The sequence below is a fragment of the Streptomyces tailanensis genome (assembly GCF_008386495.1).
GTDB lineage: Bacteria > Actinomycetota > Actinomycetes > Streptomycetales > Streptomycetaceae > Streptomyces > Streptomyces tailanensis.
In genome coordinates this window covers 1-50,430 of record NZ_VTHJ01000057.1, presented here as the reverse complement: position 1 = coordinate 50,430, position 50,430 = coordinate 1, and the positions used below count along the sequence as shown (strand labels likewise).

General features: G+C 70.9%; 40 protein-coding genes and 1 tRNA gene. 13 read left to right on the top strand and 28 right to left on the bottom strand.

Translation table 11 applies throughout. The features are described 5' to 3' along the window. Window positions 1-164: 164 nt before the first annotated feature. The 3 genes from F3T56_RS35275 to F3T56_RS35265 all read right to left on the bottom strand — a co-directional run bounded on the left by F3T56_RS35275 (window position 165) and on the right by F3T56_RS35265 (window position 5,433). Window positions 165-2,069, bottom strand: a complete 1,905-nt coding sequence (locus tag F3T56_RS35275; RefSeq protein ID WP_425473701.1) for a tetratricopeptide repeat protein — start codon at window positions 2,067-2,069, stop codon at window positions 165-167. A gap of 291 nt (window positions 2,070-2,360) precedes the next feature. Further along, window positions 2,361-2,434 (bottom strand) — tRNA-Met (locus F3T56_RS35270). Window positions 2,435-2,478: 44 nt separating this feature from the next. Beyond that, on the bottom strand, window positions 2,479-5,433 hold the full coding sequence (locus F3T56_RS35265; RefSeq protein ID WP_149829443.1) for a UPF0182 family membrane protein: 2,955 nt from the start codon (window positions 5,431-5,433) through the stop codon (window positions 2,479-2,481). Window positions 5,434-5,596: 163 nt separating this feature from the next. Between F3T56_RS35265 and F3T56_RS35260 the strand changes: the two genes are divergently transcribed. Next, window positions 5,597-6,139, top strand: coding sequence for a PPA1309 family protein (locus F3T56_RS35260; protein WP_149829422.1), 543 nt, complete (start codon window positions 5,597-5,599; stop codon window positions 6,137-6,139). Between the two features lie 77 nt (window positions 6,140-6,216). Here F3T56_RS35260 and F3T56_RS35255 read toward each other — a convergent pair whose 3' ends face one another. From F3T56_RS35255 to F3T56_RS35245, 4 genes are all read right to left on the bottom strand, one after another. Further along, the gene (locus F3T56_RS35255) at window positions 6,217-7,314 is read right to left on the bottom strand and encodes a YlbL family protein (RefSeq protein WP_149829421.1); all 1,098 of its coding nucleotides are present in this window, start codon (window positions 7,312-7,314) and stop codon (window positions 6,217-6,219) included. Window positions 7,315-7,386: 72 nt separating this feature from the next. Beyond that, window positions 7,387-7,518 carry a hypothetical protein gene (locus tag F3T56_RS49480; protein WP_281291940.1) on the bottom strand — a complete coding sequence of 44 codons (132 nt, stop codon included), beginning with the start codon at window positions 7,516-7,518 and terminating at the stop codon, window positions 7,387-7,389. Between the two features lie 189 nt (window positions 7,519-7,707). Next, entirely contained in the window at window positions 7,708-8,169 is a 462-nt protein-coding gene (locus F3T56_RS35250) for a molybdenum cofactor biosynthesis protein MoaE (RefSeq protein ID WP_149829420.1), read from the bottom strand. Between the two features lie 67 nt (window positions 8,170-8,236). Then, a complete protein-coding gene (locus F3T56_RS35245; RefSeq protein ID WP_149829419.1) occupies window positions 8,237-9,400 on the bottom strand; it encodes an SDR family oxidoreductase in 1,164 nt (387 codons plus the stop codon). 190 nt (window positions 9,401-9,590) lie between these two features. Between F3T56_RS35245 and F3T56_RS35240 the strand changes: the two genes are divergently transcribed. Together F3T56_RS35240 and F3T56_RS35235 are read left to right on the top strand one after the other, a co-directional pair. Beyond that, window positions 9,591-11,006: a zinc-dependent metalloprotease gene (locus F3T56_RS35240; protein WP_149829418.1), complete on the top strand. Its 1,416-nt coding sequence runs from the start codon at window positions 9,591-9,593 to the stop codon at window positions 11,004-11,006. Continuing rightward, entirely contained in the window at window positions 11,003-11,524 is a 522-nt protein-coding gene (locus F3T56_RS35235) for an NUDIX hydrolase (protein ID WP_149829417.1), read from the top strand. Before F3T56_RS35240 ends, F3T56_RS35235 begins: the two co-directional genes overlap by 4 nt. A 66-nt stretch (window positions 11,525-11,590) precedes the next feature. Here the strand turns inward: F3T56_RS35235 and F3T56_RS35230 are convergent, their stop codons facing one another. The 4 genes from F3T56_RS35230 to F3T56_RS35215 form a co-directional block, all read right to left on the bottom strand. Next, entirely contained in the window at window positions 11,591-12,343 is a 753-nt protein-coding gene (locus F3T56_RS35230) for an AIM24 family protein (protein WP_149829416.1), read from the bottom strand. Window positions 12,344-12,371: 28 nt separating this feature from the next. Further along, window positions 12,372-13,049, bottom strand: coding sequence for an AIM24 family protein (locus F3T56_RS35225; RefSeq protein ID WP_149829415.1), 678 nt, complete (start codon window positions 13,047-13,049; stop codon window positions 12,372-12,374). Window positions 13,050-13,057: 8 nt separating this feature from the next. Next, the gene (locus F3T56_RS35220; protein ID WP_149829414.1) at window positions 13,058-14,680 is read right to left on the bottom strand and encodes a TerD family protein; all 1,623 of its coding nucleotides are present in this window, start codon (window positions 14,678-14,680) and stop codon (window positions 13,058-13,060) included. 232 nt (window positions 14,681-14,912) lie between these two features. Then, complete coding sequence (locus F3T56_RS35215; RefSeq protein ID WP_149829413.1) at window positions 14,913-15,509, bottom strand: M48 metallopeptidase family protein; 597 nt, start codon at window positions 15,507-15,509, stop codon at window positions 14,913-14,915. Between the two features lie 219 nt (window positions 15,510-15,728). On the opposite strand from F3T56_RS35215, the gene F3T56_RS35210 reads away from it, so the two are divergent. Beyond that, the gene (locus F3T56_RS35210; RefSeq protein ID WP_149829412.1) at window positions 15,729-16,994 is read left to right on the top strand and encodes a TOMM precursor leader peptide-binding protein; all 1,266 of its coding nucleotides are present in this window, start codon (window positions 15,729-15,731) and stop codon (window positions 16,992-16,994) included. Beyond that, window positions 16,987-18,342, top strand: a complete 1,356-nt coding sequence (locus F3T56_RS35205) for an ABC1 kinase family protein (protein WP_149829411.1) — start codon at window positions 16,987-16,989, stop codon at window positions 18,340-18,342. Before F3T56_RS35210 ends, F3T56_RS35205 begins: the two co-directional genes overlap by 8 nt. A gap of 10 nt (window positions 18,343-18,352) precedes the next feature. On the opposite strand, the gene F3T56_RS35200 is transcribed toward F3T56_RS35205, so the two are convergent. The 5 genes from F3T56_RS35200 to F3T56_RS35180 form a co-directional block, all read right to left on the bottom strand. Continuing rightward, window positions 18,353-18,562, bottom strand: a complete 210-nt coding sequence (locus tag F3T56_RS35200; protein ID WP_149829410.1) for a hypothetical protein — start codon at window positions 18,560-18,562, stop codon at window positions 18,353-18,355. A 149-nt stretch (window positions 18,563-18,711) separates the two neighbouring features. Then, window positions 18,712-19,035, bottom strand: coding sequence for a hypothetical protein (locus F3T56_RS35195; protein WP_149829409.1), 324 nt, complete (start codon window positions 19,033-19,035; stop codon window positions 18,712-18,714). Continuing rightward, the gene (locus F3T56_RS35190) at window positions 19,032-19,400 is read right to left on the bottom strand and encodes a WhiB family transcriptional regulator (protein WP_019072119.1); all 369 of its coding nucleotides are present in this window, start codon (window positions 19,398-19,400) and stop codon (window positions 19,032-19,034) included. Before F3T56_RS35190 ends, F3T56_RS35195 begins: the two co-directional genes overlap by 4 nt. 174 nt (window positions 19,401-19,574) lie before the next feature. Further along, window positions 19,575-19,898, bottom strand: a complete 324-nt coding sequence (locus F3T56_RS35185) for a hypothetical protein (RefSeq protein ID WP_149829408.1) — start codon at window positions 19,896-19,898, stop codon at window positions 19,575-19,577. Window positions 19,899-20,062: 164 nt separating this feature from the next. Beyond that, the gene (locus F3T56_RS35180) at window positions 20,063-22,390 is read right to left on the bottom strand and encodes an ATP-dependent DNA helicase UvrD2 (protein WP_149829407.1); all 2,328 of its coding nucleotides are present in this window, start codon (window positions 22,388-22,390) and stop codon (window positions 20,063-20,065) included. A gap of 136 nt (window positions 22,391-22,526) precedes the next feature. Here F3T56_RS35180 and F3T56_RS35175 point away from each other — a divergent pair, with 136 nt between their 5' ends. From F3T56_RS35175 to F3T56_RS35160, 4 genes are all read left to right on the top strand, one after another. After that, window positions 22,527-22,784 carry a mycoredoxin gene (locus F3T56_RS35175; protein ID WP_149829406.1) on the top strand — a complete coding sequence of 86 codons (258 nt, stop codon included), beginning with the start codon at window positions 22,527-22,529 and terminating at the stop codon, window positions 22,782-22,784. 212 nt (window positions 22,785-22,996) lie between these two features. After that, a complete protein-coding gene (locus tag F3T56_RS35170) occupies window positions 22,997-23,212 on the top strand; it encodes a hypothetical protein (protein WP_149829405.1) in 216 nt (71 codons plus the stop codon). Beyond that, a complete protein-coding gene (locus F3T56_RS35165) occupies window positions 23,199-23,708 on the top strand; it encodes a DUF6879 family protein (RefSeq protein WP_149829404.1) in 510 nt (169 codons plus the stop codon). The genes F3T56_RS35170 and F3T56_RS35165 overlap by 14 nt, the downstream gene beginning before the upstream one ends. After that, window positions 23,645-24,064: a helix-turn-helix domain-containing protein gene (locus F3T56_RS35160; RefSeq protein ID WP_342787026.1), complete on the top strand. Its 420-nt coding sequence runs from the start codon at window positions 23,645-23,647 to the stop codon at window positions 24,062-24,064. Before F3T56_RS35165 ends, F3T56_RS35160 begins: the two co-directional genes overlap by 64 nt. On the opposite strand, the gene nudC is transcribed toward F3T56_RS35160, so the two are convergent. The 5 genes from nudC to F3T56_RS35135 all read right to left on the bottom strand — a co-directional run bounded on the left by nudC (window position 23,948) and on the right by F3T56_RS35135 (window position 33,971). After that, window positions 23,948-24,895: an NAD(+) diphosphatase gene (gene nudC, locus F3T56_RS35155; RefSeq protein ID WP_172639286.1), complete on the bottom strand. Its 948-nt coding sequence runs from the start codon at window positions 24,893-24,895 to the stop codon at window positions 23,948-23,950. The genes F3T56_RS35160 and nudC overlap by 117 nt on opposite strands. Window positions 24,896-24,989: 94 nt before the next feature. Further along, entirely contained in the window at window positions 24,990-26,402 is a 1,413-nt protein-coding gene (locus F3T56_RS35150; protein ID WP_149829403.1) for a dipeptidase, read from the bottom strand. A 10-nt stretch (window positions 26,403-26,412) separates the two neighbouring features. Further along, entirely contained in the window at window positions 26,413-29,928 is a 3,516-nt protein-coding gene (locus F3T56_RS35145; protein WP_149829402.1) for an ATP-dependent DNA helicase, read from the bottom strand. A 56-nt stretch (window positions 29,929-29,984) separates the two neighbouring features. Further along, on the bottom strand, window positions 29,985-33,356 hold the full coding sequence (locus F3T56_RS35140; protein ID WP_149829401.1) for an ATP-dependent helicase: 3,372 nt from the start codon (window positions 33,354-33,356) through the stop codon (window positions 29,985-29,987). A gap of 225 nt (window positions 33,357-33,581) precedes the next feature. Further along, window positions 33,582-33,971: an MGMT family protein gene (locus F3T56_RS35135; protein WP_281291938.1), complete on the bottom strand. Its 390-nt coding sequence runs from the start codon at window positions 33,969-33,971 to the stop codon at window positions 33,582-33,584. Between the two features lie 185 nt (window positions 33,972-34,156). Here F3T56_RS35135 and F3T56_RS35130 point away from each other — a divergent pair, with 185 nt between their 5' ends. The 3 genes from F3T56_RS35130 (at window position 34,157) to F3T56_RS35120 (ending at window position 40,311) form a co-directional block, all read left to right on the top strand. Then, window positions 34,157-36,991, top strand: coding sequence for a lysylphosphatidylglycerol synthase domain-containing protein (locus tag F3T56_RS35130; protein ID WP_172639285.1), 2,835 nt, complete (start codon window positions 34,157-34,159; stop codon window positions 36,989-36,991). A gap of 122 nt (window positions 36,992-37,113) precedes the next feature. After that, on the top strand, window positions 37,114-38,664 hold the full coding sequence (locus F3T56_RS35125; RefSeq protein ID WP_149829398.1) for an alpha/beta hydrolase: 1,551 nt from the start codon (window positions 37,114-37,116) through the stop codon (window positions 38,662-38,664). Window positions 38,665-38,781: 117 nt separating this feature from the next. Next, complete coding sequence (locus F3T56_RS35120) at window positions 38,782-40,311, top strand: alpha/beta hydrolase (RefSeq protein ID WP_149829397.1); 1,530 nt, start codon at window positions 38,782-38,784, stop codon at window positions 40,309-40,311. Window positions 40,312-40,418: 107 nt separating this feature from the next. Here F3T56_RS35120 and moeZ read toward each other — a convergent pair whose 3' ends face one another. From moeZ to F3T56_RS35085, 7 genes are all read right to left on the bottom strand, one after another. Further along, window positions 40,419-41,597, bottom strand: coding sequence for an adenylyltransferase/sulfurtransferase MoeZ (moeZ, locus tag F3T56_RS35115; protein ID WP_149829396.1), 1,179 nt, complete (start codon window positions 41,595-41,597; stop codon window positions 40,419-40,421). Between the two features lie 63 nt (window positions 41,598-41,660). Further along, window positions 41,661-42,410: a spherulation-specific family 4 protein gene (locus F3T56_RS35110; protein WP_149829395.1), complete on the bottom strand. Its 750-nt coding sequence runs from the start codon at window positions 42,408-42,410 to the stop codon at window positions 41,661-41,663. After that, window positions 42,398-43,357, bottom strand: a complete 960-nt coding sequence (locus tag F3T56_RS35105; protein ID WP_149829394.1) for an NAD-dependent epimerase/dehydratase family protein — start codon at window positions 43,355-43,357, stop codon at window positions 42,398-42,400. The genes F3T56_RS35110 and F3T56_RS35105 overlap by 13 nt, the downstream gene beginning before the upstream one ends. Before the next feature lie 200 nt (window positions 43,358-43,557). Further along, window positions 43,558-45,042 carry a hypothetical protein gene (locus tag F3T56_RS35100; RefSeq protein WP_246204218.1) on the bottom strand — a complete coding sequence of 495 codons (1,485 nt, stop codon included), beginning with the start codon at window positions 45,040-45,042 and terminating at the stop codon, window positions 43,558-43,560. Beyond that, window positions 45,039-46,850, bottom strand: coding sequence for a DUF3492 domain-containing protein (locus F3T56_RS35095; protein WP_149829393.1), 1,812 nt, complete (start codon window positions 46,848-46,850; stop codon window positions 45,039-45,041). The genes F3T56_RS35100 and F3T56_RS35095 overlap by 4 nt, the downstream gene beginning before the upstream one ends. 191 nt (window positions 46,851-47,041) lie before the next feature. After that, complete coding sequence (locus F3T56_RS35090; protein ID WP_425473699.1) at window positions 47,042-48,799, bottom strand: DUF3152 domain-containing protein; 1,758 nt, start codon at window positions 48,797-48,799, stop codon at window positions 47,042-47,044. An 8-nt stretch (window positions 48,800-48,807) separates the two neighbouring features. Then, complete coding sequence (locus tag F3T56_RS35085; protein WP_149829391.1) at window positions 48,808-49,935, bottom strand: alpha/beta fold hydrolase; 1,128 nt, start codon at window positions 49,933-49,935, stop codon at window positions 48,808-48,810. A gap of 197 nt (window positions 49,936-50,132) precedes the next feature. Here F3T56_RS35085 and F3T56_RS35080 point away from each other — a divergent pair, with 197 nt between their 5' ends. Next, the gene (locus F3T56_RS35080; protein ID WP_149829390.1) at window positions 50,133-50,357 is read left to right on the top strand and encodes a hypothetical protein; all 225 of its coding nucleotides are present in this window, start codon (window positions 50,133-50,135) and stop codon (window positions 50,355-50,357) included. The last annotated feature ends 73 nt before the right edge of the window (window positions 50,358-50,430 follow it).

Below are 50,430 nucleotides of genomic sequence, written 5' to 3'. Positions count from 1 at the left end.
GCGGGCAGTCGTGCCGCTGGGGCGATGGGGGTACCTCCCGCTCGAGCGAAGCCGAGAGTGGGGGAGGGCGGGCGCAGGCGGCACCCCGTAAGCGCCGGGCCGCGCACCCAACCCCCGCCCAGCCCCAGCACCGGGCGCCTCTCAAACCCCCCTCGGCGCAGCCCCTACGCCGACAGCTCGTCCCGCAGCGCGTCCCGCAACCGCGCCGCCCGCTCCGCGACCTCCGCCGGCCCGAGCGACACGGCCCGATCGGCCCACCGCTGCCCCTCCACCAGCTCCCCCCGACGCGCGTAGACGAGGGCAAGCCGCAGAGCCGCCCGCCCATGCCCCGCGTCGGCGGCCCGAGCCCACCACATCGCGGCCTCCGGCTCACTCCCCTCCCGGGCGAGCAGCAGACCGAGATTGAACGCCCCGTTGCGAGACCCGGCCTCCGCCGCGACCCGGTACCACCGAGCCGCCTCGACGACGTCCCCCCGCCCGGCCGCGAGCATCCCGACCCGCACCTGCGCCCGCCGATGCCCTTGGGACGCGGCCCGCTCGTACCACTCCTCGCACTCGTTCTTCTCCCGCACCGGCTCCCCCAGCTCATGCGCGGGCGCGGGCGGCCGGCGCGCGTCGAGCACGGCGGCCAGCCGGTACGCGGCCTCCGCGCTGCCGCCACCGGCGGCGCACCGCAGATGCCGCTCCGCGGCCCGCTCGTCGCCGTCCCGCAGCCGCGCGATGGCGACCTGGAGCGCCGCCTCGGTGTGGCCGGCGGCGGCGGCCCGCTCGTACCAGACGAGCGCGGTCACGTCGTCGCCCCGCCCGGCGTGCAAGATGCCGAGGTTGAAGGCGGCGTCCACGCTGCCGGACTCGGCGGCCTTGGAGAACCACGGCTCGGCCCCGGCCGCGTCGCCGACCTGGAGCAGCAAAATAGCCAGCGCGTTCGCGGCCTCCCGGTGCCCGGCGTACGCGGCGCGCCGGTACCACTGCTCGGCCTGCGCGGTCCGCCCCTGCTCGGCGCAGAGCAGCCCGAGGTTGTACGCGCCGTTGACGTCACCGGCGTCCATCGCGGCCCGGTACCACCGCTCGGCGGTCTGCGTCTCCCCGCGCTCGGCGTGCAGCGCGCCCAAGGCGTTCGCCGCGTTGCCGTCGCCATCCTGGGCGGCGCGCAGCCACCACACGGCGGCGCTCTCGGTGTCGCCCGCGTCCCGCAGCAGGAATCCGAGGGCGCACGCGGCGCGCGGCTCGCCGTCCTTGGCGGAGGTCAGGTACCAGCGCCCGGCCTCCTTGAGCTCCCCGCGCCGCTCCAGGATCGCCCCGAGGTGCAGCGCGGCCCGCCGGTGCCCACGTGCGGCGGCCTGGCGGTACCACTGCTCGGCCTCCTCGGCCGCGGTCGCCCCGGCACCGTTGTCAGCCCCGGTCTCCCCCTCACGCACAGCGGAACGACCTTCTCGTACGGCGGCACGCCCCTCCCGTACGGGTTCACGGCTCTCCCGTACGGGTTCACGGCTCGCGCCCCCGATTTCGAGCGCCGCCCGCGCGATCCTGCGCCCCTCGCCCACGGCCGCATGCTCCTCGCGCTCGGCACGCTGGTCGAGCGCCCGCGCGAGCCGGTACGCGGCTTCGCGGTGCCCGCGCTCGGCGGCGGCCCGCATCCACTGTCCGGCGGTGGCATCGCTGCGGTGTTCGAGCAGATCGGCGAGCGCGTACGCCCCCAGGGCGTGCCCCTGCTCGGCGGACTGGCGCAGCCAGTACTCGGCGGCCGGTTCGTCACCGCGCTCACGGTGGTGCCGGCCGAGCGCGTGCGCGGCGGCGGCGGAACCGGCGACGGCGGCGATCCGCCACCAATGGGCGGCCTCGTCGGCGTAGCCGCGCTGGTGCAGCAGAACACCCAGGTTATTGGCAGCGGCACGGTCCCCGGCGGCGGTGGCGGCACGCAGATGGGGCTCGGCTCCGTCGAGGTCACCACGGCGCAACAGCATGGCCCCCAGCACGCTCATCGCCTCGGCGTCACCGGCTTCGGCGGCGAGCCGCTGACGTGCTTCCTCGGCGGCGTCGCCCGTCTCGTCCTCGCCTGCCGCACCCATGGAGTCGACCGACAGCCCGGGCTCCGCGGGCATCACAAAATCGGTAGACAGCGCAAAGTCGGCAGACTGCGCAAACCGCCCTGTCTCCAACAGAGTTGCCTTGTCCCCCATAACGTCCATCGTCGCACCACCTGCAACCTGGGTACACCTGGTATACCGCAGCCATTGAGGTCACTACAGCGTTTTGTCGACATGCCCACAGAGCGACAAGTCAAACACAGATTTCCCCGCGCCTCCCGGCAACACGTCGAAGGCCCGGATCCTTTGGAGGATCCGGGCCTTCAACTTCAGTAGCGGGGACAGGATTTGAACCTGCGACCTCTGGGTTATGAGCCCAGCGAGCTACCGAGCTGCTCCACCCCGCGCCGTTGCTCGGCAACCGTATCACGGCGCGGGGTGGAGCTCTGAATCACCCGCTCCCGGAGCCCTCTTCGCCGCTCTGGTCGCTGTTCTCGCCGCCTTCGGAGCCGCCGGTGTCACCGGTCTCACCGGTCTCACCGGCGTTGGCCTGCGCCTCCTCGGCCCGCTTCAGCGCGTCCTCCAGGTCCTGCTGGGCCCGGCCGTACGCCTCCCAGTCGCCGTCCTTGAGGGCCTGCTGACCCTCGTCGAAGGCCTTCTGGGCGTCCTCCAGGGCCTGTTGGACCGTCCGGTCGCCGGTGGCCGGCGGCTCGTCGGTGCCCTCTTCGCCCTCGTCCGGCGGCGGTTCGGTGGTCGAACCCTCCGTCTCGAACACCTTGTTGAGCGCTTCGTCGAGGGTGTCCTCGAAGGCCGTGTTGCCGCCGTAGGTCACCAGGACCTTGCGCAGCAGCGGGTACTTGAGTCCGCCACCGCGTACGTAGACGGGCTCCACGTACAGCAGTCCGCCGTCGAGCGGGACCGTCAGGAGGTTGCCGTACTCGACCTGTGAGTCGCCTCTCTTGAGGAGGCTGATGGTCTCGGCGATGTCCTGTTCGGAGTTGAACTGGCTCTGGACCTGTTTGGGTCCGTCGATCGGTTCGCTGGTCGGCAGTTTCAGGACTCTGATCTTGCCGTAGTCCTTGGTGCCCGCCTCGGCGTTGACCGACACGAAGGCGCTGAGGTTGTCCCGGCCATTCGGCGTGAGCGTCGTGGTGAGCGAGAACGCCTGTTCCGTCTGGCCCGGCAGCTTCAGGCTCAGGTAGTACGGCGGGACCGCGTTGCCCGAGGTGTTGGTCGGGTCGTCCGGGACCTGCCACACCTCGCTGCCGCTGAGGAACGTCTCGGCGTCCTTCACGTGGTAGCGGGTCAGCAGTTCGCGCTGGACCTTGAAGAGGTCCTGCGGGTACCGGAGATGGGCCAGCAGCGAGTCCGAGATGGCCGTCTTCGGCTCCACCGTGCCGGGGAACGCCTTCATCCAGGTCTTCAGGACCGGGTCCTGGGTGTCCCACTGGTAGAGCTCGACCTGGCCGGTGTACGCGTCGACGGTCGCCTTCACCGAGTTGCGGATGTAGTTGACCTGGTTCTGCTGGGCCACCACCGCGCGCTGGCTGTTGTCCGCGGTCAGCGAGTCGGCCGTCGTGTCGCCCAGGGTGGTGCGGGAGGCGTACGGGTAGCCGTTGGTGGTGGTGTACGCGTCGACGATCCACTGGATCTTGCCGTCGACGACGGCCGGGTAGGCGTCACCGTCGATGGTCAGCCAGGGGGCGACCGCCTCCACGCGCTCCTTGGGCGTGCGGTTGTACAGGATCCGCGAACCGTCGCCGATGGCGCCGGAGTACAGGATCTGCGGCTCGTTGAACGCCACCGCGTACGCGGCCCGGTTGACCGGGTTGGAGAGGTTGATCCCGCCCTTGCCCTTGTAGCTGGTGGTCTTCTCACCGCTGTCGTCGGAGTAGTCGATCTCCTTCTGGGGACCGCCGACGATCGAGTACTGGGTGGTCTTCTCGCCGTAGTAGACCCGCTGCTGGTACTTGCCCAGGTCGCCCTTGGACGGCAGGTCGGACTCCGTGAACACCGGGCGGCCGCCGGAGGTGGCCTCGGTGCCCTTGGCGGCGACCACGCCGTAGCCGTGGGTGTAGCGGAAGTGGTCGTTGATCCAGTTGTTCTTCGGGATACCCGCGAGGTTCAGCTCGCGCAGACCGATGACGGTGTCCTGCTCCGCGCCGTCCTCGCCGCTGTACCGGTCGACGTCCAGGTTCGTGGGGAACGCGTAGTAGTTCCTCATCTGCTGGAGCTGCTGGAACGTCGGCGAGACGATGTTCGGGTCGAGCATGCGGATGCTCGCCGTGGTGTCGGCGTCCGCGCGCAGCTTGGCCTTGTTGGTGGTGTCGCTCGTGCCCGAGTACTCCTCGACGTCCGTGCCGTCGATGCCGTAGGCCTGACGTGTCGCCGCCAGGTTCTTCTCGACGTACGGCGCTTCCTTGGCCTGCTCGTTCGGCTGGACCTGGAACTTCTGGACGATCGCCGGGTACAGCCCGCCGATGAGGATCGCGGAGAGCACCATCAGGCCGAAGCCGATGACCGGCAGCTGCCAGGTGCGCCGCCAGATGGTGGCGAAGAACAGCAGCGCGCAGATGACGGCGATGCAGAACAGGATCGTCTTGGCCGGCAGATACGCGTTCGCGTCGACGTACCTGAGGCCCGTCCAGTTGCCCGTCGCCTTGAAGTCACTGGACTTCACCGCGAGCCCGTACCGGTCGAGCCAGTACGCGACCGCCTTCAGGGCGACGAAGACACCGAGGAGCACCGACAGGTGCCCGGTGGCCGCGGCCGTGGCACGCGCGCCCGGGGAGGTGACCCTGAGACCGCCGTACAGGTAGTGCGTGAGCGCGGCGGCGATCACCGAGAGCACGGCGGCGGCGAAGCCGAAGCCGAGCAGGAAGCGGTACCAGGGCAGGTCGAAGGCGTAGAAGGCGACGTCCAGGCCGAACTGGGGATCCTTCTCGCCGAACGACACCCCGTTGACCCACATCAGCCACGTACGCCACTGCCCGGAGGCGGAGGCGCCGGCGATCAGGCCCACCAGGGCGGTGATCCCGAGGAGCAGCCACTTCTTGTAGGGCGCGATACCCATGCGGTACCGGTCGAGGCTCTGCTGCTCCATCGACATGGCACTCAGCGGCGGGCGCAGCCGGTGCGCCAGCCAGATGTTGAAGCCGACCGAGGCCGCCATCAGCAGACCGAAGACGGCGAAGAGTCCGATCTTCGTCCACAGTGTGGTGGTGAAGACGGAGGAGTACTTCACCGACCGGTACCAGAGCCAGTCCGTCCAGAACCCCGCGAACATGACGAACGCCATGCCGAGAACGGCAAGGACGCCCAGCGTCATGAGCAGTGTCCGGACACGTCGGGACGGTCGGCCCACTCTGATCCGCGGCCCCGTCGGGCCTCCGCCGCGGTCCGGCATCTGGAAAGCCAAGGTGCGCACCTCAAAGTTCGCTGTCGATCCGTCAGGCCCGCGTCTACGGGCCCGCCAGCGGGCCCCGTGATCGTAGGGGCCTCACCTATGCAACTTACTCACGCTTTACTCGGTTCCCGCTTCCGGTAACGAACGAGGCAGGATTGTGACCATGTCCAACACTCCCATGGCAACGAACCCGCTCACCCGGGCCGTACTCGAGATCGACGAGTACGCCTCGGGCCTCGGCTGGGACCAGCCCGCTCGCCTCTTCGCCCTCGTAGACACCGCGCGCCTCAAGGCCCAGGAACCCGCCCTCGCGGCCCAGCTCGGTCTTCAGGACGAGTCCGAGACCGCCGGTCTCACCCCGATCGAGCAGGAGGAGATCCCCGCCGGCAAGGCGCTGGACGAGTTCCTCGGCACCATCGCCTGGCCCGACGCGGTGGCCGGCTGCGCGCTGACCGTGGAGCGGCTGATGCTGCCGCCGTCCGCGGAGGCAGCGGTTCCGCAGGGGCTGAGCGAGAAGAAGCTGACGGCGTGGGTCGCCCAGCACCCCGACCGCCAGGAGGTCCGTATGACGGTCGCGGTGCTCCGCGACGGCTCCCGCGACTCCGCGATCCGCCTGCGTGAGAAGGACTCCCCGACCGAGGTCCTCACCGGCCCCGAGCTGGTGCCGGGGCTGGCGGAGGCGCTGGCGGCGACGTTCGTGGACTGATCTTCGCGTGTACGACGTGGGGCGCCCCCTCCAGGGAGCGCCCCACACGCGCGTGTACGTCGGTCCCGCTGTGCGCGTCAGCCCTCGGTGGTGCACTTTGGCAGGTCGGCGGTGTCGCCGGAGCGGATGTCTTCCAGGGCGCCGAGCGCGTCGTCGATGGTGTCCACCTTGACGAGGGTGAGTCCGTCGGGGGTGTCCTTGGCGGCCGCGGCGCAGTTGTCCTTGGGTGTCAGGAAGTACTCGGCGCCCTTGCTGCGCGCGCCGACCGTCTTCATCTCGATGCCGCCGATCGGGCCGACCTTGCCCGCGTCGTCGATCGTGCCGGTACCGGCCACGAACTTGCCGCCGGTGAGGTCTCCCGGCGTCAGCTTGTCGTAGATGCCGAGGGCGAACATCAGTCCGGCGCTCGGGCCGCCCACGTCGGCGAGCTTGATGTCGATGGTGAACGGGAACGTGTGATCGGTCCCGGCGGAGATCCCGACGATCGCCCGGTCCTCACCGGTGTCGTCGGACTTGGCGGTGGTGATCGTGACCTTCTCGGTCTCGGTCGCCGTCTTGTTCTCCTTCTCGGCGGCGGCCTGCGCCTTGGCGGGCACGATGACGAAGTCGACGTCCTCGCCCGGTTTGCGCTTGGTGACGAGCGTCGCGACGTCCTCGGGCGCCTTGACCGCCGTACCGTCGACGGACTTGATCACGTCCCCGGCGTGCAGCTTGCCCTCGGCCGGGGAGCCCTTGAGGACGGTGGAGACGATCACCCAGGACTTCACCGGGATGTCCAGCTCCTTCAGGGCGGCGACCTTGGCGCTCTCCTGGGACTGGCTGAACTCCTCGGCGTTCTCCTGTGTCGACTCCTCCTCGGTCTTGCCGTCCGGGTACAGCGTGTCGTGGGGCACGACCTTGTTGTCGTGTGCCAGCCATCCGTACACGGCCTCGACGAGGTTCATCTTGTAGTCGGCGCTCGTGACCCGGACGGTGGTCATGTTCAGGTTGCCGCTCGTCGCGTAGGTCTTGTGTCCCGAGATCTGCAGCACCGGCTCGCCACCGTGGTCCCCGAGCGTGTTCACCGTCGGCCCGGGTGACATCTCCGAATACGGCACGGGAATGAGCACTCCCGCGCACAGGAGCGCGATCAGCATCAGGGTGGAGGCGAGCATCGTCGCGGTGCGGCGTGGCATGGAACGACAGTACGGGACAGGCCTGTCAGTGCACTGTCGGGGCCGCCGTCCGGGGCGACGGTGAAGGGCGGCCTAGCCGCCGGTGTGGGACCGCTCCATGGCCTCACGGAAGCGTGTGTAGCCCGCGAGCTCGGTGCCGTCCTCTCTGGCCTTGCGGTTCCGGCCGGCCCAACCGCCCCACAGTCCGGCACCGATCGCAGCCACCAGTGGAATCAGCAACCAGGCGAGCGCCGCCATGCCGACCTCCCAACCCCATCAACACGACCGCAACTGACTGATCAGCAGATTATCCGTCCGCTTCGTCAACGCTCACGCTGGGGGGCGGGTTACGCAACCGGAACGCGCGCGGGCGCGGGGGCACCTTCCGGTCATGGTGAAGGGCAGTGAAGGTGCTCAACAGGCCCCAACCCACTCCTCCGTGCCATCCGAGAACTTCTGGTGCTTCCAGATGGGCACCTCGTGCTTGAGATCGTCGATGAGCCTGCGACACGCCTCGAAGGCCTCCCCCCGGTGCGGACACGACACCGCGACCACCACGGCGAGATCCCCGACCCTCAGGTCGCCCACCCGATGCACGGCCGCGAGCGCCCGCACCGGGTACTCGGCGGCCACCTTCTCCGCGATCCGCCGCATCTCCGCATCGGCGGTCGGATGACACGAATAGCCCAGAGCGTCGACATCGACGCCCCCGTCGTGGTTCCGCACGGTCCCCACGAAGAGCGCGGTCCCCCCGGAGGCGTCGTCCCCGACCGCCCGGAACACCTCATCGACGGAGAGCGGTGTCTCCCGGATACCGATCAGCTTGATGGGATCGTCAGTCCCCTGCTCACCGGGATGATCATTGTTCACTGCCATACCCCCATCGTGCCCCACCCGCTCAGCCGTTCGTAGCTGCGGGCAACCTGCCGCTGGGACGGCAGCCTCACAGCCGCCGCCGAGCCTTCCGCGCCCGCCGCACCAACGCCGCCGTACCCAGCAGCGCCACCGTCGCACCAGCGGCCCCCGCCGCCGTCGCGTCCTTCCGCCCCAACCGACGGCCGGCCACGGTGTGCCGCCCGGAAACCTCCTCCAGCAGCTCCGCGAGCACCTCCTCGTTCGTCCACTGCGGCCGCCACCCGGCGTCATGCAGCCGACTCCCGCTCACGACCCACGGATACATCGTGTACGCCAGATCCCCCGCCGGCGAAGGCGTCAGCCCGATCCGGTGCAGCCGAGCCGCGGCCCCCAGCGCGACCGCCGACGGCAGCTCCATCCGCCGGATCCCGCTGAGCTCCTCGACCTCCTCCTGCTCCAGCCACCCCTCGCACCCGACGGCAAGCTCCCCGTCGACCTTCTCCAGCACGGCGTACTCCAGCGCACCGCACAGATCCTCGACGTGGCAGAACTGCCAGGCGGGCCGCGACCCGGCCACCACGAGCAGCCGAGGCGACTCGAAGTACCTGGTCAGCGCGGTGTCGGTACCTCCGACGAGGACAGCCGGCCGTACGACGGTGACATTGAGGCCCGGATGGGCGCGCGGCGCCCGGCGCGCGAGCCGCTCGATCTCCAACAGGTCGCCGACCCCGGTCGCCTCGGCGGTCGCCCGCAGCTCGGCGTCCTCGGAGAGCGGCAGATCGTTGTCGGGCAGCGCCCCGTAGACCATCGCCGAGGTGCACAGCACGACCCGGTGTACCCCGGCCGCGGCGGCCGCGGTGAGCACGGTCTGCGTCCCGCGTACGTTGTACGCGCTGCGCGCCGCCGAGTCGGTGCCCAGGTCGAGGTCGACGGCGAGGTGCACCACGACGTCCGCCCCGCGCAGCTTCTCGGCGATCGCCGGGTCCCGTACGTCCAGGATGTGCCACTGGGCGGCCGCGCACTCGCCGCGCCGCTCGTCGATGGCGATGACCTGCCGGACGTCGTCGGACTCGGCGAGCCGCTCGGTGAGCAGCGCACCCACGCCGGACGCGGCGCCGGTGACCGCGACGACGGGTCCGCGTACGGCAGTCGACGCGCCGGCGCGAAGCGCCGTCGTTGAGGGGTGGTGGTCGGGCGACGGGCGGGCTGAGTGGTTTCGCGCTGCGCGAACCTGCGGATCTGGGGAACTCACCGGGCGTCTCCAGCGGTTGTCTTCAGTACGAACGCGGGTGACGCGTGCGTACCAGGTGGCATCCATCCTGCCGCAGGCCTTCGGTCGGCGGAGCACCGAGGCCTTAACCCGCCGTGGTGTCTACGCTGGGTGGTGTTCGGGCAGCCGTGCCGTCGGAGAAAACCGATGGCCCTACAAGCCGAGGAATCCCGTGAGTGACACCCCATTCGGATTCGGCCTTCCGCCGGAGGAGCCGGACGACGGCGACGAGGGCAAGAAGAAGGACCAGCAGAGCGGTGGTGGTCAGGGACCGGCCAACCCGTTCGGCTTCGCTTTCCCCGGGGCCGGCGGCTCCGGCGCCGACAATCCGTTCGCCGCGATGTTCGGTTCCATGAACCCGGGCGACCTGGGCGCCGCCTTCCAGCAGCTGGGCCAGATGCTCTCGTACGAGGGCGGCCCGGTGAACTGGGACATGGCCAAGCAGATCGCCCGCCAGACGGTCTCCCAGGGGACCGCCGACGGCACGAAGGACGAGAGCGTCGGTCCCGCCGAGCGCACCGCGGTCGAGGAGGCCGTCCGCCTGGCCGACCTGTGGCTGGACGACGCGACGTCGCTGCCGTCCGGCGCCGGCTCCGCCGTGGCGTGGAGCCGCGCGGAGTGGGTGGAGGCGACCCTGCCCGCCTGGAAGGAGCTCGTCGACCCCGTCGCCGAGCGGGTCGGCGGCGCCATGGGCGACATCCTGCCGGAGGAGATGCAGGCCATGGCCGGCCCGCTGATCGGCATGATGAAGTCGATGGGCGGCGCCATGTTCGGCCAGCAGATCGGGCAGGCCGTAGGCGTGCTCGCGGGCGAGGTCGTCGGCTCGACCGACGTCGGCCTGCCGCTGGGCCCGGCCGGGAGGGCCGCCTTGCTGCCGCTGAACGTGGAGGCGTTCGGCAAGGACCTGGGCGTCGCCAAGGACGAGGTGCGGCTCTATCTGGCCCTGCGCGAGGCCGCCCACCAGCGTCTCTTCGCCCATGTGCCGTGGCTGCGCTCGCATCTGTTCGGCGCGGTCGAGGGGTACGCGCGCGGGATCAAGGTCGACACGGCCAAGCTGGAGGACGTGGTCGGCCAGTTCGACCCGCAGAACCCCGAGGAGCTGCAGCAGGCGCTCCAGCAGGGCATGTTCCAGCCGGAGGACACCCCGGAGCAGAAGGCCGCGCTGGCCCGTCTGGAGACGGCCCTGGCGCTCGTCGAGGGCTGGGTGGACGCGGTGGTCCACGCGGCCGCGAAGCCGCGCCTGTCGTCCGCGGACGCGCTGCGCGAGACCCTGCGCCGCCGCCGCGCCACGGGTGGCCCCGCCGAGCAGACGTTCGCCACGCTGATCGGCCTGGAGCTGCGCCCGCGCCGGCTGCGTGACGCCTCACGCCTGTGGGCCTCCCTCACGGACGCGCGCGGTGTCGACGGCCGCGACGCCCTGTGGGCCCACCCGGACATGCTGCCCACGGCCTCCGACCTGGACGACCCGGACGGCTTCGTCCACCGTGAGCAGCTGGACTTCTCCGAGCTGGACAAGATGCTCGGCGAGGCGGCCGGCGGCTCCGCGGAGAAGCCCGATCTGAAGAAGAAGGACGACGACACCGAGTGAGCCTGTACGACGACGCGGTCCTCGTACTGAAGGGGTACGAGGACCAGCCGGAGCTGCGCCAGGCTTACCTCGACCACTTGGCGGCTCACCCGGACGGCATGTGGAAGGCGTGCGGCGCCGGGCACCTCACGGCGAGCGGCCTGGTGATCGACCCCGACCGCGGCCGGGTGCTCCTCACCCTCCACAAGAAGCTGCGTATGTGGCTCCAGATGGGCGGCCACTGCGAGCCGGCGGACACCTCCCTGGCGGAGGCGGCCCTGCGCGAAGGGACGGAGGAGTCCGGCATCGCCGGGCTGACGCTGCTCCCGGGCGGCCCGGTGCGCCTGGACCGGCACCCGATCCCACCGCCCTGCCACTGCCACTTCGACGTCCAGTACGCGCTGCTGGCCCCGCCGGACGCCGAGCACCTGGTCAGCGACGAGTCGCTCGACGTCCGCTGGTTCCCGTACGACGAGGTCGCGGACGTGGCCGACGAGTCGGTCGTACGGCTGCTGGAGGCCACGCGGGCACGGCTCTGAACCGAAGACATGTGTAAGGGGCGGCCGCTACTGCGGCCGCCCCTTACACATGTCCCGCGCAGGCGATCAGTTGCGGCTGCCCCCGAGGGAGTTCCCGCTCAGCCCACCGGCGCCCATGCCGAACTGCCCGAGCACCCCGGACGTACGCAGGTGCTGGGGCGGCAGCAGCTCGCTCGGCTGCACCAGGACGTGTCCGCTGCCCCCGAAGTGCATCTCCCAGCCCTCGCCGGTGGAGCCCCGGCGGCGCCACACGGCGGAGGTCGAGGTGGGCGCCTGGAGCTGTGTCCGCAGCGAGGTGGACCAGGCGATGACGGCGTCCGAGTCGACGCAGATGTTCTTCTCGGGGGTCACCTCGAGGGCCAGCGGCTCGCCCGAGGTCATCAGGACGACCTTGCCGCCGCCGGACAGCTCCAGGTTGTACGCCCCGGCCGAGGCCACCTCGACGGCGCTGTCCACGGCGACGATGCCGACGTTGAGCGAACCGTCGAACGCCAGAACGGCGGAGGAGTCGACGGTGATGCCGCGACCGACCTCCATGATGTGCAGGTACTGCGCGAAGTTGGCGAGATACACGATCCCGTTGCCCTTGCAGCGCATGAGTTCGAGCCGCTCACCGGTCATCCGCTCGGCGTTGCGCCAGCTGCGGTTGCGGTACTGACTGTCGAATTCGACCTGCCCCTCGAACGCGACCATCGCGCCCTGCCGGGCGAGGACGGGGCTGCTGCCGATGGTCACGTCGGTCTTGAGCAGCTGCGGGTTCTGCAGCGTGTAGCGCTCGGTGTGCTCCACCGGAATGTGCGCGAAGAGTGTGCTGTGCATGGTGTGCTGGTGCTCCTCTCAGCCCCGGTCAGCCACGGATCTTGAAGCGGTCGCCGGTGTCCTCGCTGGGCTGGACGACCACGAAGCCCTGTCCCTTGAAGCCGATCTGGAAGGCTTCACCGCTGCCCCGGCCGATGAGCGCACTGGCCTTGATGGTGCGGCGGGCCTTCATGTCGAGGCCGTCCGTCCAGGCGATCAGGGCGTCCGGGTCGACGTACGTCTCCCGTTCGGCGCAGTCGAGGGAGATCGGCACGCCCCGGCTGACCAGGGCGACCCATCCGGTGCCGCGGATCACGAGGTTGGTCAGACCGGAACCGGAGAGCTTGGCGAGGCCCTTGACCGGCTCGATGGAGAGCTGGAGGGAGGCGTCGCAGGCCAGCAGGGTGGGACCGTTGACGGAGAGCGCCTCGTTGTTCAGATGGAGGATGAGGACGTCACCGCCGTAGTCGGCGAGGTAGAGCTCCCCGTCGCCCCGGCAGAGCATCAGCTTGCCGCCCTCACCGGTGACCATCTCCTCGGCGCTGCGGCGCAGCGTGGCGGGCGGGCCGTCGAACTGCACATAGCCGTCGTACGCGATCATCGAGCCGGCCTTGGCCAGGAGGTCCTGTCCGGTGACCATCATGACCTTGAGCGTCTTGGAGCTGTGCACGCTCATACGGATGCCGGTGGACGCGGAGCGGTGCGCGTTGAGTGTCTGGAGGTCCATGCTCTGCCTCACACCTCGAAGGGCTGGACAACGACGAAGTTGCCGGGGGCGCCGCGGAACTGGAGGTTGATGGCCTCCTGGGTCTGGCGGGCGTACCCGGAGCGGCGCAGCCTGAGCGAGGTCGTGGTGACGGCCTGCGCACCGGCGGACCAGGCGATGACGGCGTTGCCGTCGACGTAGGTGGCGGGGCCGACCGGAAGGACGACGGGCACGCCACGCGTCTTGACGACGACCGCTCCCGTGCCGGAGAAGAGCATGCTGAACAGGCCGCCGCCGGGCAGACCCGCGCCCTCGATACGGCGGATCTCGGTGTCCAGCGCCTCGTCGAAGGCGAGCACTCCGCGCGCGCTGGTGTAGATCTGCTCGTTCTGCAGCCGGATGACGAACAGGCGGCTGCCCTCGTCGGCGAGGAACACCTCACCGTCTCCGGAACAGCGCATCAGAGCCATGCCCTGGCCGGTGAGCTGCCCCGTCAACTTGCCGAGCAGGCCGGAACCCTTGTGGGCGAAGTCGATGTCGCCCTGGTAGGCGACCATGCTGCCCTGCTTGGCGAGGATGTTGGCGCCCTTGGTGAGGGTCGTCCGGACCATCTGCGGATTCTGCTCGGTCCAGCGGTCGCCGACGGGCGCCTCGGAGTACTTGGTCAGCACGACGCGCAGGCCCGCGTCCGGCGGCACAGGAGCGAGCGCCGCGCCACCGCCGAACGGCTGGGACTGCCCCGGGAAGGCCGCGGGGGCACCCGGGGGCGTGAAAGGACCGCCCTGCGGCGCGGCACCAGGGGGAGGCGTGAAGGGTCCCCCCTGGGGAGGGGCGCCGGGCGACGTGAAGGGCCCGCCCTGGGGAGGGGCACCGGGCGACGTGAAGGGCCCGCCCTGGGGTGCGGGCGGGGCCTGCGGCGGGACGGTGCCGCCGGGCGGGGTGTTCAGGGGCGCGGCGATCGTCGGCGCGGCATGCACGGATGGCGAGGGCGCAGGGGGCGCGAAGCCCTGCGCGGGCTCCGGGGCGGGCGCGGGTGCGGGAGCCGCCGGAGCGCCGAACGCGGGCGCGGCGAAGCCTGGAGCGGCGTCGCCCTGCGGGTGCTGCGGTGCGGCGGCGGGCTCTTCCTCGGCCACCTCGCCGCCGAAGTTCTTCAGCAGCGCGTCCAGGCCACCGTCGAAGCCCTGCCCGACGGCCGCGAACCGCCATACGTCCTTCAGGTAGAAGTCGCCCAGCATCACGGCGCGCTCGGTGGAGAACTCCGAGCCGTCGAACGGATATCGGGCCACCTCCTCGCCACCCGCGACGATGCGGATGTAGCCAGGGGAGATCTGCGACATCTGCCCGTTGCCGTCGATCGTCGCCGTGAACGACAGCTTCTGGATCTGCGGCGGGATCTTGTCGAGCGTGACCCGGAAGGACTCCGTGTCACCCGACTGGGCGCCCAGGAGCTGGATCGACTCCTCGGGAGTCTTCGGCTGGTTGAAGAAGACGAAGTACCGGTCGTCCGAAAGCCGTTCGTCGGCGTCCAGGCCGAAGCAGCTGATGTCGAAGGAAAGCCCGGGGGCAGTGATCTGTACACCCACGTACAGATCCGTGCCCGCGGTGAGGTCACTGATCTTGGCCTTGTGGCCGCGTTGGAATTCCCTGGCCATGCGTAACGACCGTCCCCCATCCCGAAAGTGAGTACGCCTGCGAATGCGTCGCGTCAGGCTAACCGCAAAATCCGGAGCCGTACGAGGCCGGTACAGAGCCGGTACAAAAGCGCGACTTCGGCCACCTGCCCCGTAAACGCACATACGCGCGCGTGAAGCACCCGCTTCGTGTCACCGGGCGCGCGGCGCGGTCCCCGGCCACGAGGGCGGATCGCTCGTCACGCCGAAGGCGTCACTCTTCTCGAGCGGCGGGCAAATACGGCAGGCGGTCGGCGGCGACCACCCCTTCGAGGTAGCCGCGGGCGCGCTCTGTGCGCGGATAGGCCTCCAGCAGTCGCCAGAAACGGGGGCCGTGGCCGGGTACGAGCAGGTGCGCGAGTTCGTGGAGGAGGACGTAGTCGACGACGTATTCGGGCATGCCCTGCAGGCGGTGCGACAGGCGGATGCTGCCCTCGGCGGGGGTGCACGAGCCCCAGCGAGTGTTCTGGTTGGTGACCCAGCGGACCGAGGTGGGCCGGGCGCGGCCGCCGAAGTACTGGTCCGACAGCCGGGCTGCCCGCTCGGACAGTTCGGCGTCGCCGAGGAGCCGTTTACTCTCCTGCGCCGCCAGCTTGTCGAGCATGACGGTCACCCAGCGCTGCTCCTCCGCCTCGGACATGCGAGCGGGGATGAGCACGACGGTGCGATCGCCCTCGCGGTACGCGGAGACCGTTCTGCGCCGTCGCGCGCTCCTGCGGACCTCGATCGCGCTCGCCCTCGAGTCGCTTGACGGCTGGCTCGTCGTGCTGCGCTGTGGCTTTCCGGCGCGGTGCAGTGGGTCGGCGGGCACGCCCCGACGTTACCCGCTGCACACGGGGGAAGTCCCGCCTCTGGGACGGTTCGATATCGATCCGCACTCCGAGCGCCTGATTTGTACGACGAATGCCGTCACCTGTGGACAAATCGCGACACACGTCGTCGCAGTCCGTGCATGCTGGCACTCGTCGGCGGACCAGGCACTGGCACCGTCGGCACGCGGGGACCTTTCTTCTGACTACGGGGGCCGATGATGCATCCGATGGTGAAGCCCGCGCTCCGGCGCGGCTGGCGGGATCTCAACACCGTGCAGTTCGGACTCGCGCCGGCGCACGCCATGGTGCTGGGACCGATGGACACGGCGACAGGCAGCTTCCTCGACCTGCTCGACGGAACACGCGGGCTGCCGCTGCTGCGCGAGGAGGGCCGCGGTATGGGCCTGCCCGACGGCCATGTGGACGGGCTGGTGGATCAGCTGGCCCGGTCCGGACTGCTGGACGACGCCACGGGTGGCGGCCCGGACGCGGACATGCTGCGCGGCAAGCCCGAGGTCCTGAACCGGTTGCGCCCGGACGCCGCCACGCTCTCTCTGGTCGCACCCGCCCCGGGCGACGCCATGCGGTGCCTGGCCGCCCGCCGCTCACTGAGAGTGCAGGTACGGGGCGCCGGCCGGGTGGGGGCAGTGCTCGCCTCTCTGTTGTCGGGGGCCGGCGTCGGTGAGGTCGACGTCCGTGACGTCGGCCGGGTCGAACCGTGGGATGTGGCACCGGGTGGGTTGCCGGCCGAGTCGATCGGGGAGCGCAGGGATGTGGCGGCCCGCCGAGCGGCTCGCCACGCGGCGCCCGATCGCCCGCCTCGCCGCCGCCGCGGATGCCGGCCTCCTGCGGAAGCTGCGGACAGCGCGCCGACGGACCGCCTCCGCGAGGAGCCCGGCTTCTCCTTGGTGATCCTCGCCCCGCGCGACGGTGTCGACGTCCACGCCCCCAAGCCGACCTCCTCCGAACCGCTCATCGACTCGGGGACACCGCATCTCTACGCCGGGGTGGTGGAGGGAACGGGTGTCGTCGGCCCGCTGGTCCTGCCCGGTGAGACGGGCTGCGCCGGTTGCCTGGATCAGGGGCGCACCGACCGCGACGAGACCTGGCCGCGTCTGGTCACCCAGTGGCGCTCCGGCCGTCCGCGCCAGGTCGAGGCCTGCGATCTCGCTCTGGCCACGACCGTCGCCGCACTGGCCGCGGGGCACGCGCTCGCCTTCCTCGACGGGCAGGTACCGTCCAGCGTGGGCGCCCGCTGGGAGGCGTCGGTGCCCGGATTCGACTGGCACTCCCGCCCGGTGTGGCCGCATCCCGTTTGTCCCTGTGGGGCGGCGGAGAAAGGTGCTGGCGAGAAAGGTAACGGGGAACACACATCGAAGGACGGGGAACCGCACGAGACAATGGCCGGGCATCAGCGGTCAACGAGGTTGTCCCGCAAGGCACACGCGGCACAGCCGGCTGGGACTTGGAGGGCGCATGTCTGATCTTCCCCGGAAGGCGGTCACCCGGACCGCCAAGCTCGCCGCGCTCCCGCTCGGCATCGCCGGTCGGGCCACCTGGGGACTCGGCAAACGCATCGTCGGCGAGTCCGCGGAACTCGTGGGCCGCGAACTCCAACAGCGCACGGCGGAGCAGCTGTTCAAAGTCCTGGGCGAGCTGAAGGGCGGCGCCATGAAGTTCGGGCAGGCCCTGTCCGTCTTCGAATCGGCGCTACCGGAGGAAGTCGCGGGCCCTTACCGCGCGGCACTGACCAAACTCCAGGACGCGGCGCCGCCGATGCCGACCCGCACGGTGCACTCGGTACTGGAGGAGCGGATCGGCGAGGACTGGCAGGAGCTGTTCCTGGAGTTCGAGGACAAGCCGGCCGCGGCGGCCTCGATCGGCCAGGTGCACCGCGCGGTGTGGCACGACGGCCGTGCGGTCGCCGTCAAGGTCCAGTACCCCGGAGCGGGCGAGGCCCTCCTCTCCGACCTCGGCCAACTCAGCCGGTTCGCCCGCCTCCTCGGCCCCCTCATCCCCGGAATGGACATCAAACCGCTCATCACGGAACTGCGGGACCGTGTCTCCGAGGAGCTCGACTACGGCCTGGAGGCCCAGGCCCAGCAGGCGCACGCGGAGGAGTTCGCGGGCGACCCGGATGTCGAGGTCCCGGCCGTGGTCCACCAGTGCGAGCAGGTGCTGGTGACGGAGTGGATGGACGGCACCCCCTTGTCGGAGGTGATCACCGACGGCACTCAGGAACAGCGTGACCGAGCAGGGCAGTTGCTGACCCGCTTCCTCTTCTCCGGCCCGACCCGCACCGGCCTCCTGCACGCCGACCCCCACCCGGGCAACTTCCGCCTCCTGCCGGACGCGAAGCGCGGCTGGCGCCTCGGCGTCCTCGACTTCGGCACGGTGGACCGCCTGCCGGGCGGCCTGCCCACGCCGATCGGGGAAGCTCTGCGGCTGACCATCGAGGGCGAGGCCGAGGCCGTCTACGAGATGCTCCGCACGGAGGGCTTCGTGAAGGAGTCGATAGACCTGGACCCGGACGCGGTCCTCGACTATCTGTCCCCCATCATCGAACCGGCCCGGGCGGACGAGTTCGCCTTCGCCCGTGGCTGGATGCGCAGCCAGGCCGCCCGCATAGCCGACCCCCGCTCCCCCGCTCACCAACTGGGCAAACAGCTGAACCTGCCCCCGTCCTACCTCCTCATCCACCGCGTGACCCTGAGCACCATCGGCGTCCTGTGCCAACTCGGCGCGACGGTCCGCATGCGCGACGAACTCGAGGAGTGGCTGCCGGGCTTCCTCTCGGAAGAAGAGGACAGCGAGACAGCCGCGGAGGCATGAGCGGCCTGACTCACCACCAGGGCGAGTCCAACCGACCCTCGATCGCTCTCAGGTTCTCCCGGGCGCATGCCTCGCAGAAGTAGTGCCGTCTACCGTTCTCCACGGAGCAGAGCCACAGGGGCTGGGGGGCTTCGGTGATCGCTCCGCAGCGGGCGCACACGAGGGTCTGGGGTCCTGCGGCGGAGCCGCTGTCGTCGTTGTCCCCGGAAAGACGCGTCACGCGGCGACGATATCGCCGTGGCCGACGGATCCAGGTCACAACGCACCGCGGGGGCCGGTCCGGTCGGACCGGCCCCCGCGGGGAGCCACTGCTACGCGTGGTGTTGATGTGCCTGACTCGGCCGGTTCATGCCGGTTGCCGCGTGGCGGCTACTGCATGACCGCCATGGCGAGCGCACGGCGGGCGCGCATCGAGGCGCGCTCGGCCCGGCGCTGCATCCGGCGGGCAACCGCCAGGCGCATGGCCTGGCGTTCCCGCTCTGCCTCGTGCAGGCGCTCGCGCATATGCGCACGAGCCAGGGCTTCTGGCATGAGATGCATTTCTCGGGTCCTGTTCTGGCGCGAGGCGTTCGCGCCGGTGGTGGTGAAGTCTGGAGTCGCGGAGCCTGCGGGCTCGCTCGTGGACGGCTTCATCGGGGCCTGCTTCTTGGGGTCGTGCGTCAGGGGGCGATCGATCGTTCCGGTGATGTTCATGCCGTGACCGGGTTCTTGCGCGGGCGGCCACGGGGCCGCTTGCGGGCCACGACAACACCCTGGACGAAGAGCTCGCCACCCCAGACGCCCCAGGGCTCACGCCGCTCCTTGGCGCCGGCGAGGCAGGCCTCGATCAGCGGGCAGGTGCGGCAGAGGGACTTGGCGTACTCGACATCGGCCGGCGACTCGGCGAAGAAGACCTCCGGGTCGTAGGAGCGGCAGGGAACGGGTACGCCGAGGTTCTCGATGGCGTCGTCGAGCGCGGTGAGCGCAGTCAGCGGGGTCAAGGTGGAGTCCTCCGTGAGGCCGGGCGGGGGGATCGTTTCGGAAGGCGGTACGGACGGGGCGTGCGCTTCGAGTTGCACGGTTCGTCTTCCTCGTCTGGTCGTTCCGGCCGGTTGGCCGGGTGGCGGCTGGTACCGGGTTCTTTTCTTGTCCCGAGGCCCCTTCGCTCTGTAGCCCCCGGTCGGGGACAAACAGAAGGGCCGCGGATCCCGGATGGGGTTCCGCGGCCCTGAAGGCGCCGACCTGATCGTCGATCAGGCTGGATCACTCCAGGGTTCAGGCCCACGGAAGGCCCACATCAGGTGGTGCTGCGTCGTCTGCTTCCGGAATCCGGCACCGGCCGCGGCAAAGGCATAGGCCTGCGCCTGTGCCGCTACTGCTGCTTCCAGTGCCTTGGTCGGTCGCTCACTGCGCTCACGGACGAGAAGACCCGCAGGAGACACGGAGGACGCCGGACGGCCACCACGAATGGCGGACAGACCGGTACCCAGGTTCGAGACGCCGAGCATGCACGGGGAGACAGCCGAGCGATCGGTCATTTTGACCGTGCTGATGAAGCTGGTGTTGATGCTGATCACTGGACTCGCCTCCTCTCGGCGTCTTTTGGGACCGGCGCGAACCAATCCGACGGATATGAAGTACACCACGACAACAGGGCCTTCGAGAAGGCCGCCGTTCCCGTGCCTAAGAACCTATGGGGATTGCTGGGGCATGCGCAAACTATTTTTTCGACGAGTTCGTATCAGTCGTTCTCGTCGTCGCCCCCGGGCTCCCGACCTGCGCAGATGTCGAGAACATCGGCGCCGTAACGCTGGAGCTTACGGGCGATGACACCAGGGATGCGACCGAGTTCAACCGGAGTGCTCGGCCCCGCTTCTGCGATGGCCATCAGCGTCCGGTCGGTGAAGACGCAGAAGTCCGGTTGGCCGCTGCGCCGCGCCTGCATCGCCCGCCACTCGCGCAAGCGCTCGTAGAGACCCTCGTCCATGTCGGAGGGGCAGTCCTCGCAGCGCATCAGCTTCATCTCACCGGCGTCCCGCAGGGTGCGGCCGCAGACACGGCAGCGGGCCGGGGTCCGGCTGGTACGGCGCGGGGCGGTCGCGGTGCCGCCGGCCTCGAATTCGCCCGACCGGCCACCTGCCGCGCCCTGTTCGACGCCTCCGGAACCGCTCGCGCCGGTCCGGCCCACGGTGGCGGTCGATCCGGGGCGCAGCCCGTTGAGGAAGCGGCTGGGACGGCGGTTCGGGCGGCTGCCGGGGGATCGGGACAGGGCCCAGGAGACGGAGAGCTGCTCTCGCGCGCGGGTGACGCCCACATAGAGGAGTCTTCTCTCCTCTTCGACCTGCTCGTCCGTTTTGGCGTAGGTGATCGGCATCATGCCCTCGGCGACTCCGACCAGGAAGACAACGTCCCACTCCAGACCCTTCGCGGAATGCAGCGAGGCGAGAGTGACGCCCTGGACGGTGGGGGCGTGCTGGGCGTTCGCCCGTTCGTCGAGTTCCGCCACCAGGTCGCCGAGTGTGGCGTCCGGCTTGGCGGCAGTGAAGTCCTGGGCCAGGTTCACCAGGGCCGCCAGTGATTCCCAGCTCTCCCTGACCGCGCCGGAGCCCGCCGGTGGTTCGCCGGTCCAGCCCTCGCCGGACAGCACCGCACGTACCTGTGAGGGAAGGCCGATGGCGTCCTCGAGGAGGGTGTCGTTGCCGCCGAAGCGGGCCGCGGCTCTCAGCGCGGCCCACGCTTTGCGCACTTCGGGCCGGTCGAAGAACCGCTCGGCGCCACGCAGCTGGTAGGGCACTCCGGCGTCCGCGAGGGCCTGCTCGTAGGTCTCGGACTGGGAGTTCGTCCGGAAGAGGATGGCGATCTCGCTCGCGGGGACCCCGGAGGCGATGAGGTCGCGGATGCGGCGGGCGGCGCCCTCGGCCTCGGCGGGCTCGTCGGAGTACTCGGCGTAGCGGGGCTCGGGGCCCGGGGGGCGTTGGGAGACCAGTTCGAGGCGGTGGTCGGCGGCGCGGCCGCGGGCCTGGGAGAGCAGGCCGTTGGCCAGGTGGACGACCTGAGGGGTGGAGCGGTAGTCACGGACGAGCTTGACGACCGTGGCCCCGGGATGGCGGAGGCGGAAGTCGAGCAGATGGTCAGGAGTTGCGCCAGTGAACGAATAGATCGTCTGGCTGGCGTCGCCCACGACGCACAGGTTGTCCCGCTCACCGAGCCACAGTTCCAACAGGCGCTGCTGGAGGGGGCTGACGTCCTGGTACTCGTCGACCACGAAGTGCTGGTACTGGGAGCGGACCTGCTCGGTGATGTCGTGCCGGTCCTGGAGGATGCCGACCGTGAGCAGGAGGACGTCCTCGAAGTCGATGACCACGCGCTCGCGCTTGAGGGCCTCGTACATCGCGTAGATCTGGGCGATCTCGGCCGGGTCGCGGGGGGCCTCGCGGCCGCTCTTGGCGGCAGCGGCGGCGTAGTCGGCGGGCACGGCCTGGGTGACCTTGGACCACTCGATCTCGGCGGCGGCGTCCCGTAGTTCGTTGCGATCGAGACGGATGCGGCAGGCGGCGGCCGCGTCCGCGACGAGTTGTATCTTGCGGTCGACGATTCTCGGCATGGTGCCGCCGACGGCCTTCGGCCAGAAGTACTGGAGCTGACGCAGCGCGGCCGAGTGGAACGTCCGGGCCTGGACTCCGGCGGCACCGAGTTGGCGGAGGCGACCGCGCATCTCTCCGGCGGCGCGGTTGGTGAACGTGACGGCCAGCACGCTGGCGGGCTGGAGCATCCCGGCTCGCACCCCGTAGGCGATGCGGTGGGTGATCGCCCGGGTCTTGCCGGTGCCGGCGCCCGCCAGCACGCACACCGGCCCGTGCAGGGCGGTGGCCACCGCGCGCTGCTCGGGGTCGAGCCCTTCGAGCACCGCGTCGGCCGAGTCGGGGACCCGCGGGAAGAGGGTGGAGTGCGTTGCTGCTGTCACACGGCCATGCTGCCAGGTCGCCGGAGACAGCTGAGCCGGTTGTCCACAGGCACCCACCCGCAGTCGTACTAATGCGGCAGGCGTTCCTTCGTTCTCATGCGGCATGCGTCCCTTCGTTTCCGGGCTACGAGGGCACCGGCTTCCCCTGCCGGCCACCCGCGTACGGGAATGGCGGGCCCGTCACGTACGTTCCACTCACTGCGACCACGCACCCCTCACAACGTTAAGGAGCGCCAAGGACATGCAGGGCACTGTGACGATGTACAGCACCACGTGGTGTGGCTACTGCCGTCGACTGAAGAGCCAGATGGACCGCGAGGGCATCACGTACAACGAGATCAACATCGAGCAGGACCCGGAGTCCGCGGCGTTCGTGGAAAAGGCGAACGGCGGGAACCAGACGGTTCCGACGGTTCTGGTAGTTCCCACCCAGGGGGGCTCTGAGGTCGTCATGACGAACCCGAGCCTTGCCCAGGTGAAGCAGGCGCTCGGCGCCTGACTCCCGCTACGCGCAACCCCCGACCGGCCTGACGCTGATCGGGGGTTCTGTGTGCCCTGGGGCTGCATCGCCTGAACAAGGCCCGCCATCTACACCCGTCGGGACGTCGAGCAAGCGACTTTCCCGTTTTGGAAAGCGGGGGATCTTGACCATGCTGCCCGCAAGCCAGAAGCATCGAACGCGACAAGGACTGTCGACGTGAGGGGGAAGCCATGGGCGCACCGCTGCGGAAGCTGTCGGGAGACCCGGACTGCAAGAACGGCACGTGCCCGACGCTGTGGGGCACGGACGACAGCAAGGACTACGTAGTGCAGGGCTACGTGATCACCGACCCTGAGCGGCTGGCACAGCTCGACCTCCCCGAGGGCGAGACAGCCGTCATGGTCCCGGCGGCAGTGCTTGAGGAGTACTTCAGTGCTCGCAGGTGAGGAGTTCGGCCGTCTCTTCGAGACCTTCGAGCGGACCGCGTTCCGGCTGGAGACGCTCGACGTGTACGACGTGGAAGAGGAGCAGGACGAGATCACACGGTTCCTCGCGGGCGAGGACATGGGGCCGGAGTGGGACGACAACCCATGGGTGCGCTCGATGACCGACAAGAGCAAGAGCGTGTCCCGCGTTCACGTCCTGCGCTCTCCCTTGACTGACTACCTGCGTTACGAGCTGTCGGCTTACCCCGGCAACATCAAGGCAGGGGAGTCCATCGGGATCACCGACGTTGCCGAGCAGGAGGTGACCGGCCTGCCCGATCACGACTTCTGGCTCTTCGACGACCGCGACGTGTACCGCATGCACTACACCCCCGAGGGCAAGTTCATCGGCGGTGAACTCCTGTCTGCCGAACGGCTCGCGGAGTACCAGGGATACCGCGACTTGGCGCTCACCCGCGCCGTGCCGTTCGCGGCCTACTGGGAGCGGCATCACTGACCACGGAGTCGATCGGGAGAGCCCTGCGGGCACTGCGGGAAGCATCGGGACTGACCGGTGACGCGGTAGCCCGCAGGGCTTCCATGTCCGCAGGGAAGCTCTCGAAGATCGAGAACGGCCGGACCCTGCCCACCGTTCAGGACGTCGACCTGATCCTGTCCGCGCTCGGCGTCTCGGACGAACCCTTCGCTGGCGCAGGTCAAGCAGAAGATCGGCGCGTAGCGCCCGGTGGGCGGGTCCTAGCCGGTGTGACCTCGTGTCGGCAGGGGCTTGCCGTACCAGAGTTCGATCAGGCGGGCCGCGATCGAGATGCCGTAGGGAGGCAGGACCTCCCCGGACTCGAACGCGGCCCGTAGCTCTTCGCGGGAGAACCAGCGGGCCTCGTGGATCTCGTCGCCGTCCACGTCCACTTCCGTCGAGGTGGCGCGGGCTATGAAGCCCAGCATGAGGCTGGAGGGGAAGGGCCAGGGCTGGCTGGCGATGTACTCGACCTGGCCGACGGTGATGCCGACCTCCTCGTGGACCTCGCGGCGCACGGACTGTTCGATGGACTCGCCGGGCTCCACGAAACCGGCGAGGGTGGAGAAGCGGCCCTCGGGCCAGTGGACCTGGCGGCCGAGGAGGATGCGGTCCTCGTCGTCCGTGACGGCCATGATCACGGCCGGGTCGGTGCGCGGGTAGTGCTCGGCGCCGCAGGCCGGGCAGCGGCGGATGTGGCCGGCCGCCGCGATGACCGTGCGCTCGCCGCAGCGGGAGCAGAAGCGGTGGGTGCGCTGCCAGTTCTCCAGACCGGCCGCGTGCACCATGAGGCCGGTGTCGCGCGGCGACAGGAGCATGCCCGCCTCACGCAGTCCGGCCGGGCGCGCGGACTGGTCCATCCGCCCGGGAAGCGCGTCCTTCTGAAGTGCGAAGTAGCTCACACCGTCGGCGTCGGTGCCCAGGAAGTAGCGGTGTGACTCGGTGAGCGGGGCCTCGAAAGAGGGGGTCATGACGAGTTCGGTGGTGCCGTCCGCCGTCTCGTCGATGAGGACCTGGCCGCCGGAGACCACGAAGCAGCGGGTTGTCGGGTGACTCCAGGCCGCCGCGAGCCAGGCCTCGTCGAGCCGGTGGTGGGCGGACCGGTCGATGCCGCTCGGGGCGGTGAGCGCGATGGGTCGATCGGCGGTGTGGTCGGTCCAGGTGGTCACGAGTGCTTCCAACTCCCCCGGTGGAACGGTTGATTGGGCGGGCGGTTCGGCGGGGCGTACGGCGGGTGGGTGCGCTGGGGCATGGGGGCCTTCTTCAGTGTGCCTCGCGAGGGCTTTCGGCCAGTTCGCCCCAGAGGTACGCGCTGGTCTCGACGCCCTTGAGGAGCAGATCGAGTTCGACCTTCTCGTTGGGGGCGTGCCAGCCGTCGGAGGGGACGGAGATGCCCAGGAAGAGCACGGGCGCGTCGAGGACTTCCTGGAGGTCAGCGGCGGGGCCGGAGCCGCCCTCGCGTGTGTAGCGGACCGGCTGCTGGAAGGCGCGGCCCATGGCGCGTACGACGGACCGCAGCGCCGGGTGGTCCAGGGGTGTCAGGCAGGGGCGGGTGGACCCGCTGAATGTGATCTCGTGCCGGATGCCGACGGGGATCCGCTCGGCCGTCCAGGAGCGGACCGCCTTCTCCATGTGGTCCGGGTCCTGCCCTGCCACCAGCCGGAAGGAGAGCTTCACCATCGCCGAGGACGGGATGATCGTCTTGCTGCCGGGGCCCTGGTAACCACCGCCGATGCCGTTGACCTCGGCGGTCGGGCGGGCCCAGACACGCTCCAGGGTGGTGTGGCCGGCCTCCCCGTATGTCGCTGTCGATTTGGCCGTGCGCAGCCACTGTTCCTCGTCGAAGGGCAGTTCCGCGAAGAGTGCGCGCTCGCGGTCGGTGAGTTCGACGATGCCGTCGTAGAAGCCGGGGATCGCCACGCGCGCGTGCTCGTCGTGCAGGGCGGCGACCAGGCGGGCGGCGGCGGTGGCCGGGTTGGGTATGGCGCCGCCGAAGGAACCGGAGTGGATGTCCTGGTCGGGCCCGTACAGCTGGATCTCGCACTCGGCGAGGCCGCGCATTCCGGTGCACACGGTGGGGGTGTCCTCGGCCCACATGCCGGTGTCGGAGACGACGACCGCGTCGGTGGCGAGCCGCTCGGTGTGCTCCTCGACGAGGGCTCTGAAGTGCGGGGAGCCGGACTCCTCCTCGCCTTCGATGAGCATTTTCAGGTGTACGGCGGGGGCGGTGCGGCCGGTGGCGGCGAGGTGGGCGCGGACACCGAGTGTGTGGAAGAACACCTGCCCCTTGTCTTCGGCCGCCCCGCGCGCGTGGAGGCGGTTTCCGCGGATCACGGGCTCGAACGGCTCGGTGTCCCAGCCATCCCCGCGGGCCGCGGGCTGCACGTCGTGGTGCCCGTAGACCAGGACCGTAGGAGCATCGGGGTCTTCGGAGGGCCATTCGGCGAAGACCGCGGGAGCACCCGGCGTCTCCCAGACCTCCGCCGTGGGAAACCCGGTCTCCTTGAGCTTGGCGGCGAGCCAGTCGGCACTGCGCCGTACGTCCGTCGTGTGCTCGGGCTGGGCCGACACCGACGGGATGCGCAGCCATTCCACGAGGTCGTCGAGGAAGGCGGCACGGTGGTTCTCGATGTACGTACGGACGACGCTGACGTCGCTGTCAACGGGGTGGCTCATGCTCACGAGCCTATCGGCCCGCACCGACATGCTCGTCCGGCGGTTCCTCGGCCGACAGTTCGGTCCCGGCGGCGCCCGCTTCCTCCAGCAGCAGCCGCTCCAGGGCGATCCGGTCGGGGAGGTCCTCAGGGCGTACGACGTCACCGGTGCGCACGTACAAGAACGTGGCTCTCACCGACTCCAGGGGCACACCTTGCTGCTCGGCCCAGGCGAGCCGGTAGAGGGCCAACTGGAGGGGGTCGGCAGTGCGGGTGCGGCTGGTCTTCCAGTCGACGATCTCGTACGTCGTCGTCCCGTCGCCGTCGTCGGTGTCCCGGTAGACGGCGTCAATGCGGCCGCGTACGACGCGCCCCGCGATGCCGAGTTGGAAGGGTGCCTCGACCCGGTACGGCGTGCGATGCGCGTACGGAGTGCGTTCGAAGGCGTCCTTGAGGGTCTCCAGGTCCAGTTCGTCGGCGATCTCGGTCTCGCTGCCCGGTAGCTCCTCGGGCTCCAGCATGGGTAGCCGCAGCTCCTCGAAACGGGCCTCGATCCACGCGTGGAAGCGGGTGCCACGGCGCGCGGCGGGCTGCGGGGGGCGCGGCATGGGGCGCGCGAGCTCCTGCGCGAAGCCGTCCGGGTCGGCTGCCAGGCGGACCACCTGTGACGCCGTGAGCGACGCCGGCAGGGGTACGTCGGTGACGGTCGCCCGGGACCGCAGGAGCTCACCGGTGAGGGCGTCCAGGTCACGGTCCCAGGAAGCGATGGCGCGGGCGTCCTCGGGGGTGAGGTCGGGTTCGGCGGGGTGGCGGCGGGCGTGCGGCACGGAAGGAGTGCGCTCGTCCTGTCCGGGGTGCGGCACGCGCGCGTGAGCGGGCTGCGCGGCGTCCGCCGGGCGGTCCGTCGTCCAGGAGTCCCAGTCGGAGGCGTCCTCTGCCGGGAAGTCCTCGGGCGGCTCGGGAAAGCCGTCCGGGTAGTCGTCCTCCGGCGGAGGCGGCCAGTCCGCGTCGTCGGTAGCACCCGGATGGGCCTCCTCGTGGGAGGCTGCGCCTTCCAGGTGGGCCAGTACGGTCTCGGCGGCCGCCCGGCGGCGGGCCAGGGCCGTGTCGTCCAGGGGGAGCGGCCAGGCGTGCTCGGCGGTCGACTCGTGCAGGGCGGGGTTCTCGGCGCCCTCCTCGGGTTCGTCGGCCCAGGCCTCGATCTCGCCGTATCCGGCGGCGCAGTGGTCGTAGAGGGCCTTGAGGAAGTCGGACGGGCCGCGTGGGCGTTTCTGGGACGGGCCCCACCAGTGGCCGGAGCCAAGGAGCAGGGAGCGGGGGCGGGTGAACGTGACGTAGCCGAGGCGGAGTTCCTCAGTGTGCTGGTGGTCCTTCATGGCCTCCTGGAAGGCCTTCAGGCCCCGGGAGTCCCATGCCTCGACGGCGGGGAGGGTGTCGGCGTCACCGCGCAGCTCGTGCGGGAGGACCCTGCCCTGGGCGGTCCACTTCTCGCGGCCCTGGCTGCTGGGGAAGGTGCCGGTGACCAGGCCGGGGACAGCGACGACGTCCCACTCCAGGCCCTTGGACTTGTGGGCGGTGAGTACCTTCACGGTGTTCTCGCCGCCGGGCAGGGCGTTGTCGAGGCCCTTCTCGTACTGGGCGGCCGTGCGCAGGAAGCCGAGGAAGGCGAGCAGGGAGGCCTCGCCCTCGCTGTTCGCGGCGAAGGAGGCGGCGATGTCCAGGAAGTTGGAGAGTGTCTCGCGGCGGCGGGCCGCCAGGGCGTGTGGGGACGCGGAGAGTTCCACTTCCAGGCCGGTGACGGCGAGCACCCGGTGCAGGACGTCCATGAGCGGGTCGGCGAGGGAGCGGCGCAGGTCGCGCAGTTCGGTGGCGAGGCGGGCGAACCGTACGCGCGCGTCCGGCGAGAACGGCAGCCCGTCGTCCTCCCCGTCGGCTTCGAGCGGCAGCTCCAGGAAGGTGTCGAGCGCGTCGGCGAGGGAGATCACCTCGGACGGGTCGACGCCCTCGACGGCGGCGGCCAGCCGGCGGTCCGGGTCGTCGTCGGCCTCCACGCGCGCGTGCGACACGAGTTGTCTGGCCCGGCGCCCCAGGAGGGCGAGGTCGCGGGGGCCGATGCGCCAGCGCGGGCCGGTGAGCAGGCGCACGAGGGAGGCGTTGGCGCCGGGGTCCTGGAGGACCTCGCAGACGGCGACGAGGTCGGCGACCTCGGGGAGGTGGAGCAGTCCGGAGAGGCCCACGACCTCGACCGGGATGTCGCGGGCGACGAGCGCACCCTGGATCTCGGCGAAGTCGGTGGCCGTACGGCACAGGACGGCGATGTCGCCGGGTTCCTTGCCGGTGCGCACGAGGTGGGCGATGGAGTCGGCGAGCCAGTCGAGTTCCTCGGCGTGGGTGGGCAGCAGGGCGCAGCGGACCACGCCGTCGCGTTCGACGCCGGGGGCGGGGCGGAGGGCCTCCACGCCCGCGTGCATGGCGCGCAGGGGTTCGGCGAGGCCGTTGGCGAGGTCGAGGAGGCGGCCGCCGCTGCGGCGGTTCTCGCTGAGTGACTGGCGCTCGGCCGCGCTGCCGTCCGTGTGCGCGAAGTGCTCGGGGAAGTCGTCGAGGTTGGCCACGGAGGCGCCGCGCCAGCCGTAGATCGCCTGGCAGGGGTCGCCGACGGCGGTGACGGGGTGGCCGGTGCCGCCGCCGAAGAGGCCCGCCAGGAGGACGCGTTGGGCCACGGAGGTGTCCTGGTACTCGTCGAGCAGGACCACACGGAACTCGTCCCGCAGGATGCGGCCGACCTCCGGTAGCTGCGCGAGAGTGGCCGAGAGGGCGATCTGGTCACCGAAGTCCAGGAGGTCACGCTCGCGCTTGGCCGCGCGGTATCGGCCCACCAGTTCGGCGAGTTCGCGCCGGGCCGCGGCCGCCTCGGGGACCTTGCGAAGGTCGGCGTTGGTGAGCTTGGCGCTCTCCAGGTCGCGCAGCAGTTCGGCGTCGTGGGCGCGCAGTTCCTCGGGTCGTACGAGGTGTTCGGCGAGTTCGGAGTCGAGGGCGAGGAGGTCGCTGACCAGGTCCGGAAAGGAACGGGTCAGCGCCGGGTACGGGCCCGGCGACTCGCGCAGCACCCGCGCGGCGAGTTGGTAGCGGGTGGCGTCGGCGAGGAGCCGGGAGGTGGGTTCCAAGCCGATGCGCAGGCCGTGGTCGGTGAGGAGGCGGCCCGCGAAGGCGTGGTACGTGGAGATGACCGGCTCGCCCGGCGGGTTGTCGGGGTCGATCACGTCCGGGTCGGTGATGCCCGCCTTGACGAGGGCCTTGCGTACGCGCTCGGCGAGCTCGCCCGCCGCCTTGTTGGTGAACGTCAGACCGAGCACCTGTTCGGGCGCGACCTGTCCGGTGCCGACCAGCCACACCACGCGCGCGGCCATCACCGTGGTCTTGCCCGACCCGGCTCCGGCCACGATCACCTGCGGGGCGGGCGGCGCAACGATGCAGGCCGTCTGCTCCGGGGTGAACGGGATACCGAGGAGCTCCTTGAGCTGCTCGGGATCGCTGATACGGGCGGACATTCCAGAGAGGCTAGCGCCGGCCACTGACAGCGGACGCGGTTCGCCCTCGGGCGGCCTCACTCGACCACGTGACGGCCCTCGGGGCGGGCACTGCACGACGCCCGGAACGCGCAGTGTGTGCAGTGTTGTCCCGTGGTCGGGGAAAAACGTTCGTCGAGGACCTTCCCCGCGGCGTTGGCGAGGAGGCCGCCGATCCAGTCGCCCTCCAATGGCCCCTGGGCCTGCACCTTGGGGAGCGTCTCACCACCGTTCTTCTTGGCGGCGCCCTGTCTCAGCTGGACGAGTTCGGCGCCGCCCTGTTCGGGTCGTACGCCGCCGAAGGGCTCGTCGACGGCCCCCTCGCGGACCGCGAGCTGGTAGACGGCGAGTTGGGGGTGGTGGTCCACTTCGGCGGCGGTCGGGGCCTGTTTGCCGGTCTTGAAGTCGACGACGTAGGCGCGGCCCTCGGTGTCGGCCTCGACGCGGTCCATGGAGCCACGGATGCGCACCTCGTAGTCGCCCGCTTCGAGGGTGACGTCGAAGTCGTGCTCGCTGGCCACCGGGGCGCGCCCCGTGCGATCCATGACGTGCCACTTCAGGAAGCGTTCGAGTGCCACGCGCGCGTGCTGCTTCTCCTGCTCCGACTTCCAGGGCGCGTCGAAGGCGAGCGCGTTCCACACGGAGTCGAGGCGCTCCATGAGGACGTCGAGGTCGGCGGGGGTGCGTCCGGAGGCAACCTCGTCGGCGAGGACGTGGACGACGTTGCCGAAGCCCTGGGCGGCGGTCGCGGGTGCGTCGGCCTTCACCTCGCGGCCCAGGAACCACTGCAGGGAACAGGTGTTGGCGAGCTGGTCGAGGGCGCTGCCGGAGAGCACGACGGGCTGGTCGCGGTTCCTGAGCGGAACCTTGCTCTCGGTGGGCTCGAACATGCCCCACCAGCGGTACGGGTGGGCCGACGGCACCAGCGGGCGACCGTCCTCGTCGCTCAGTGCGGCCAGCCGTGCCAGACGCAGGGCGGCGGCCTCGCGGAGGGCGTCCGACACGCGCGGGTCGACGGTTGTGGCGCGCAGTTCGGCGACGAGGGCGGCGACGGACAGCGGGCGGCGGGGGCGGCCGGTGACGTCCTTGGGCTCGACGCCGAGTTCGGTGAGGAAGCGGGAGGGCTGGTCGCCGTCGTCGGCGGGGGCTTTCACGGCGGTGACGACGAGGCGTTCACGCGCGCGCGTGGTGGCCACGTAGAACAGGCGGCGTTCCTCCGCGAGCAGCGCTCCCGGGGTGAGCGGTTCCGCGAGCCCGTCGCGGCCGATGCGGTCGGCCTCCAGGAGCGAGCCCCGGCGGCGCAGGTCCGGCCACAGTCCTTCCTGAACGCCCGCGACGACGACCAGGCGCCATTGGAGGCCCTTGGAGCGGTGCGCGGTCATCAGGCGTACGGCATCGGGGCGAACGGCTCTGCCGGTGAGCGTGTCGGCGGCGATGTCCTCGGCCTCGATCTCCGCCCAGAAGTTGAGGGCACCGAGGCCGCCGGTGCGTTCCTCCGCACGGGCGGCGGTGGCGAACAGCGCGCACACGGCGTCGAGGTCGCGGTCCGCGTTGCGTCCGGCCGCACCGCCGCGCCGGGCGGCCCGCTCCAGGCGCCGGGGCCACGGGGTGCCGTCCCACAGCTCCCACAGCGCCTCCTCGGCGGTGCCGCCTCCCGCGAGGCACGCGCGTGCCCGGCGCAGCAGCGCGCCGAGCCGTTGGGCGCCCCGCGCGTACACCGGGTCGTGCACTGCCAGCCGCTCCGGCTCGGCCAGCGCGCGTGCCAGCAGTTCGTCCGAGGGCGGCGGTACGGGGTTGCCGCCGGCCCGCTCCTCCTCGCGGAGGGCGCGGCCGAGGCGCCGCAGGTCGGCGGTGTCCATGCCGGCCAGTGGGGAGGCGAGAAGGGTGAGCGCGGTTTCGGTGTCGAGCCAGGAAGGCTGCTGCTCGCGCGAGCCGGACAGCTCGTGGGGTTCGCCCGGCTCCGCGCCCGCTTCGGGCACCTCAGCCGCGCCAGCCACCTCAGCCGCGCCGGTCACCGACTCCGCCCTCGCCACCGCCCGAAGCGCCGTCAGCAGTGGCTGTACGGCCGGTTCGTGGCGCAGCGGCAGGTCGTCGCCGTCGATCTCCAGGGGTACGCCGGCGGCGGTGAGCGTGCGGCGCATCGAGGGGATGGTACGGGCGCCCGCACGCACCAGGACGGCCATGTCGCCCCAGGGGACACCGTCCTCCAGATGGGCCCGGCGCAGGATGTCCGCGATGTTGTCCAGCTCGGTGCCCGAGGTCGGGTACGTGTAGACCTCGGTGTTGCCGCCGTCCCGTACCGGCCTCAGCTCGCGGTGGGCCCGTACCTTCTCCGCCGGGAGGCGGGTCAGCGGCATGCGCTGGGTGAGCAGGCGGGTGGCGGCGAGCAGGGCGGCTCCCGAGCGGCGGGAGGTCCTGAGGACCGCGACCGGTGCCGGGCGGCCGTCCACGCGCGGGAAGGCGACCGGGAACTCCAGGATGCCGTTCACGTCGGCGCCCCGGAAGGTGTAGATCGACTGGTCGGGGTCGCCGAACGCGACCAGGGTGCGGCCGCCGCCCTCGAGGGCCCTCAGCAGGCGTACCTGCGCGGGATCGGTGTCCTGGTACTCGTCGACGTAGACCGCGTCGTACCGGGCGGCCAACTGCTCGGCGACACCGGTGCGGCCGGCGAGGAGCACCGCGCGGTGCACCAGTTCCGCGTAGTCGATCACTCCTCGCATGTCGAGGACGTCGAGGTACTCGGCGAGGAAGGCCGAGGCGGCGAGCCAGTCCGGGCGGCCGCTGCGGGCGGCGAATTTCCGCAGGTCGCCGGGGGCCAGGCCCAGTTCGCGGCTGCGGGCGAGGACCGCGCGGACCTCGTCGGCGAACCCGCGCGTGGTGAGGCAGGCACGCAGCTCATCGGGCCAGCGCACATGGGCGAGGCCCAGGCGCTCCAGGTCGGGTTGGCCCGCGAGCAGCTCACGGACCGCCACGTCCTGTTCGGGGCCGGACAGCAGTCGCAACGGTTCGACGAACAGGTCGCTGTCCTGGTGGGCGCGGACCAGGGCGTAGCAGAACGAGTGGAAGGTGGTGGCCTGCGGAGCGCGGGCCGCGCCCATGCGCAGCGCCATGCGGTCGCGCAGTTCCACGGCCGCCTTGCGGCTGAAGGTCAGGACGAGGACGCGCTCGGGATCCGCGCCGCGGGCGATGCGGGCCGCCACCGACTCGACGAGCGTGGTCGTCTTGCCGGTGCCCGGACCTGCGAGAACGAGCAGTGGGCCGGTCTCGTGGTCAACCACCCCGCGCTGCTCGGCGTCCAGACGAGGGGGGTCTGTTCGGACCGGTGGGGTACGCACCAGTCGGTAAGCGCCACGGCTCCCCTGCCGCACCTGGGTGTGCGACAGGCGCCTGGTGGAGGAAGAGGAGCTCACGTGGTTCGCCGGTCCTGGTGGGTGTGCCGTTTGTCACTGAGGGGGACACGTGCAGCCGACGCTACGCCGACGGGTGGAGCGGAAGCAGGACTTCCTCTTGTTCCCTCCCGACTCGCGCGGCACCCGCGTCCCTCGCCCCACGAACGTACGGCATACCACCGACGTGCCCCGCTTCCCCCGTACGGAGCAGGGGTCGCATCCCGGGGCGCGGGATGGCGGAAGCTGTCAGGTGTGACCCTCCGCGCGTTCGCCACCGCCCCCTACCGCGCGTTCGCCGCCGTCCCATCGCGCGCGTCTCATGTCGATGCGCGGCACATGGCCCTCGGCGGAGCGGCTCGCCTCGCGCAGCGGTGTGCCCTCCGCGCGGTAGTGGCCGAGGGCTCTCAGTTCGTGGCCGGGGAGCAGGGCGCCGTCCGCGCGGACGACCCGCCACCACGGCACCGCTCCTCCGTAGAGGGCCATCACGCGGCCCACCTGGCGCGGGCCGCCCTCCCCCAGCCATTCGGCGACGTCCCCGTACGTCATGACCCGCCCGGGCGGGATCAGCTCGGCGACCTCGAGGACCCGCTCCGCGTACTCCGGCAGGGCATCCACCGGAAGGCTCTCCTCGCTCATCCGCCCCATCCTGCCGCACCCCACCGACAATGGGAGGTGGCGACCGACGCGTGCGTCCCTCGCCCCGGGGACGGTCTTCGGGCAGACTGTGCGCCCCCGCATTGCACCCTGATGCCCCTGTGTGCCCGCCGGGCATGCCACCATCGTGCGGGCGGTGACTGGTGATACGAGACCACGAAGAGACGATGAAGCAGCAGAGCGTGCACCCCGATGACGCGGCGGGCACCTCTGACGCCTCGTCGCGCCCGGACACCGCCGACACCACTCCGGACACTGCCGACGGGGACGACAAGGGCACGGAACCCGCCTCCCGGAAGAACCCAGAAACCGCCCCACCCTCCTGGAAAACGCCCTCCCCCAAGACGGCCGATAAGACACCTGAAAGCAAGAAACCGCAGGTCGGGCAGCGCGAGGACAACCCGGACTACGCCCATGCCGACGAGGTCGAGGGCGACGAACCGCTGCTCCCCGCGCGCGTGCACCGTCCCTCCGACCTCATGCGGCTCTCGGTCGGCATCCTCGGGGTCATCGTCCTGCTGGCGATCGCCGCGTTCGCGCACGGCACCACCTCGGGGCTCGAGCAGGACATCAACAAGGGGACAGGGCAGGCGCCCGACCTGTTGATCAAGCTCGCGGGCCTCGGGTCGAGCATCGCGATCCTGCTGGTGCCGGTCGCCTTCGCGATCGAGCGGCTGATCAAGCGGGACGGACTGCGCATCGCCGACGGTGTCCTCGCGGCGGTCCTGGCCCACGGGGTGACGCTCGCGACCGACCTCTGGGTCGCCCGAGCCGCCCCCGACTCGATCCAGGAGGCGCTCACCCAGCCCTCCCCCGGTGACATCAACGCCCTCACGGACCCCGTGCACGGCTATCTGGCGCCGGTCATCGCGTACATGACCGCCGTCGGCATGTCCCGCAGACCTCGCTGGCGCGCGGTGCTGTGGATCGTGCTGCTGCTGGACGCCTTCTCGATGCTGGTCGCCGGCTACACGACACCGTTCTCCATCATCCTGACGGTGCTGATCGGCTGGACCGTCGCCTACGGGACGCTGTACGCGGTCGGCTCACCGAACGTACGGCCCACGGGACGGACGCTGATGGCGGGCCTCAGGCGCGTCGGCTTCAAGCCGGTCAGCGCGGCCCGCGAGGATGCCTCGGACACGGCGGAGGGCGGCGACCGGGGCCGCCGGTACTTCGTGACCCTGGAGGACGGCCCACCGCTGGACGTCACCGTGGTCGACCGGGAGCAGCAGGCTCAGGGCTTCTTCTACCGGGTCTGGCGGCGGCTGACGCTGCGCGGCATCACCACGCGCCGCAGCCTGCAGTCCCTGCGCCAGGCCCTGGAGCAGGAGGCCCTCCTCGCGTACGCGGCCATCGCGGCCGGCGCCAACGCGCCCAAGTTGATCGCGACCTCCGAGCTCGGGCCGGACGCCGTCATGCTCGTCTACGAGCACTCCGGCGGGCGCACCCTGGACTCGCTGGCGGACGAGGAGGTCACCGACGAACTGCTGCGCGACACCTGGCTCCAGGTGAAGGCCCTGCAGTCGCGGCGCATCGCACACCGCAGGCTGGTGGGCGACGCGATCCTGGTGGATCGTTCCGGCACGGTGATCCTCACCGATCTGCGCGTCGGCGAGATCGCGGCCGGCGATCTGGTGCTGCGCATGGACGTCTCCCAGCTGCTGACGACGCTGGGCCTGCGCGTGGGTGCCGAGCGTGCGGTGGCCTCGGCGGTGAGCGTGCTCGGGCCCGACCTGGTGGCCGGCTGCCTGCCGATGCTGCAGCCCATCGCGCTGTCGCGCTCCACACGCGCGACCCTGCGCAGGCTGGCCCGGGAGCGGGCGGCACGCCAGCGTGAGGCAGTCCTGGAGGCGTCCCAGCTGGCCAAGCAGGCCCGCGCGGAGGAGCACAAGGAGGCCGCCGAGCCCGGCAAGGCCGACAAGAAGGCCGTACGCGCCGAGCAGCGGGCCCAGAAGCGGACGATCGACGAGGCCCTGGAGGGCGCCCGCGAGGAGGACCTGCTCACCCAGATCCGCCACCAGGTGCTGCTGATCAGGCCCCAGGCACCGGTCGAACCGGCCCGTCTGGAACGGGTCAAACCGCGCACACTGATCAGTCTCATCGCCGGTGCCATCGGCGCGTACTTCCTGCTGACCCAGCTCACCCACATCAAGTTCGGGCCGCTCATCGAGAACGCCGAGTGGGGCTGGGTCGCCGCGGCCGTGTTGTTCTCGGCGTTGAGCTACGTCGCGGCGGCGATGGCCCTGCTGGGCTTCGTACCGGAACGGGTGCCGTTCCTGCGGACGGTGGTCGCGCAGGTCGCCGGGTCGTTCGTGAAGATCGTGGCGCCGGCCGCGGTGGGCGGCGTGGCGCTCAACACGCGCTTCCTGCAGCGCGCGGGGGTGCGGCCGGGGCTCGCGGTGGCGAGTGTTGGCGCGTCGCAGCTGTTCGGGCTCGGCTGCCACATCCTGATGCTGCTCGCCTTCGGCTATCTGACCGGCACCGAGAAGACGCCGTCCCTGTCACCGTCCCGCACCGTGATCGCGGGCCTGTTGACGGTCGCGGTGCTCGTCCTGGTGGTGACGTCGATCCCGTTCCTGCGCAAGTTCGTCGTCACGCGCGTGCGGTCGCTCTTCGCCGGTGTCGTGCCGCGCATGCTCGACGTGCTCCAGCGGCCGCAGAAGCTGGTCACCGGCATCGGTGGCATGCTGCTGCTCACCGGCTGCTTCGTGATGTGCCTGGACGCCTCGATCCGCGCCTTCGGCAACGAGACCGCGTCGATCAGCATCGCCAGCGTCGCCGTCGTCTTCCTAGCGGGCAACGCGCTGGGGTCCGCGGCGCCGACGCCGGGCGGCGTGGGCGCCGTCGAGGCCACCCTGACGTTCGGTCTGACCGCCGTGGGGCTCCCCTTGGAGGTCGCCGCTCCCGCGGTGCTGCTGTTCCGACTGCTGACCCTGTGGCTGCCCGTGCTGCCGGGATGGCTTGCCTTCAACCAGCTGTCGCGCAAGGGCGCACTCTAGAGGGGCGTACGCGCGCGTACCGGCCGACTGTGCCTCACGCGCGCGTGAAGGCGCGTCCTGTGCCTCACCCGCACGGCCCGCGCCCCGAGCGCACCGCTCCGAGCGGCTCCAGGATGGGAGCCATGTCCACCTCGTCCCGGCTGCGTGCCGTCGCCCTGACCGCCACCGCCGTCCTGCTGTCCCTGTCGGGGGCGGGCTGCGGCGGCGAGGCCAAGGGCGGGGACGAAGATCTGACGGCCCAGAAGCTCCGCTGGGAAACGTGCCCGGCGCCGTCGGCGTCCGAGGGCGGCGGTACCGCCCCCTCCCCACTGCCCGACGGCGACGTCTGGGAGTGCGCGACCATGAAGGTACCCCTGGACTGGAGCGAGCCCGAGGGCGACACAATCCGCATCGCGCTGATCCGTGCCCGATCGAGCGGCGCGCGGAACGAACGCATCGGCTCGCTCGTCTTCAACTTCGGCGGCCCGGGCGGCTCGGGCGTCAAGACCCTCCCCAGCTTCGGCGAGCAGTACGCGAAGCTGCGCACCCGCTACGACCTGGTGAGCTTCGATCCACGCGGCGTCGGCCGCAGCGCGGGCGTCAAGTGCGAGGACGACGAGCAACTCGACGAGTACTTCCAGCAGGACCTGACACCGGACGACGCGGCCGAGCGGACGGAGTTCCTTGACAACACGAAAGCGTTCAACGCGGCCTGCGAGAAGAACTCCGAGAAGACCCTGCCGTACGTCCGCACGACCGACGCCGCCCGCGACATGGACCTCATGCGCCGGGTGCTCGGCGACGACAAGATGCACTACTTCGGCATCTCCTACGGCACCGAACTCGGCGGCGTCTACGCCCACCTGTTCCCCAAGAACGTCGGACGGGCGGTGTTCGACGCGGTCGTCGACCCCACACAGAACCCCGAGCAGGGGTCCCTCGGACAGGCCAAGGGCTTCCAGCTCGCCCTCGACAACTACGCGCGGAACTGTGTGGAGAAGAAGGAGGGCTGCCCGGTCGGCGACAGCGCGCAGGACGTCGAGGACCGGATCAGAAAGCTGCTGAAGGACCTCGACAGCAAGCCGATCCGCGGCATCTTCCCTCGCGAGCTGACCGAGTACGCCGCGACCACCGGCATCGCCCAGGCCCTGTACTCGCAGGACTTCTGGCCGTATCTGACCCAAGGACTCGAGCAGGCGTACAACGGGGACGGCCGGCTGCTGATGCTGATGTCCGACCTGATGATCGGGCGCGGCGAGAACGGCGAGTACAGCAACCTCAGCGCGGCGAACGTCTCCATCAACTGCGCGGACGAGAAGCCGCGGTACACCGCCGAGGACGTGGAGGCGAAGCAGGCCGCATTCCGGGCCGCCTCTCCCGTCTTCGGTGACTGGCTTGCCTGGTCCATGCTCACCTGCACCGGCTGGGCGGTCCCCGGCGCGGCCGACCACCCCGACGTGAGCGCGCCCGGCTCGGCACCGATCCTTGTGATCGGCAATACGGGCGATCCGGCCACGCCGTACGAGGGCGCGCGGAAAATGGTCGAGGCACTCGGTGAGGGAGTCGGCGTCGAGCTGACGTACAAGGGGCAGGGGCACGGTGCGTACGGCAGCGGGAATGCCTGCGTGCGGGCGGCCGTGAACGGCTATCTGTTGGCGGGGAAGGTACCGAGAGTCGGCACCGTCTGCGCATGAAATCGCAGGTCAGAAAGTTATCCACAGGCCGCATCGCCGTTTCCGGCAGTCCGCATACCATGGCATGACTGTCATTCACGACATGCGGCGAGCGGTATCGCGAGGGGGGAAGTGTTCATGACGCGATTTCTACGGGGAGCGGCTCTGGCCGCGGCGGTGCTGCTGGTCGCCGGTTGCAGCGGCGGCACGGACGACGGGGCAAGCGACGGGAAGAACGATGGAAAGGACGGCGCAGAGGCGTCGGCCTCATCCTCGCTCGCCTCGCAGCAGCTCGACTGGGGGCGCTGTAAGGCCACATCGGATGGGCCCGCGCCGGGCGACGACTGGCAGTGCGCGACGATGAAGGTCCCTCTGGACTACGCGAAGCCCGACGGGGAGACGATCGGGCTCGCGCTGATCCGGAGCAAGGCGACCGGCGACGAGAGCGAACGTCTCGGCTCGCTGCTGTTCAACTTCGGCGGCCCGGGCGGTTCCGGCATCTCCATGATGCCGTCGTACGCCGGCGTCACGGGCGAACTGCACAAGCGGTACGACCTGGTGAGCTGGGATCCGCGCGGGGTCGCCGGGAGCGAGGGCGTGCGCTGCCGCAGTGACAAGGAGATCCAGGCGGCCGAGTCGGTGGACGCCACACCGGACGACGCCGGCGAGGAGACGGCCTTCTTCGAGGACGCGGCCGACTTCGGCGCGGGCTGCGAGAAGGCGGCGGGCAAGCTGATGGCGCATGTCTCGACCGCCGAGACGGCCCGCGACATGGACCTCATGCGCCAGGTCCTCGGCGACGACAAGATGCACTACTTCGGCATCTCGTACGGCACCGAACTGGGCGGCGTCTACGCCCACCTGTTCCCCAGGAACGTGGGACGCCTGGTGCTGGACGCGGTCGTCGATCCGACCGCCGACGCGGTCGGCCACGCCAAGAACCAGACCCTGGGCTTCCAGCGCGCCCTCGACAACTACCTCAAGTCCACCGGCCAGGACCCGGAAGAGGGCACAGAGAAGATCGCGAACCTGCTGGAGCGGATCGACGCCGAGCCGCTGTCGACGACATCGGGCCGCGAGCTCACCCAGTCGCTGGCGACCACCGGCATCGTCCTGCCGCTCTACAGCGAGCAGAGCTGGCCGGCTCTGACCAGCGCGCTCGACGCGGCCGAGGACGGGGACGGCACCGAGCTGCTCTCACTCGCCGACGGCTACAACGAGCGCGACGCCTTGGGCCGTTACGGCACGACGACCCACTCCCAACGGGTCATATCGTGCTTGGACCAGAAGCAGCGGCCGACGTCCGAGGAGACGAAGAAGCTGCTGCCGGAATTCCGGGAGATCTCGCCCGTCTTCGGCGAGTTCCTGGGCTGGGACACCGCGGGCTGGTGCCACGACTGGCCGGTGGCGGGGCAGACCGACTCCCCCGAGGTGAGCGCACCGGGAGCGGAGCCCGTCCTGGTGGTGGGCAACACCGGGGACCCGGCGACACCGTACGAGGGTGCCCAGAAGATGGCGGAGGAACTGGGCGAGGGCATCGGCGTGGTGCTCACCTGGAAGGGCGAGGGCCATGGGGCGTACGGCAGCGGCAGCAGCTGTGTCGACACGACGGTGAACGCGTATCTGCTGGATGGGACGGTGCCGAAGGACGGCAGGGTCTGCGCGTAGGCGTCGCCGCAGCCAGGCGCGTAGGCGGTGCGGCAGCCGAGAGGGGCCCGGCACGTGTGATGCCGAGCCCCTCTCGGGAAGGCGTGTCCCTATGGGAGGGAGGGTGCCTAGTAGACCGGCTTGTTCGGCTCGATCTGGTTGACCCAGCCGATCACGCCGCCGCCGACGTGGACGGCGTCGGAGAAGCCGGCCGACTTGAGGACGGCGAGGACCTCCGCACTGCGGACACCCGTCTTGCAGTGCAGGACGATCTTCTTGTCCTGCGGGAGGCTCTCCAGGGCGGTGCCCATGAGGAACTCGTTCTTCGGGATCAGCCTGGCGCCCGGGATGGAGACGATCTCGTACTCGTTGATCTCGCGGACGTCGATGATGTCGATGTTCTCACCGTCGTCGATCCACTCCTTGAGCTGCTTGGGAGTGATCGTCGCGCCGGCGGCCGCCTCCTGGGCCTCCTCGGAGACGACGCCGCAGAAGGCCTCGTAGTCGATGAGCTCGGTGACAGTCGGGTTCCCGCCGCAGACCGCGCAGCCCGGGTCCTTGCGGACCTTGACCTGGCGGTACTGCATCTCCAGGGCGTCGTAGATCATCAGTCGGCCGACGAGGGGCTCGCCCGTGCCGGTGAGGACCTTGATGGCCTCGGTGACCTGGATGGAGCCGATGGACGCGCACAGCACTCCCAGGACGCCGCCCTCGGCGCAGGAGGGGACCATGCCCGGCGGCGGGGGCTCCGGGTAGAGGCAGCGGTAGCAGGGGCCGTACTCGGACCAGAAGACGGAGGCCTGGCCGTCGAAGCGGTAGATCGAGCCCCAGACGTACGGCTTGTTCAGCAGCACGCAGGCGTCGTTGACCAGGTAGCGGGTCGCGAAGTTGTCCGTGCCGTCGACGATCAGGTCGTACTGGCTGAAGATGTCCATCACGTTCTCGGCCTCGAGCCGCTCTTCGTGAAGGATCACGTTCACGTACGGGTTGATGCCGAGGACGGAGTCGCGCGCGGACTCGGCCTTCGAGCGGCCGATGTCGGCCTGGCTGTGGATGATCTGGCGCTGCAGGTTCGACTCGTCGACCTCGTCGAACTCCACGATGCCGAGCGTCCCGACGCCCGCCGCGGCGAGGTACATCAGCGCCGGCGAGCCCAGGCCGCCGGCGCCCACACAGAGCACCTTGGCGTTCTTCAGCCGCTTCTGCCCGTCCATCCCGACATCGGGGATGATCAGGTGGCGGGAGTACCTGCGGACCTCGTCTACGGTGAGCTCGGAAGCGGGCTCGACCAGGGGTGGCAGCGACACGGGGACTCCGTTGGTCGGTCAATCACTACAGTTGTTCTCCCCGTAACACTGCCACGCCCTTTTTCATTCCGAGACACCCGTTCCAACCAGCGAGACGATTTCGTCCCAGTAGCCGGGCATCGTCTCCCAGGGGTCGATCCGGCCACCGCGATCGGTGCGGTCGGTGAAGTAGATCGTGGCGGCGCCCTGCCAGCGGGCTATCCGCAGCGCCTCGTCGAGGTGACCGCGGGGGACGCCGTGGACGAGGTGGCAGAAGCGCTCGGGCGGATGGTCGGCGGTCCACTCGGCCGCCTGCGACCAGCGGTAGTCGCTCCAGGACCCGGAGAAGGTGACCAACTGGTCGGCGGTCTCGGCATATCCGGGGTGCGGGTGGGTGCCATGGCCGAGGACGAGGTGGCCGCCGCCGAGGAACGCGCGGAGTGTGGTGACCGTGCGGCCGATCTCGGGGAGTGTGGAGCGCTCGGTGGGGCAGCGGTCCAGGAGATAGCCGTCGACCTGATACCAGTCGAGGTAGCGGTGCGCGTCGGCGACGATCTCGCCGAAGGCGCGCGCCCCGTAGGTCAGGTCCAGGTGGCCGAGGACCCGGACGCCCGCGTTGCGCAGCCGTCCCGAGGCCTCCAGACAGCGCGGGTCGGGAAGGATCCCGGGGCCGTCGGAGACGTTCAGGACGACCCAGTGCAAGGGGGTGCCGGGACGGGTGAGTTCGTCCCATTCCAGCGGAGCGACAAGGGGGTGCGCATAGCCGGGTATACCGAAGCCGACGCTTAAGCCGGTGCTCGCGGTGCCCGGTGCGGCCGGGGTCAGATACGGCACGCCGCCTCCATCCAGATGTCGGCGAGGGACTCCTCGAGGTTGATCCGGGGCCGCCAGCCGAGCCGGTCGCGGGCGGTGCGGACGTCGGCCTGCTGCCAGCTGCCACAGCCGTCCGGGTAGGGGTAGGCGACCGGAGCCGCGTGGTCCGGTTCGGGGCGGGGGTGACCGATGGTCGGCCTGAGGGTGCCGGGCGGGGCGTCGAGTTCGTGCAGGGCGCCGCCGTATCCGGCCACGCGGGCGAGGACGGCCGCGGCGTCGCGGAGGCGCACGGCACGGCCGGAGCCGATGTTGATCACGCCCTGGGCGGCGGAGAGCGAGGCGGCGTGGACGGCGCGGGCGACATCGCGTACGTCGACGAAGTCGCGCTGGACGCCGAGGCCGCCGAGTTTGAGTTCGCCGTCGCCGGACTGCATGGCGCGGCGCATAGCCTCGGCGAGGCGGCCGAGCGGCGAGCCGGCGGGGGTGCCGGGCCCGGCGGGCGAGAAGACGCGCAGGACCACGGCGTCCAGGCCGGAGCCGAGAACGAGTTCGGTGGCGGCGAGTTTGCTCACGCCGTACGGGCCGCCGGGGCGGGGCACGGCGTCCTCGGCGGTGGACGACCCGGGCTGGCTGGGGCCGTACTCGGCGCCGCAGCCGATCTGCACCAGGCGCGCTCCGCAGCCGCTGCGGCGGAGGGCCTCGCAGACTGTGGCGACGGCGACGGTGTTGTGCCGGGCGAGTTCGCGGGCGCCGCCGCGGGTCGCTCCGGCGCAGTTGACGACGACGCCGGGGTGCACCGCGTCCAGGAAGCGGGTGAGCGCGCCGGGGCTGCCGGTGGCGAGGTCGAACCGTACGTCGGCGTCGTCGCCCCGGCCGAGCGCGGTGAGCTGCACGGCGGGGTCGGCGAGCAGGCGTTCGGCGACGAAACGGCCGAGATATCCGTTGGCTCCGATCAGCAGGACCCTCATCGGGCGGCTCCCGGGGCGGGCTCTCCGGTTCGGGAGGTGATCATCTGGTGTTCTCCTTAGGGGTGGTGCCGTGAGTGATGAGGTGGGCCCGCAGTGTCGGCCCCGCGGGAGGGTTCGCTCGGGACGGAGGTCCCGTGCATCGGTCGGACTGGGCTTCGGGCTGCGGTGTGGGGCGCGCCGCGACGAAGACCGAGATGGGATCAGGTGTCCTCCGAGGGCAGGGCGTGGGCCGAAGCCCGGGTGAGTGTGCGGGTGGCGTGGACGAGCAGGACGAGCGCGGCGGTGCCGCACACCAGGGTCGGGACGGCGCCGGGGCCCCAGGCAGCGACGACGGTCTCGACGGGGACGGCGAGAAAGGAGTAGCCGGGCAGGCGGCTCGCGAAGACCGTGACCAGTGCGAACGCCTCGGTCAGGGATGCCGTGCAGAGGACGACAGCCGGGGCGTGCGCGGAGCCGTGCGCGGTGAGCAGGCGGGCGAACAGGAGCAGTGCCCCAAGGGCGCCGGCCCCGGCGTGTGCGGCGGGCTCGTCCAGGAGCGCGCCGCACAGGGCGAGCAGAGCGGCCAGGGCGCACATATAGAGAACGAACACGCCGAGGAGCAGGGGCCTGACGGAGTCGGCGAACTCGGCGAGACCCCGGCTGGCGGCGAGTTTGCGGCGGGCCCGTACGGAGAGGAGGTGGGCGCACCAGATCGCGGGGGCGCAGGCCAGGGCAAGGCCCAGGACAGGTGCGGCGGCGAGGGGCCAACGGCCGTGGGGGCCGTCGTCGAGACCGGCGGCCAGCAGGCCGTCACCGAGGAGGGCGTACGCGATCAGCCAGCAGGTCCACCACGCGCGCGTACGGCTCCTCGTACCGGACGGGGCACGCAGCGGCCCTCGCCCGAGGGCCACGCGCAGACCGAGCGTCACCGCGAGGGCGCCGATTGCGGCGACGGCGGCCACGACACGCGGCTGGCCTTCGACGAGCCGCACCCCCGCCACGGCCGCCGCGCACAGGGCGCCCGGCAGCAGGGCGAGCACGGCCCAGCCCCGGCCCGCGCCGGGCGCACCGGGCACCGGATCGCGCTCGGGGGGCGTCTCCCCGTCGCGGGGCACGCGCGCGTACATCTCCTCGGCGAGCGAGAACACGTCCCGGTGCCGGAAGCGGGCAGCCGTACGGTCGGTGACACCGTGCGCCTCCAGCCCGGCGGCGATCTCCAACGGATCGACGGCCCGCTCACACAGTTCCCGGTGCCGATGCATCAGAGCCTTCACCGGGTCCACGGCCCCGCGGCGGAGGGCGGGCTTGGAGGTGGCCGCGGCGAGGCTTTCGCCGCCGACCTTGGGGCTTGGGGCTGCGGATTCGGGTGGAGCCGGGTCGAGTTCGGCGGTGGGGTCGGGGGCCGGATCGAGTGTGGCCGTGGGGTCGGGGGCCGGATCGAGTGTGGCCGTGGGGGGTGGCGCGAGTTTCCCTCCGGACGCGGGCCCTGCGCCGGAACCGGCAGAAGCCTCCGCAGCGGGCTCATCCGCCGGGCCACGCAAGGCCTTCACACCGGGTGAGGAGGCCGGGCCGCGCGAAGCCCGCGCACCGAGCGCGCCCTCCAAGCCAACCCCATCCAGCCCACCGGCCCCGTCCAACTCATCCGGCTCATCGAGCTCGTCCAGGCCATCCAGCTCGTCCAGTCCATCCAACCTCAGCTCGCTCATCGCGCCCCCTCCCCCGCGGGCACCGGCTCCCCGGTGGCCGTCGCCGGAGGGACCGGAGGCACCCCCGTGGCGCGGGCCGGGGTGGTGGCCCGTACGGGCTCGCCGAGGGCCCAGCGAGGGCGGCCGGTGACGAGTCCGAGGCCCGCGACACCGGCCACCCCGGCGACGCCGAGGCTCCCCGTCACCAGCCGGGACTCGGTCCAGCGGCCGGGAACACGGGACTCGGCGGGGGCTCCGAAGGGCAGGGGTTCGCCGGTGTCGTCCAGGACGAGCTTGCGTACCGGGGCGCGGGAGACGACCTCGAGGTAGATGCCACGAAATGCCGCGACGTTCTGCTCGACGGTGAAGAGTTCCAGGGCGCGGGATCGCGCGGCGGCGCCTAGGCGCGCACGGCGCTCGGGTGCACGGAGGAGCGCCACGCACGCCTCGGCGAGCGCCCGCGGATTGCGCGGCGGGACGACGAGTCCCGTACCGCCGATGACCTCCACGACCGCGCCCACATCCGTGGAGACCGTGGGCCGGCCGCAGAACATCGCCTCGACCAGGCTGATCGGAAAGCCCTCGACAACGCTCGACAGCACCACCACGGCACCCGCCGCGTATGCCTCCGCCAGGTCGGGGACGGCCGGGTCGCCGATCTCCTCGAAGGAGACGGGGTTGTCGCCGACGGCGTGCACGCCGTCCGCCTCGTCGGGGAAGAGCTGTGCGGCCAGGGTTTTGCAGTGGCCGAGATAGGCGGCTCCCTCGCCGCCCGCCGCCGCCCCGACGATCCTGAGCCGCGCCTTGGGCTCGGCCCTGCGGATCTCGGCGAAGGCGTGCAGCAGGGAGATCAGGTCCTTGGTGGGTTCGATCCGGCCGACCCACACCAGCGTGTGCGGATCCGAGCATTCCGGAGCTTCGCCCACCTCCGCGAAGCGGGACGCGTCCATGCCGGGATAGACCGTACGGATCTTGGTGCGGTCGGCGCCGCAGCGTTCCTGCCAGCGCCGGGCATGGGTGTTGCCGGGGGTGAGGCAGGTGGCCTGCCGGTAGACCTCGACGGTCAGGTGTCGGTGGAAGGCCGCGAGCAGGGCGCGCACCGGCGCGTCCCCGGAGGCCCCGAGGTAGTGCGCCCGAAGCGGCACGCCGTACTCGGTGACCAGCAGCGGCACCTCATGGAAGTGCCGGGCCAGCAGCCCGGGCAGTGCCGCCGTGCCGCCCGCCGCCGCGTGGCACAGGTCGACCGAGCCGAGCCCGTCGTCCTCGTACCAGTCGAGCGAGAGGGGGCGCAGGGCGCGTTCGAGGTGTGCGGCGACGGTCAGCAGATCCGGTACGCGAGCCTCGCGCGCCGCCCGCAGCCCGCCCGGCGCGCGACAGGCGCGTTCCAGTGCGCGTACGGCGACTTCGGAGCGCAGGGCGCCGGCCAGTCCGCCCTCGTCGCGGGCCAGTTCGGCGAGCGCGTACAGCGCGTTGCCGAAACGGTCCGCCTCGGCTTCGGAGCCACCCCCGGCGGCTTCCCCGGCCAGCCCGCCCGCCCTCGCGGTGCACACCGCCGCCGCCAGTTCGCCGTACGCCTCCGCGAAGCGCCGCCGCGCCCGGCGGCCGTGGGCGACCCCGCCGTCCTCGGCCCTCCACAGCGGCGCGGTACGGACCCGGCGGACATGCGACGGCAGCGGGATCCACCCCTCGTCCTCCTGCCGCTCGCTCCGACTGAGCGCGTAGACGTCCAACTCGTGTCGCTCCAGCCCACGCACGAGTCGGTCGCACCAGAGCCTGGCGTCACCACTCACATACGGATAGCCACCCTCCGTAAGCAGTCCGATGCGCACGCGTGCACCCCCGATCTCCCGTTTGGGGAGCCGCCGTTCACCCGGCGGCTCGCAGCGGGACGAACGTATGCGGACAAGGCGGTGGCGCGACGGACGGTTGTCCATCGCGCCACCAAAAGGGGTGAACGGGCGTAACTTTCGCTAGCGGAACGCGTTTGGTCGCGCTAAGGAATCAAGCGATCACATCGCGCTCAACTCCCGGGATACGGCCAGGGATTGGCCTTGCACGTGATCCCCTTGTAGGTGAGGAACTTGCTCTGCTGCTGCATGACGGGAGCCAGCTCGCCGTCCTTGTCACAGGTCACATGGCCTTTGCCGAGGCGATGGCCGATCTCGTGATTGATCAGCATCTGCCGGTACGCGTGAATCTGATCGCCGTACGTCTCCGCCCCCTGCGCCCAGCGATACGCGTTGATCATCACGCGCTCGGTGGCGGCCGAGTCGCAGGACACGTTGTCCACGGTCGTGTCGAGGTCCGACTTGGCGCACCAGACGGCGGTGGTGCCCGGACTGGCCAGCGTGATCACGAAGTCGGGCTCGCCCGAGGAGATCCGCTCGAACGTACGGCCACCGCCGTGCGCCCAACTCCGCTCGTCATTCAGGGTCTTCTGCACGGCCTCGGCGAACAGCTCCGCGTCGAGCCCGAGCCCCTCCTCGACGTCGACGCGGTAGCGGTACTTCTGCCCCGTACCCGGCGCCTTGTCGAAGCCCATGACGGCCGCGAACTTCCCGCTTCCCTCCAGGTCCGCAGCGAGCGTGTACTTCTTGTCCATCTCCTCGTCGTACGACAGCGGAGCCGCACTCGGGCTCGGCGTGCTGGACGGCGTGGGCCGGCTGTCACTGCGCGAGGTGTCGCGCACGTCACGGTCATCGGTGCCGGCGGCCTGCGACTGCGTGGCGGTGCCGTTCTGCCCGCCCACGAACTGTCCGCCCACAATGACGGCCAGCACGGTGGTGACAGCGGCGGCCGCGATCCCGGTGAACGCCTTGCCCTTGCCACCCTTGGCCGTCTCCTTGCCCTCGGAAGGCGCCTCGGGCGGCGCCTTCTCCTCGACAGCCGTCTCGGCCTGTACGTCGGCGTCGGCACCTGTGGTGACGCGGTGGGCCGTGCCGGGCCCGAAGACGTCGTCGACCTCACCGAAGGCGTCCAGGTAAGCCTGCCGGGGACCACCGGCGGGCGGGGCCTCCCGCCGCTGCCGGGGAATGGGAACGCGCGGACCGGGACGCTCACCAGGCACGCCGTTCGGGGCCCCCGAAGGAGCCCCGTGCGTCACGCCCTGCCCGGCAGCAGCCGACCACCCGTCACCGCCCAACTGCCCCCAGCTCCCGCCCCCTTCACGCTGCTCGGGGTGACCACCACGGCTCTGAGGGAAGCCCGGGGCGGGGGTGCCGTCGGGAAGACGGGGGAAGCCGTGCGCGGGCGTCCCGTCAGGGAAACGCGGTACCCCATGAGCCGGGGTGCCGTCAGGAAATCGCGGCATCCCGTGAGCCGGCGTGCCATCGGGAAAACGAGGGAAACCATGGGCCGGCGTCCCGTCAGCAAAACGCGGGCCCCCCTGTGCGGGCGCGCCGCCGTTGAAGCGCGGCATCCCGTGTCCGGGAGTCCCGTCGTACATGCGGGGCACCCCCCGCGCAGGCGTGTCGTCCGGCGGTCGGGGCACCCCCTGACGCGGAGCACCGCCAAGCCCGCTGGTCGTGCCCTGAGCAGGTGGCCCCATGGCGCCCCGAGGTGCTGGCCCGCCGGCCCCCGGAGCCGGTGGCCCCGTCGCGCCCCGCGGCATCGGTCCGCCTGTGCCCGGGGTCCCGGCATCGGCCGGAGTCCCAGGTCCGCCCGGTGGCCGTGGCGCCGCCGTCCGGCGGTTGCCCGGTCCGGCGATTGTCGCCCGGGCCGCCCTTATGTCGTTTGTTTCGCCTTTCGGGGCCCGCCCCTTGCGGCTGTGCCGTCCCACGCCGCGCCTCAGCTCCCCACACCGGGGGGAGAGCCCGTGACGGACCCTCCCGCGGCGAAATCGTCACCGTCGGCCGAGCCGCTTCCGCCCACCGAGCCACCCGCACCCGGCGAGCCACCCCCGCGGACCGCCACCGGATCCGCAGCCGGATCCGCGCCGGCCACGCCCTCCGCGTCGTTCGACTTCCCCGTGTCGGCGAGCAGTTCGCGGAATGCTCCGGCGACCGCCTCCGGGTACTCCATCATCGCCACATGCCCCGCCTCGGGCAGCGTGACCAGCCGGGAGTCGCGGAAGGTACGGGCGGCTCGCTGGGCCATGCGGTAGGAGACGAGCTGGTCGCGGCGGCCGTAGACGAGGAGGGTCGGCGCGAGGACGCGCTCGGCCTGGCGCCAGAGCGAGTGCTGCCCGCCCAGGGTGTACGCGTCCACGAGGCCACGGGCGGACCGCGTCAACGCGTCCCAGAAATACGGAAGCTGGAGCCGTCGCTCCATCTCCTCCACCGCGTTGCGGAAGGCTTCCTCCGTGACGCGCGCGGGGTCGCCGTAGCAGAGCGCCATCACACCTCGTACGCGCTGCTCGGCGGACCAGCCCCGGGTGAAGCGGGTGAAGAGGCCCGCCACACCCGGCAGGGCCAGCAGCCCGGTCGGTACGGCGGTCCGCTGCACGCGGAGCTCCGGCAGGGCGGGCGACACCAGGGTCAGCGTCCGGACGAGATCGGGGCGCAGGGACGCGACGCGGGTCGTGACCGCGCCGCCGAGGGAGTTGCCGAAGAGGTGCACGGGCCCGCGTTCCGCCGCGTCGAGATGACGGATGACCGCGCGCGCGTGTGCCGTGACCGAGTAGTTCCCGTCGTCCGGCGGCGGCGAGTCGCCGAAGCCGGGCAGGTCGACCGCCTCACCGGCCACGTGCTCGTCGAGCAGCGGCATCAGCGACGACCAGTTCTGCGAGGAACCGCCCAGTCCGTGCACGAACAGGGCGGGCGGCAGATCCTCGCGCGCCGGCGGTCTCGACCGCACCGTCAGCGTGATCCCCGGCAACCGTACCGACCGCAGCCGCTCGCCGGGCGCCACACGCACAGCACTCGCCTTCGGTGACGCTGTGGCGGTCAGCACGGACGGCAACTCGGTCGAAGACATGCGGCAATGTTACGAGACGATCACGCAGTGGTTCATGTGTTCGCCGTCACAGGTCGCATCACAAATCAGCCACGCATCAGTGGGTACCGGGGCGCGGAAGCGGTCTCCGCAGACGGCGGAAGCAGTCACCACCGGACCGCATAGCGCCACGATCGACTGTCTCCTAGGCTCGTAGGTACCAGGAAGGGGAAACCACGATGGCCGTTGACCCGACCGATCCCGAGACTTTCACCGAGACCGAGGACGATTCCGTGGAACTCGACGACGTCGAGGCTCCCGAGGCCGACTCCGCCGAGCAGCACAAGAAGGTCACCCCGGACCAGGACGAACCACTGACCGACGTGGACCGCGACGCCGCCAACGAGGCCGATCTCGTGGAACAGTCCCGAGTGGTCTCCCTCGACGAGGACGACTACCGGTGACGTGGCCCCTAGGGCCTGTTCTGAGTTGAGATCACGGGATCGGTCATTCCCGCTTCAGGAGGGCGCTGGCTGC

Excerpts from the sequence above, each read along its gene's own strand:
- F3T56_RS35275 (WP_425473701.1), bottom strand. The coding sequence starts at position 2,069 with ATGGGTGCGGCAGGCGAGGACGAGACGGGCGACGCCGCCGAGGAAGCA.
- F3T56_RS35265 (WP_149829443.1), bottom strand. The coding sequence starts at position 5,433 with ATGCCGGACCGCGGCGGAGGCCCGACGGGGCCGCGGATCAGAGTGGGC.
- F3T56_RS35260 (WP_149829422.1), top strand. The coding sequence starts at position 5,597 with ATGTCCAACACTCCCATGGCAACGAACCCGCTCACCCGGGCCGTACTC.
- F3T56_RS35255 (WP_149829421.1), bottom strand. The coding sequence starts at position 7,314 with ATGCCACGCCGCACCGCGACGATGCTCGCCTCCACCCTGATGCTGATC.
- F3T56_RS35250 (WP_149829420.1), bottom strand. The coding sequence starts at position 8,169 with ATGGCAGTGAACAATGATCATCCCGGTGAGCAGGGGACTGACGATCCC.
- F3T56_RS35230 (WP_149829416.1), bottom strand. The coding sequence starts at position 12,343 with ATGCACAGCACACTCTTCGCGCACATTCCGGTGGAGCACACCGAGCGC.
- F3T56_RS35225 (WP_149829415.1), bottom strand. The coding sequence starts at position 13,049 with ATGGACCTCCAGACACTCAACGCGCACCGCTCCGCGTCCACCGGCATC.
- F3T56_RS35220 (WP_149829414.1), bottom strand. The coding sequence starts at position 14,680 with ATGGCCAGGGAATTCCAACGCGGCCACAAGGCCAAGATCAGTGACCTC.
- F3T56_RS35210 (WP_149829412.1), top strand. The coding sequence starts at position 15,729 with ATGCATCCGATGGTGAAGCCCGCGCTCCGGCGCGGCTGGCGGGATCTC.
- F3T56_RS35205 (WP_149829411.1), top strand. The coding sequence starts at position 16,987 with ATGTCTGATCTTCCCCGGAAGGCGGTCACCCGGACCGCCAAGCTCGCC.
- F3T56_RS35195 (WP_149829409.1), bottom strand. The coding sequence starts at position 19,035 with ATGAACATCACCGGAACGATCGATCGCCCCCTGACGCACGACCCCAAG.
- F3T56_RS35180 (WP_149829407.1), bottom strand. The coding sequence starts at position 22,390 with ATGCCGCATGAGAACGAAGGAACGCCTGCCGCATTAGTACGACTGCGG.
- F3T56_RS35175 (WP_149829406.1), top strand. The coding sequence starts at position 22,527 with ATGCAGGGCACTGTGACGATGTACAGCACCACGTGGTGTGGCTACTGC.
- F3T56_RS35170 (WP_149829405.1), top strand. The coding sequence starts at position 22,997 with ATGGGCGCACCGCTGCGGAAGCTGTCGGGAGACCCGGACTGCAAGAAC.
- F3T56_RS35150 (WP_149829403.1), bottom strand. The coding sequence starts at position 26,402 with ATGAGCCACCCCGTTGACAGCGACGTCAGCGTCGTCCGTACGTACATC.
- F3T56_RS35145 (WP_149829402.1), bottom strand. The coding sequence starts at position 29,928 with ATGTCCGCCCGTATCAGCGATCCCGAGCAGCTCAAGGAGCTCCTCGGT.
- F3T56_RS35135 (WP_281291938.1), bottom strand. The coding sequence starts at position 33,971 with ATGAGCGAGGAGAGCCTTCCGGTGGATGCCCTGCCGGAGTACGCGGAG.
- F3T56_RS35130 (WP_172639285.1), top strand. The coding sequence starts at position 34,157 with ATGAAGCAGCAGAGCGTGCACCCCGATGACGCGGCGGGCACCTCTGAC.
- F3T56_RS35125 (WP_149829398.1), top strand. The coding sequence starts at position 37,114 with ATGTCCACCTCGTCCCGGCTGCGTGCCGTCGCCCTGACCGCCACCGCC.
- F3T56_RS35120 (WP_149829397.1), top strand. The coding sequence starts at position 38,782 with ATGACGCGATTTCTACGGGGAGCGGCTCTGGCCGCGGCGGTGCTGCTG.
- F3T56_RS35105 (WP_149829394.1), bottom strand. The coding sequence starts at position 43,357 with ATGAGGGTCCTGCTGATCGGAGCCAACGGATATCTCGGCCGTTTCGTC.
- F3T56_RS35100 (WP_246204218.1), bottom strand. The coding sequence starts at position 45,042 with ATGAGCGAGCTGAGGTTGGATGGACTGGACGAGCTGGATGGCCTGGAC.
- F3T56_RS35085 (WP_149829391.1), bottom strand. The coding sequence starts at position 49,935 with ATGTCTTCGACCGAGTTGCCGTCCGTGCTGACCGCCACAGCGTCACCG.
- F3T56_RS35080 (WP_149829390.1), top strand. The coding sequence starts at position 50,133 with ATGGCCGTTGACCCGACCGATCCCGAGACTTTCACCGAGACCGAGGAC.